This window comes from Pseudomonas sp. JAI115, from assembly GCF_014200835.1.
GTDB classification, from domain to species: Bacteria; Pseudomonadota; Gammaproteobacteria; order Pseudomonadales; family Pseudomonadaceae; genus Aquipseudomonas; species Aquipseudomonas putida_A.
This window is the reverse complement of sequence record NZ_JACHCY010000019.1, coordinates 57,672-115,342: the sequence shown is the minus strand read 5'-3', so window position 1 is coordinate 115,342 and position 57,671 is coordinate 57,672. Positions and strand designations below refer to the sequence as shown.

The following is a 57,671-nucleotide window of genomic DNA, read 5'->3' as shown; positions in this document are numbered from 1 at the left end:
GGTTTCCTTGAGGTCCGGATATTGCAGCCCTTCAGCGCCCAGACGGTCGTCGATGCCCAGACGAATAGTGACGATCAGTTGGCCCTGGGTGCGCTCGCGGATGGCCTTGACCACGTCGAGCAACAGTCGCGCACGGTTCTCTTCGCTGCCGCCATATCGGTCGGTGCGCTTGTTGGTGTGCGGCGAGAGAAAACTGCTCAGCAGGTAGCCGTTGGACGCCTGCAATTGCACCAGACGTGCGCCGTTGGTCCAGGCCAGCCAGGCGGAATGGGCGAACTGCTCGATCACCAGGGCGATGTCGCTTTCGTCCATGATCCGCACGCGATAATCGGGATCAAGTTTCGACACGCGCGGGCAGGGCACGCCGCTCGGGGTCAGCACGGCAACGCCGGTGTGGGTGGTGGTGCCCTGACCGCCGTAATGCTGCAGTTGCACACCCACCGGCGTGTTGACCTGCTCGGCCATCGCGAACATCGCCTTGAGCGATTCGCCCTGCTGCTGTTCGAACAGGCCGAGCCCGGTGCTCTGTAAACGCGACTGCGGCGAGACCGTGGCGTTGCACAGAAACGCCATGGAGCAACCGCCCTCCATGATGCCCTGATAGAACTCGATCATGGCGGGCGTCACACACCCGCTGTGATCGGCCAGGTCCACGCCCATCGACGCGAAGAACAGCCGATTGCGCAACTCCAGCCCGCCGGCCAGCCGCAGCGGCTCCAGCACGTGGGGATAGCGCGGCATCATGCTTCCTTCCTTTGTTCGGGCATCGCCGAAGCTTGGTCGAAGGTCATCCACAACGGTTGGCCGAGGACGGGCGTCGGAACCGGGGCGGTTTCTTCGTGGGAGAAGTAAGCGAACTGTTTGAGCACTTCGCGCCACTTGAAGCGCAACGGCGAATCCAGCTCTGCCAGGTGCAGTTTGAGCGTGCCGGCCTTTGTCGCGTCGCTGGCGTGCAGCGATTGCAACGGCAGGCTGATCATCCCTTCGTTTTCCAGGTACAGGTAGACGTGTCCGCGCTCGGAAGCCTCGAGCGGGCTGTCGCATTGCACTTGCAGGCCGGCCATCGACAGCAGCTCAAGGCGGGCGGAGAGGTGACGACCTGAATCCAGGCGCACCAGCACTTCATGGCGTATGCCCTTGAGCGGACGGAACCAGCAGGCGGGGTCGATGTTGATATTCCGCATGCGCTTGAACACCGGCATCTTGATCACTTCACCGTGCAGGCGAATGTCGGCCACCAGCTCGCCCCGCTGGAAGAATCGCGCACGCTTTTCGACCTTGCGCGCCCGCGGCTGGGCCATGCCTTCGTAGTCGCCAACCAGCACATCCACCTGAAACGAAGACTCGGTGTAACGGGGAAAACTCGACAGCAGATCAACGATGGAAATCGACACCTCACCGCGGGCATAACCGCTGTGCTCGTAGAACTGCGCGTACATGGCCTGGCGTGCCGCTTCGATCAGCATCAGGCCGGGCACGTGCTCGTGGTGCTTGCGGTAGAAAAAGTAATTGGCGGTGTCGTTGAACAGGGTGAAATAGAGCAGACCCTGCTGCGGGCAGCCGTCCAGGTTTTTCAGGACATCATGTACCTGCCGGCGCTGATCGAGGCTCAGGCCGTTGCCGCAACCGAGCAGTCGAGCCAGTTTGGCCTCGGTGCTTTCCAGCACCCAGATGCCGCTGAGGATCAGGTGGTCGGTGGCCTTTTCGTAATTCGTCAGCAGTTCCGGCAGACAGTCCGACAGGCCTGCCTGTTCGAGCTCTTCCAGGTCAATGATGGTTGGCAGCGAGCGCAGCACCAGACGCTCGCTGTCGAGCCGATAGGCCTGATTGACGATCTCCAGATCCATTGGATCAAGGTTCGCCCGTTGCACGACGGCGGCCGGCAGCCAGGCCGGCAGCAAGTGGTGAGCGTCGTAAATCAGCACGTCGTCATCGTGGCCCTTGTGGACGATGTCTTTGGCAACTTTCCTGTGCATGTCGATCATGATCATCCCTCTGTGTTGAACGTTGGTTGTAAGGCAGTTGCTATCCATGGCGTGAAATCGACCCACACCGAAAGGTGCTGCTCGACGCGTGTCAGCAGCTTCAGTTGATGTGTTTTCTTGTTTTCTTGTTTTCTTGTTATCGAGTGTCGGGCAGGGTTACTGCACCGTGATGTAGCAGGCGCCCAGGGTTCGGTTGTCCAGAACCTGCAGCGGCGCCAGCCATTTGTAGTCGATGCCGCCACGTCTGAGCAGGCGTCCGATGGCAACCGGGGACACTGACACCAGATGTGAAACGCCGCAGGTTCGGGCGTACTCCAGCGTGGCCATGAACAGGCCGACGGTGTTTTCGTCGGACATCATCTGTTCGTTTTTGCCGCCCTCGGCATCGAGGTCCAGTGAGGTGAAGCGCGACAGCTCCCAGATGTCATCGCCGCACGGGGCAGGCTTGTCGCCGAGCAACGAAGTGAATACTTCACTCAGCAGATACGGCTGGGTGGTGGGCAGCAGGCGGGCGCATCCCTTGATGTTGCCGTCGTGTTCTTCGGCGACGATGTAGTGAGTGCCGCTGTGATCAAATTGGTCGAACTCGAAATCGTCCGGCGTGGATAATTGCCAGCCGAGGCGTTCGACGAACACCTGATAGCGATATTGAGCCAAGCGTTGACGCTTTAGTGTCGTCAACTCGTCATAACGTCCTGACAAGTAATCCATCACAGATTCCGTTTAGTGATTGGTTGGGTGGCGATTAAAGTGCACACTGCGCTCGCATACTACCTGTCACCCTTGACAGCTAGCGGAAACATTTGGAAATATGCTAGGCATGTTGGCAAGAGGCCGACAGCATTAACTGTGGGAAAGGAATCTCTATGTCATATTGGCAGGCTGAACTGTTGGAAAACGCCATGTCTGCAACGGATGTCGAGTTGTTGTTCGACAGTATCAAGACCGTCGCCAGGCAGTTGGAGTTTGATTATGTGGCTTACGGGTCACGCCGGCTTTTCCCCATCACCAAACCCTGTCTTTTTCTCGCCAATAATTATTCGCCCGCCTGGCAAGCTGCCTATTCCGCCAATCGTTACCTGGACATCGATCCTTACGTCCAGCGCGCAATGCGCAGCGTGAAACCGGTGCTGTGGGACGCTGAACTCAAGGCTCAGATGCCCGAATTCTGGCAGGATGCGCAGGCTCACGGGCTCTCGGAGGGCTGGGGGCAGACGCTGCTAAACAGCGAAGCTCAAGGGCTGGTGACCTTTGCCCGGGGCGGCGGGACGATCACCGCGCAGGAACTCGAAACCAAACAGGCGCAGCTGTCCTGGCTGGCCCAGATTACTCACCTGGGGCTGACGCGCCTGCAGATGCGCGGCGCCGATTCGGTGCTCCCGGTACCGATAGAACTGTCGCAGAGGGAAAAGGAAATCCTGCAATGGACCGCTGACGGAAAGTCATCGGACGATGTTTCGGTGATCCTCGGTATCAGCAAAAGGACAGTAAACTTCCATATTAATCATTGCCTGAAAAAACTCGGTTGCCAAAACAAGATCGCCGCTGCAGTTAAAGCTTCGCTGATGGGCCTGCTGTGGAAATAATTACCCTGATAATTTATTGGATAACTAACTGGTGAATAACCGGAGTGTTTGTGCGCGAGCTCACAGATTTTCCCGATTAATAATATTTCATTTATAAGCTAATGCCTTTTCAAGCGTAACGAATTCATCAAGAAACTTCAGTTATAGCGTCACAAACATTCCTGACGACGGTGCCTGTTCAACGGTGCGACCAAACGCCACGGCGCAGGTTTCATGCCGGCTCGCCATGATGCGTGGCCTCGTTTCTGCATGGCGCATAGCGCATACGGAAAACCGTCACGTCCAACCGGCATCATCCGCTCGCATCGGGCTAAGGAACATCATTGTGAAAATCAACTGGGCCGAGAAACTGCGGCAAAACGTGCATCAACTGGCCGAGTCCCTGGGCAACCTGTTCGTCGAGACCTTCCACTACCTGGCGCTGTTCGCCATTGGTGCGGTGACCGCATGGGCGGCGGTGATGGAATTTCTCGGCATGCTCGAAGAAGGCCACATCAAGATCGATGACATTCTGTTGCTGTTCATCTATCTGGAACTGGGGGCAATGGTCGGGATTTACTTCAAGACCAACCACATGCCGGTGCGCTTCCTGATCTACGTGGCGATCACTGCGCTGACTCGCCTGCTGATCTCCAACGTCTCGCACCACAACCCGCCGGACATGGGCATCATCTACCTGTGCGGCGGCATTCTGCTGCTGGCGTTCTCGATCCTGGTGGTGCGTTACGCCTCGTCGCAATTTCCGTCGGTGAAGATCGAAAAACCGCAACGCAAGCTCGGCGCCGGCTCCGGTGAACACCCCGAGATCGAGAAGGGCGAGCTTTAAAGCCCCATCGACGGCCGAGGCTGGCCGTTGCTCTGCTGCGGTGGCGGAGGCAGCCCGTCGCCGCTGGTCATCGCTTCAAGGATCGCCATGGCGCTGTGGCCCTGTTCGATGGCGATGCCGAACTGAATGCTTTGCACCAGCCGCTTGAGCCGTACCGGATCGTTGCGCTGTTCGGCGCTGATCATCCGTTTGGCGACGATTCGGCCGCTGTTGGACAGGGTCAGCATGATGCTGCCGTCCAGCCCCTGAATGCTCAGGTTGATCTGATAGTCCGGCGCGAAGGCATCGGTAATGATCTGAAAAGGGTTGTCCATGATGCGTCACCGCCTGATTGAACGTGCAGTTGTTGACCGGCCGTGATCGGGTTGGTTCGCAATACCTGATCATCGGCGATTCCGTGGCCTGTGTTGTTGCTTTATGTGGGAGCTGCCGCAGGCTGCGATCTTTTGCTCTGCAGCGTCTTGATGTGCGTCATGCAGATCAAAAGATCGCAGCCTCGTTGCACTCGACAGCTCCTGCACAGGTCATAGCAAGGGCTGTGCCGGGAAAATTGTTGGACAATGGATACGGCATAAAAAAGGCGAGCACATGGCTCGCCTTTGTCATTTGTGGCCCGTTTCAGGGCAGAACCGAGTAGATGATCGCCGACAGTGCAATCAGGCCGATCAGCACCACGAACACGTTGGACGCCTGTCCCGAGTACTGGCGCAAGGCTGGCACACGGCGGATGGCGTACATCGGCATCAGGAACAACAGGCAGGCAATCACTGGCCCGCCGAGGGTTTCGATCATGCCGAGGATGCTCGGGTTGAACGTCGCCACGGCCCAGCAGCTGAGGATCATGAACAGCGCGGTCGCACGGTTCAGCCAGCTCGCCGACATCACCTTGCCACGACCGCGCAGGCTCTTGACGATCATGCCTTGAAAGCCTTCGCTGGCGCCGATGTAGTGGCCGAGGAAGGATTTGGTGATCGCCACCAGCGCGATCAGCGGTGCGGCGTAGGCGATGACCGGGGTCTGGAAGTGGTTGGCCAGGTACGACAGGATCGAAATGTTCTGCGCCTTCGCTGCTGCCAGATCGGCCGGCGACAGCGCCAGTACGCAGCTGAAGCAGAAGAACATCACCGTCACCACCATCATCCCGTGGGCCATGGCGAGGATGCCGCTGCTCTTGCGTTCGGCCTCGGCGCCGTAACGCTGTTTCTGGTCAACCGCGAACGCCGAGATGATCGGCGAGTGGTTGAACGAGAACACCATCACCGGGATCGCCAGCCATAGGGTCTTGAGGAACGTCGACAGCGGCATCGCTTCCCTGGCGCTGGCGAAGAACGCGCCGTTCCAGTTGGGGATCAGGCTCAGGCCGAGCAACAGCAGCGCGGCGACGAACGGATAAACCAGCACGCTCATGGCTTTGACGATCACATTCTGCCCGCAGCGCACGATCGCCATCAGGCCAAGGATCAGCACCAGCGACAGGATTGCCCGAGGTGGCGGCGCGATGTGCAATTGGTGTTCGAGAAAGCTGCTCAAGGTGTTGGTCAGCGCAACGCTGTACACCAGCAGAATCGGGAAGATCGCGAAGAAGTACAGCAGGGTGATCAGCTTGCCGGCACCGATGCCGAAATGTTCTTCAACGACTTCGGTGATGTCGCCCGAACGCCCGGACAAGACGAAGCGGGTCAGGCCCCGGTGGGCGAAAAAGGTCATCGGGAACGCCAGCAACGCCAGAATCAACAATGGCCAGAAGCCGCCGACACCGGCGTTGATCGGCAGAAACAAAGTGCCGGCACCGATGGCGGTGCCATACAGACCGAGCATCCAGGTGGTGTCGGATTTGCTCCAGCCCTTGTGGGCTATTTCGGTGTTGCGTGTGCGATCTACAGCGGGATTTTCGGCAGCAGGTGTACGTACATCGGTCATCGTTTTTGCCTCGTTATTATTTTTGCTCGGGCTCACGGTTGGCGGGCCGCAAGTTGCGGCCCGCCGGGACGGTCAGGGAACGCGCGTCAGCATTCCACCCAGTTCACAGCCAGGCCGCCCCGTGAAGTCTCTTTGTATTTGTCGTGCATGTCGGCGCCGGTATCGCGCATGGTGCGGATTACCCGGTCGAGGGAAATGAAGTGTTTGCCGTCGCCGCGCAGGGCCATTTGCGTGGCGTTGATCGCCTTCACGGCGGCGATGGCATTGCGTTCGATACACGGCACCTGCACCAGGCCGCCGACCGGGTCGCAGGTCAGGCCGAGGTTGTGTTCCAGGCCGATTTCAGCGGCGTTTTCCAGTTGCTCCGGGGTTGCGCCGAGCACTTCAGCGAGGCCCGCCGCGGCCATGGCGCAGGCCGAACCGACTTCGCCCTGGCAGCCGACTTCGGCGCCGGAGATCGAGGCATTTTTCTTACACAGAATGCCGACGGCGGCGGCGCCCATGAAGAAAGCGACCACGTCATCGTCAGACGCGTCCGGATTGAATTTCATGTAGTAGTGCAGCACCGCCGGAATGATCCCGGCCGCGCCGTTGGTCGGCGCGGTCACCATGCGCCCGCCAGCAGCGTTCTCTTCGTTGACGGCGAGGGCGAACAGGTTGACCCACTCCATCGCCGACAGCGTCGAACTGATGACATTCGGCTTGCCGATTTCCAGCAGGCTGCGGTGCAATTTCGCCGCGCGGCGCGGCACGTTCAGCCCACCGGGCAGGATGCCTTCGTGGCGCAGGCCCTGTTCGACACACTCGCGCATCACCGACCAGATGTGCAGCAGGCCGTTACGGATTTCAGCGTCGCTGCGCCAGGCCCGTTCGTTGGCCATCATCAGCTCCGACACGCGCAAGTTGTGCTGCTTGCACAGGCTCAGCAGTTCGGCGGCGCTGGAAAAATCGTACGGCAACACCACGTCGCCGGCCGGCGCCACACCGGACTCGGCTTCCGCCGCTTCGATGATGAAACCGCCGCCAATCGAGTAGTACGTTTGCGTAAACAGCTCGGCGCTTTCGCCAAAGGCTGTCAGCGACATGGCGTTGGGGTGGTAGGGCAGGCTTTCGTCGAGCAGCAGGAGATCGTGCTGCCAGTTGAAGGAAATTTCTCTCTGGCCGGCAAGTAGCAACAGGCCGCTTTCGCGCAGTTGCTGGATGCGTGGATCGATGGTCGCCGGATCGATGCTGTCCGGCCATTCGCCCATCAGGCCCATGACCGTCGCGCGGTCGGTGGCGTGGCCGACGCCGGTGGCCGACAGCGAACCGTACAAACGGATTTCCACGCGGCGCACATCGTTGAGCAACCGTTGATCGATCAGCGCCTGGGCGAAGGTCGCGGCGGCGCGCATCGGGCCAACCGTGTGGGAGCTGGACGGGCCGATGCCGACTTTGAATAGATCGAAAACACTGATAGCCATGCTAAACCCTTACAAGCAATGGAGTAGGAATCGCTGCCATTTTTTGTAGGACAAGCGCAATGTCGGCGATACTGCCTACCTCGGTCCTACGTGACCAACGAAACTTCCTAAGAAAGCCTTTAGCAGGACTAAACGATGAGTCGTCAATTGCATGCCCAGACCTACGTCTGGCTGCAGGTGTTTTCCTGTGCCGCGCGGCACCTGTCGTTCACCCGTTGCGCGGAGGAGCTGCACATCACCCCGGGGGCGGTCAGCCAGCAGATTCGCCAACTGGAAGAGCGCCTCGGTTTTCGCCTGTTCCATCGCCGGGCGCGGGGTGTCGAATTAAGTGCGGAAGGCCAGCGACTGGCCATCACCGTGAATGAGGCCTACGGCAGCATCGATGCTGAATTGCGTCGGCTGGATGCCGGGATGATCAGCGGGATTCTGCGGGTGCGTTCGATTCCGTCGTTCCTCAGCAAATGGCTGACCCCGCGCCTGCCGCGTCTGCAACAGCGCTATCCGGACATCCAGTTGCGGCTGGTGGCCGAGGACAGCAGCGTGCCGTTGCACGAGGGCGATTTCGATCTGGCGATTGACCTGAACGACGGCAGCTATCCGGGGCTGTTATCCACAGCCTTGCTCGATGAGCAGATTTTCCCGGTGTGCGCGCCGAGTTTGCTGCGCGGACGCCCGCCGCTGCACGGGCCGGCGGATCTGGTGCATTTCCCGTTGTTGCACGACATCACCGCTTGGCGCGGCAGTTATGAATACGCGGAATGGGAGTTTTATCTGAATGCGATTGGCTTTGAAGGCGCCGACGTACGGCGTGGGCACACGTTCAATCGCAATCACCTGACCATCGAAGCGGCGATCGCCGGTATGGGCGTGGCGATTGCCCGGCGCACGTTGCTCAACGATGAACTGGAGCGCGGGACGTTGATTGTGCCGTTCGGCCTGTCGGTGCCCAACCACAAACGCTACGTGCTGCTGTATGCGCCGGGGGCCTTGAGCCATCCGGGCGTGCGCGCGGTGCATGACTGGCTGGTGGAGGAGGCGGGGATTTTCCGTAGCTTGCACCCGTTGAACGACGGGCAATTGTGAGCAGATTTTGCAGGGTTGCGAAGCGACCCAACTCCCGACCTTACCAGTGACTTGCCCGGTTGTCCGGCTTTTTTTGCGAATGAATATTTATCTTTTTTCAGGGGTTGAAATGTTCGCCGGTCGGGCCGATTGTTGTAACCAGGAGGTCAGGAAATCCAATTCAAGGCCTCTGGCGAGCTAGCTGAAATAAGGGATGAACTATGCAAATCCAAGTCAACAGCGATAACCATATTCAAAGCAGTAAGCGACTGGAGGAGTGGGTACGTACAACTATTGAGAGCACGCTCGAACGTTATGAAGAAGACCTGACCCGTGTCGAAGTCCACCTGAGCGACGAGAACGGCGACAAACCAGGTCCCCATGACTTGCGCTGCCAACTGGAAGCGCGGCCAAAAGGCCATCAACCGATTTCCGTCACTCACAAAGCCGATTCGCTGGAACAGGCGATCGACGGTGCAGCCGAAAAACTGGAACACGCGCTGGAGCACCTGTTTGGCAAACTGCGAGGCAAACCTCGCGCCGCCATCGTGCCATTCAGCAAGGCGAATGATGCACTGCTGGAGGAAGAATTTCTCGAGAACGAACAGGCAGCGATCAACAGTTGATACGCTGATTTTTCAAGCCACCCCATGAGAACGGGCCTGCGCAAGCAGGCCCGTTTTTGTTTGTGGCGTTTTTTGCGCAGGGCATCAGAAAGCGGCCCCTCACCCCAGCCCTCTCCCTCCGGGAGAGGGGGCCGACCGAGGTGTCTGACGTGAAACATCGACCTGAAAGACCGACTCGACTATGGATTCGGCAAAGCAGAATCAGGTCGGCGTACTTCGCAAGCATCCCGCAATCAGTCCCCTCTCCATTGGGAGAGGGTTAGGGTGAGGGGTTTTTCAATCTCAGAACGCGAGGGAGGTTTGCACGTACACCGTGCGCGGTTCACCCACGTACTTGCCTTTATTGTTGTCATCAAACGAGCGGGTGAAATACTGGGTGTTGAAAATGTTCTTCACCCCCACCGCCACGTTCAGATCCGACAATTGCGGGCCGAAGTCATAACCGGCGCGGCTGCTGAACAGCATGTAGCCGGGGATCTTGCCGGTGCTACCGTCGGCGCTTTCCTTGGAGGTGTTGGCATTGTCGGCGAACTGGTCGCTCTGGAAGCTGCTGTCGAAATTAAGTTTCCACGGGCCTTCGGTGTAACCGACGCCAATCGTGCCTTTATGTTTCGACGAGAACGGCACGCGATTGCCCTTGTTCGGCCCGTCTTCGCGGATGCTCGCGTCAACATAGGCATAAGTGGCGTACACATCGAAACCGGCGAGTGCCGGGCTCAAGTCATCCAGCGCATAGTTGACGCTGGTCTCGATGCCTTGATGGCGGGTCTCGCCCCGGGCGATCACCGAATCGTTGGTCTGGTTGCTTTCGTACTGGTTGTCGAAGTTGATCAGGAACGCACCGATTTCCGCGCGCAGGGTGCCGTTGTCATAACGGGTTCCGAGTTCCCAGGTGCGGGCCTTCTCCGGTTTGACTTCGCCGCTGCTCACACGGTTGGGCATCTGACTGTATTGCACGCTGCCGAACGAACCTTCGGTGTTGGCATAAAGATTCCAGCTGTCGCTCAGGTGATACAGCACGTTCAGCGCCGGCAGCGCGGTGTTGTAGTCGCCCTTGTATTTGACGTCGGTCAGGTTGTTGGTCTGCTGCGACTCGATCATCTCGTAACGCACGCCCGGAGTGATGGTCCATTTGCCGATGTCGATGCGATCGTCGACGAACAACGCATTGGCTTCGGTGCCACCGCGGGTGTCGCGGTCGTTGCGGCTGTCGGTAGTCGGGTATTGGTTGCTGCTGATCGGCGTGCGATAGCGCAACTCGTGGCCGGCCTCGTTGATGTAGCGGTAACCGACGCCGACTTCATGGCTGGTCGGGCCGAGGTCGAAGCCTTGGGCGAAACGTGTTTCGAAACCGCGTACCCAATATTCGCGCGGTGACAGCGAGAGGAAACTGCCCTGATCCAGATAACCGCTGCGCAGGGTCTTGGTGAAGAAAGTGTTGGCGGTGAATTCGCGGCGATCTTCCTGATAGCGATAGCCGAAGTTGAACATCGTCCGACGGCCCCAGAACTGGTCTTTCAGGCGCGTCGACTGGTACGGGTCAGCGTCGTAATCGGCAACGCTGAGGCCGCCGGGCATGTCGGCCTTGCCTTCGTAATACTGGGCCATGGCGTTGAAGCTGTTGGCCTCGTCGAGCTGGTATTTGCCCTTGAGGATCAGGTCGTCGATTTCGCTGTCGCTGTGTTCACGCCAGTCGCCGCCACGGGTGCCGGAGTACAGCAGCGCGCCGCCCAGACCATTTTCGTTGGTGCCGCCGGCCAGCAGGTTGGCGCTGGTTTTGAAGCCGTCATGGCTCGACGACGGACTGGTTTCGGTCTGGAAACCACCCTTGACCGTCGGCGCTTCGGGAATGGCGCGGGTGACGAAGTTGACCACGCCACCGACGTTCTGCGGGCCGTAACGCACGGCGCCACCGCCACGCACCACGTCCACGGCGTCCATATTGCCCATGCTGATCGGCGCGAACGACAACTGTGGCTGGCCGTACGGTGCGAAGGGCACGGGAATGCCGTCCATCAGTACGGTCGAGCGCGCGGCCAGGCGCGGATTGAGACCGCGAATGCCGAAGTTCAGCGCCATGTCGTGGCTGCCGGTGCCATTGTTTTCCGGGGCATTGACCCCGGGGATGCGGTTGAGCACGTCGCGCGCCTGAGTCGCGCCCTGCCGTTCAAAATCTTCGCGGCGGATCACATCGCGGGCGCCGGGGTGTTCGAACACGTTGACCTGCGCTGCATCACCGAGCCAGTCACCGACGACTTTCGAGGTGTCCAGCTCCAGCGCCGTGTCGCCGACCGGTTGCAGGCTGAAGGCATTGTTGCCTTCGGCGCGGGCTTGCAGGCCGGTGCCTTCGAGCAATGCATCGAGACCTTCTGCGGTGCTGTAGCTGCCTTCGAGGCCACGGCTTTGCACGCCTCGGGTGATCTGCGAGCCGAAGGAAATCAGCACGCCGGCTTCACGACCAAACTGGTTGAGGGCGTTTTCCAGCGACGCCGGAGCGATGTGGTAAACCTTGGTTTCGGCAGCCATGACCGGTAGGGCACTGAAGCTCAGGCTGGCGCCCAGTAAGAGGTTGCGCAGGCGGCGGGCCAGTGGCGTGAGACGGGTGGGGTGCATGAAGGTTGATCCTGGGAAGGTTGAATCAAGGGGGCTTTCCTTCTCTGTCACGCCAGATCTGAAAAACGGCTCATTTATTTTTCGAGAGCAAAAGATCGCAGTCTTCGGCAGCTCCTGCAGGATGTACACCCAGCCAATGTAGGAGCTGCCGAAGGCTGCGATCTTTTGATTTTGCTTCTACGCCCGCGCCTCAACGCTGACCCAATAGCGGGTAAACCGCCGCACTTTCACCGGCAGACTGATTTGCAGCAGATCAAGAATCCGCTCGCTGTCGTCCAGTGGATAAGTCCCGGAGATCAGCAGGTCGGCCACCTTCGCATCGCAATGCAACTGGCCACGACGGTAACGCCCGAGTTCTTCAAGAAAATCGCCCAGACGCATGTGTGCGGCGATCAGCATGCCGTCGGCCCAGGCGCCGCTGTTGGCGTCCAGTGGCTTGGCTTCGCTGACCGAGGTGGCGCTGAAACTCAGCTGACGGGCAACGGGTAGCCACATCGGCTCGCGCCCGGGGCGGGTCAATTCGACCTGGCCTTCGAATAGCGCCACCTGCGTGCGATCGGCAAATTGCCGGACGTTGAGCCGGGCAGCAGCGGTTTTCAACAGCCCTTGTGCCGTGTGCACTTCAAATGATTGTGCGGTGCTCAGGAGGATCTCGCCTTCCAGCAAACGGATCAGCCGTTGCGTGCTGTCCACGTCCGCGGCGCTCGCGGTGTTGAGCTGCAACTGGCTGCCCGCACCCAGCGTAACCTTGCGGCGCTCTCCCAGCGGACTGCGGTAATCGGCGAGCAGCGTCGGCAGCGGATTGTGCTCGCGTATCCCCCAGGTGACGGCTGAACCCGCACCGAGAAGCAGCAGCAATTTGAGCGCCTGACGGCGACTGGAAGACTTCTGCCCGTTCAACGCGGCATGGGCCAATGGCGAAGCCACGCCGCGCAAGCGCTGGTTGACCCACTGCATGTGCTCCCACGCGCGACGATGTTCGCTGTGGGCGTCCAGCCATTGTTGCCAGGCTTGTTGCTGACGCGGGGAGAGCGTGCCTTGCTGCATTTCCATCAGCCAGTGCACGGCCTGTTCGGCCACTTGCGCAGAGAAATCCGGAGCGCGGTTCATAGGGCGAAATAGCAGCGCAGGGCGGCTTTGTGCAGATGGCGTTTGACCGTGGCTACGGAGATGCTCAGTTCGGCGGCGATTTGCGGATAAGTCAGGCCATCGACCTGCGCCAGCAAAAAGGCGCGCTTGACCAGACGCGGCAAGCCATCGAGCAGCTGGTCCAGCTCGATCAGGGTTTGCAGGATGATCGCTTTGTCTTCTTCCGATGGCGCAACCATTTCCGGCATCTGCGCCAGCGTGTCGAGGTAGGCGCGTTCCAGATCCTGACGACGGTAATGATTGAACAGCACGCGTTTGGCGAGGGTGGTGAGGAAGGCGCGCGGCTCAACAATTACCGATTGTTCACGTGCAGTTAGCACGCGGATGAAGGTGTCTTGCGCCAGATCCGCCGCGCTGTCCGGGCAGCCGAGTCTGCGCCGCAACCAGCCGGTGAGCCAGCTGTGGTGGTCGTGGTAGAGCGATTCGACGGGATGGGCGGACGACAAGGGTATTACTCCGGGCGCACGTTGGATGCGTTAGAGAACAAGAACTGTTCGCATTGTAGGGGCGGGCGAGGGTGTCCGGCAATCAGATGCTTTTGCGTATGAGAATATTTATCATTAATATTGCTTGCCTGTTGGTTCGGCTCGTTGGCCGGACGTTTTTTCGTTTCAGGGTCGAAACATGAAAGGCAAACTCGCCTCACTTCCCATGTCCTATCGTCTGGCCGTCACCTCGCGGGTGCTGGCGGCGGTGTTCGGCGGCTATCTGGTCGCGGCGCTGGCCAGTGTCGCGCTGACGATGTGGCTGCCGTTGAGCCGCGCCGAAGCGGTGGTGACCGGTATGACCATTTCCTTTCTGGTCTATCTGGTCGCGGTGCTGTGGTGCTTCGCTTGCCGCACGGCGTGGTCGGCGTGGGTCGGTTTGCTGGTGCCCAGCGTGATTCTGGCGACGGTGTCGGGTGCCGCGCGGGGCTTGGGTTACGCATGAAAGAGGGCTTTCGTCAGTCGATGGCCTGGCTGCACACGTGGACGGGGCTGGTGTTCGGCTGGCTGCTGTTTGCGATTTTCCTCACCGGAACGCTGGCCTATTTCAAGGATGAGATCAGCCACTGGATGCAGCCGGAAATTCCCTCGCGGCCCATCAATGCCGAAGCGAGCCTGACCCTGGCGCAAAGTTACCTGCAGCAACACGCCGCCGGCGCCTCGCGCTGGCTGATCGACTTGCCCGACGCCCGCGATCCCGGCCTGACGGTGCGCTGGCAACAGGCTTCGAACACACCGGGCGAGCGCGGCAAGTTCGAATCCAGAACACTCGACGCGCAGACCGGCAGTGAAGTCCAGGCCCGCGAAAGCCTGGGCGGCGAGTTCTTCTATCGCTTCCATTTCCAGCTGCAAATGCCTTATCCATGGGGCCGCTGGCTGGCGACGATGGCGGCGATGGTGATGTTCGTCGGGCTGATCACCGGCATCATCACCCACAAGAAAATCTTCAAGGACTTCTTCACCTTTCGCCCGCGCAAAGGCCAGCGTTCATGGCTCGACGGGCATAACGCGGTCGGCGTGCTGGTGTTGCCGTTTCACTTGATGATCACCTACAGCAGCCTGGTGATTTTCATGGCGATGGTCATGCCGGCAAGCATTCTGGCGTCCTATAACGGCGACGTGCGCACCTTTTACGACGAAGTTTTTCCGGCATCGAAGACCCCTGAGCGAGCCAACCGGGCGGCGCCGCTGAGCCCGATGGCTCCACTTCTGGCCAAGGCCAGCGAGCAGTGGGCGGGAGGCAGCACCGCGCGGCTGACAGTGAACAATCCGGGGGACGCGAATGCCTCGGTGGTGCTGTCGCGCCGTGGCGACCGCGTCGTCCACGATTTCGGGCGCGCGGTGACGTTCAACGGTGTCACCGGCGAGCGCCTCGGCAGCACTCCGGAGCAGCCCGTGGCGATGGCCGTCGGCGGCACGTTCTACGGTTTGCACATGGGCCACTTCGCCGGGGCAACATTGCGCTGGCTGTATTTCATCTGTGGCCTGGCGAGTACCGCGATGATCGGCACCGGGCTGGTGATCTGGCTTGGCAAGCGCCAGCTCAAACACGCCAAGAGCGGCGTGATGCCGTTCGAATTGCGTCTGGTGGAAGTGCTGAACATCGCCAGCATGGCCGGGCTGGTGTTGGCGGTGGCGGTGTTCTTTTTGGCCAATCGCCTGTTGCCGACAGATCTGCTCGTGCGCGCCGATCAGGAAGTGAATGCGTTTTTTATCGCCTGGGCTTTGAGTGTGGTGCATGCGTTGCTGCGCAAAGGGCGCAAGGCTTGGGTCGAACAGCTCGCGCTGGCTGCCGTGCTGTTTATCGCGGTGCCGCTGATCAATCTGACCACACCGTGGAATCTCGGGGTAACGCTGGCGCAAGGTGACTGGACGCTGGCGGGTTTCGATCTGACTTGCCTGGGCGCAGGTCTGTTCCTCGGCTGGGCCGCATGGAAAATGCAGCGTGCCGGCGGCGCCGTCAGCGTGAAAAAAACATCCCGCGAAAAGCCGCGACCGATCGCGCTTGAGCAGGAGGTCAGCTGATGTTGCTGGCGTTGTTGCTGTGCTATGCCGCCTTCAGCGCGTTGTGTCTGTCGATGCCTCGGCACCATGATGAACTGCTCGGCAACAAACCCTCGGCCCGACGCGCACGGGTTTTGAAACTCGCTGGTTGGCTGTTGCTCGGGCTGTCGCTTTGGGCGGCAGTCGCTGCACACGGCTGGAGTTTCGGTCTGGTCGACTGGTTCGCGGTACTCATGCTCAGCGCCTTGGCGTTGGTGCTGTTGCTGCCGTATCGCCCACGCTTGGCCCTCGCACTGGCTGGGTTGAGTCTGCTGGCCAGCCCGGTCGCTGCCTGGGCGCAGGGCTGACATGCTGATCGGTCATCCTCCGGAATCCCGCGACGACGAGCCACACGGCGCGCGTGCGCATTTTCTCCAGGTGTTCCTGTCGCAGCGCTCACAGATGGAAGCGCTGGTCAACCGGCGCGTCGGCTGCCGGGCCACGGCGGCGGATCTGGTGCAGGATCTGTTCCTGCGTTTCTGGCGACGGCCGTTGGTGCAGGTCGAAGAACTCAGCACCTACCTGTTGCGCTGCGCCGGCAACATCGCCATCGACCACTTGCGCAGCGAAGGCACCCGGGTGCGGGTCAATGAGGGCTGGCAACCGGATGCGCCGGACAGCCACGGCAGCGAACCGCAAGCCGCGCTCGAAGCGGGCAATGATCTGCGCCATGTCGAAGCAGCGTTGCGCGCCTTGCCCGAGCGCACCCGACAGATCTTTTTGCTCAATCGCATCCACGGCCGCAAATACGCAGACATCGCCAAGGCCATGGGCCTGTCCCAAAGTGCCGTGGAAAAACATATGATGCGCGCCCTCGAGGCCTGCAAGGCCAGCCTGCGCGAACCCGCGCCACGCCTGCCAGGGAAAGCACCGTGAAAGCCAACGACCGCGTCATTCCAACGCCCGCTCAGGAGCAGGCCGCGCTCGCCTGGCTGAGCCTGCTGCACGACCGCCCGAGCACCGGCGATCAACTGACCTTCAGTCAATGGCTGCGCGCCGACCCGGCCCACGCCGAGGCCTACGCCCAGGCGCAAGTGCTCTGGGAGTTGAGCGAAAGTCCGGCGCGTACCTTGGCCGATGAAGAGGCGTTGGCGTTGCAGGGCTACCTCAATGCGATGGATCGTCCGCGTCGTTTACTGCTGCTGCGCTGGTCGGGCGCGCTGGCGATGGCCGCGTGTCTGATGCTGATGATCAGCCTTGGCACGGGTTGGCAGCCGCAGCGCTGGATCGATGATCTCGGTGCCGATTACGTCTCGGCGCCGGGTGAAGTCCGCACCGTGACACTGGCCGATCAATCGCAAGTCACGCTGGATGCCGACAGTGCCATCGCGGTGGATTTCAGTCAGGGCGAGCGGCATGTGCAATTGCGTCGCGGTGCCGGATTTTTCAGTGTCACGCATACGGGGGATCCGTTTGTGGTCGCGGCGGAGAAGGGCGAGGCGCGGGTGCTCGGCACGCAATTCGAAGTGCGACTGCAGCCCGCAGGTGCGCAGGTCACGGTGCTGTCCGGGCGCGTTGGCGTGACGGCGGATCGCAACGCGCAACAGCAGATTCTGACCGCCGGCCAGCAAGTGGCTTACGGGCAGGGCAGTGCAGAAAAACTGCACGCGGTGGACAGCGAGGCGCAACTGGCTTGGCGTCAGGGCTGGCTGAATTACTACAAGGCGTCGCTGGCCGATGTGGTGGAGGATCTGCGGCGCTATTACCCGGGACGGATTGTTGTGCTCAATGATGAGTTGGCTGCGCGCAAGGTCAGCGGCAGTTTTCCGAGCAAGGATCCGCAGGCGGTGCTCAGTTCCCTGCAAGGTGTGATGGGGTTTGAGCAGCATCAGGTGTTGGGGCATCTGATTATTTTGCGCTGAGCCTGCCGGCGCCATCGCGAGCAGGCTCACTCCTACATTTGGAATGTGTTCCCCCTGTAGGAGTGAGCCTGCTCGCGATAGCGTTCTTTCAGACAGCAAAAAATATTTTCAAATTTGTGGTGAGGTAAACCGCAGCCCCATCCGTGTAGTGACTGAAACTGCGAGTCATTCGCATCCGTTGCGGTTCTACACAGGTCATTGAGCAATGAAGTCCAGGGCAAAATCGGGTTCGGTCAAACAGTGGTTGGGTGTTTCGGCATTGAGTTTTTCGGCGTTGGCGCTGTTGCCGCTGAGTGTGGCGCTGGCCGCTGAAACCGTCAGCAGCCCGACACAGAAACAGTTCAGTTTCTCCCTGAGCGCCAAACCACTGCCCCAGGCTCTGAGCGACTTCAGCCGCGTCACCGGGCAAAGCGTGGTCTACACCGATGAAGCGCCGTACGGCCTCAACGCCCCGGCCGTCAGCGGCCAGATGAGCGCCGAACAGGCGCTGCAACGCCTGCTCAGTGGTTCCGGCATGACCTTTCGCCGTACCGACAGCCACACCCTGGCGCTGGAACCGCAACCCACCGCAGGCGCACTCAATCTTGGCGCGACCACCATCACGTCGATGCGTGACGAGTCGATGAGCTATCAGCCGCCGCAGACCAGTTCGGTGATGCGCTCCTCGGCTTCGCTGCAGGAAATCCCGCAGACCGTCAACGTGATCCCGGCCCAGGTCATTCGCGATCAGGCCCCGCGCAATCTCGACGATGCGCTGGCCAACGTCAGCGGCATCACCCAGGGCAACACCTTGGGCAGCACCCAGGACTCGGTGATGACCCGCGGCTTTGGCGACAACCGCAATGGCTCGATCATGCGCGACGGCATGCCGATCGTGCAGGGCCGCGGCATGAACGCCACAGTCGATCGGGTCGAAGTGCTCAAGGGCCCGGCCTCGTTGCTCTACGGCATTCAGGACCCGGGCGGTGTGGTCAACCTGGTCAGTAAGAAGCCGGAACTGACTCAATACAACGCCCTGACCCTGCGCGGTTCCACCTACGGCGACGGCAAAAATGGCAGCGGCGGCACCTTCGACAGCACTGGTGCGCTGGGTGAATCCGGGCTGGCCTACCGGCTGGTACTGGATCACGAAGACGAAGATTACTGGCGCAACTACGGCACTCACCGCGAGACGCTGATCGCACCGTCGCTGGCCTGGTTCGGCGAGCGCACCAAGCTGTCGTTCGGCTATGAACACCGCGAGTTTCTCACCCCGTTCGACCGTGGCACGGTGATCGATCCACGCACCAACCATCCGCTGGACATCTCGCGCAACGAGCGTCTGGACGAGCCGTTCAACGACATGGAAGGCCGCTCGGATCTGTACCATTTCGAGGCTGACCACGAACTCAACGACGACTGGAAGGCCCACTTCGGCTACAGCTGGAACCGCGAAACCTACGACGCCAGCCAGGTGCGCGTGACCGCCATCGACACCAAAAAAGGCACGCTGACCCGCAGCATGGACGGCACGCAAGGCGCGATCAGCACTGATCGTTTCACCACCGCCAGCCTCGAAGGCAAAGTCAACCTGCTGGGCATGCAACATGATCTGGTGTTCGGCGTTGACGATGAGTACCGCAAGATCTACCGCGCTGACCTGATCCGCCAGAAAAGCCTGAGCACCTTCAGCTATGTCAATCCGGTGTATGGCCGTGAAGTCGAAGGCACCACGGTCAGCCCGGCGGACAGCGCGCAGACCGATCTGCTGCGCAGCGATTCGGTGTTTCTGCAGGACTCGATACACCTCAACGACCAGTGGATTCTGGTCGCCGGCGGACGCTTCCAGGAGTACGACCAGTACGCCGGCAAAGGCGTGCCGTTCAAGGCCAACACCGACAGCAACGGGCAGAAATTCGTACCGCGCGCCGGTCTGGTGTATCGCTACACCGACGAATTATCGTTCTACGGCAGCTACACCGAATCGTTCAAACCCAACTCGACCATCGCCCCGCTCAGCGGCAGCAGCACCGTGCTCGACGGCAGCATTGCGCCGGAAGAGGCCAAGTCGTGGGAACTGGGTGCGCGTCTGGATATGCCGGGGCGCATCACAGGCAATATCGCACTGTTCGACATCAAGAAGCGCAACGTGCTGGTCTCCAATTCTGAAGGCCCGACCACCATTTACAGCGCCGCAGGCGAAGTGCGTTCCCGTGGTCTGGAACTGGATCTGACTGGGCAGTTGACCGATCGCTGGAGCCTGATCGGCGCCTATGCCTACACCGATGCCGAGGTCACCGAAGACCCGGACTACAAAGGCAATCGCTTGCAAAACGTGGCGAAGAACAGCGGTTCATTGTCGGCGGTGTATGACTTCGGCAGCGTGATTGGTGGCGACCAACTGCGGGTCGGTGCCGGGGCGCGGTATGTCGGCGAACGCGCGGGCAATGCGGTGAATGATTTCGACCTGCCGAGCTACACCGTGGCCGATGCGTTTGCCACTTACGACACCAGACTCGAAGGGCAGAAGGTCAAGTTCCAGCTCAACGTGAAGAACCTGTTCGACCGCACCTACTACACCTCCGCGGCGAGCCGGTTCTTTGTGTCGATGGGCGATTCGCGGCAGATTTCGTTGTCGAGCACTTTGGAGTTCTGATTCAGGACCGCGGCATCGTTCTTCGCGAGCAAGCCCGCTCCCACATTGGATGGTGTTATTCACACAATCTGAGTTCACTCTGAACTCTGTGGGAGCGGGCTTGCTCGCGAAGCGGCCCGATCAGGCCATAAAAACCCCGGATCTAACGCAAAAACGCCTGTCGATAATCCCCAGGCGTCCCACCCAATACTTGCCGAAACCGGTTGGTGAAATGACTGGCACTGGCAAACCCGCACCCCAGTGCAATCTCCCCCAGCGGCAACGCCGTGCCACGCAACAATTCCCGCGCCCGGTTCAAGCGCCGCGCCAGCACGTACTGATGCGGCGGCAGGCCGAAGCTCACGCGAAACATCCGCGCAAAGTGGTATTCCGAAAGCGCACACAATCCGGCCAGTTGCCCGAGGCTGATCGGCTCGGCCAACTGATTGTCGATGAACTCGACCAGTTGCCGCCGCTGATGGGGCGCCAGTCCGCCCTTGAGGCGCACACCCTGCCGGGCGCCGACCTGGCTGAGCAGGGTATGACTGATCAATTCATGCGCAATGCTGCTGGTCAGCAGGCGTTCGGCCGGTTCGTCCCAATTCAGTGTCAATAACTGACGAAAGCGTCGGGCCTGCTGCGGATCTTCCAGAAAGGTCTGCTCGCGCAACTGCATCTCTCGCGGCTCGCGATCCAGCAGCGTGACGCAACCCAGGGCAAATTGTTCGGCGCTGAAATACAGATGAGCGAGACGCAGATCGCCGTTGATCACCCAGCCCGATTGGTGATCGGCGGGCAGGATGCACAACTTGTCCGGTCCGCCCTTGCGCCCCGGTTGGCCACGGCGAAAGGTGCCCGTGCCCCCGGCGATGTAGCAGGAAAGCGTGTGGTGGCTCGGCGTTTCGTATTCCTGGGCATCGTGGTGGTTGGTCCACAGGGCCGCAGACAAGCCGTCACCGAGATCGGCGCTGTGCAACAGGCGTGCATTCGGCGAGCGGTTGAGGGCTTGGAAGACTTGCAGGGTATCGATAGCGGCCATATTCGGTTCTCTCCAACGCCTTGCATCCTACTCCGTAGCTTTCGCGCTGCCAGCCTGTCGAGCGACAAAAGCGCAAGAATCTGCAAGCGCCCCGATCGTTGCTGTCGCACCCTGAACCTCCATACAACACAACCCTGTGGCGAGGGCGCTTGCTCCCGCCGGGCTGCGCAGCGGACCCATCAGTGAGTGCTGCGCACTCAAGCGCGAGCAAGCTCGCTTGCCACAGAGTGTCCGGTGTTCTCAGGAGTTTCGTCATGAACCTTTCGCTGTATCTGCTGACCGTGCTGATCTGGGGCACCACCTGGATTGCCCTGAAATGGCAACTGGGCGTGGTGGCGATTCCGGTGTCGATCGTTTATCGCTTCGGTCTCGCCGCGCTGGTGCTGTTCGTGCTGTTGCTGCTCAGTCGGCGGCTGCAACCGATGAATCGGCGCGGACATCTGATCTGTGTGGCGCAGGGGCTGTGCCTGTTCTGCGTCAACTTCATGTGCTTTCTGACCGCCAGCCAGTGGATTCCCAGCGGGCTGGTGGCGGTGGTGTTTTCCACGGCCACTTTGTGGAATGCGCTCAATGCACACGTATTCTTCGGTCAGCGCATCGCGCGCAATGTTTTGATGGGCGGGGCGCTCGGCCTGTTCGGTCTGGGAATGCTGTTCTGGCCGGAACTGGCCGGCCATCACGCCAGCCCCGAAACGTTGCTTGGTCTTGGCCTGGCGCTGTGTGGCACCTTGTGTTTTTCGGCGGGCAATATGTTGTCGAGTCTGCAGCAGAAGGCAGGCTTGAAACCCTTGACCACCAATGCCTGGGGCATGGCCTACGGGGCGGCGATGTTGTCGGTGTGGTGTCTGGTCAATGGCATTGCGTTCGACATGGAGTGGTCGCCACGTTACGTCGGGGCGTTACTGTATCTGGTGATCCCCGGTTCGGTGATCGGCTTCACCGCGTACCTGACGCTGGTCGGACGTATGGGGCCGGAGCGTGCTGCGTATTGCACCGTGCTGTTCCCGGTGGTGGCACTGAACGTGTCAGCGTTTGCTGAAGGTTATCAGTGGACGGCACCGGCGTTGCTCGGGCTGGTGTTGGTGATGCTGGGTAATGTCTTGGTGTTTCGTAAGCCGAAAACGCTGGTGGCGCCGGTGCAGGGGAAGTTGGTATGAAACAAACGATCACTGAACATCAGCGCTCGACTTTCAAGGTGATGTAAATCATCACCGGGAATATGAAGTCAATGATATGCCGGGCCCAGTCCTTGGCATTCCATGATTGTGAGGTGTCCATGTCAAACCATTCCACACCCACGGTTTGCAGGCACACGTAATAAATGAAAATTGCCGTCAGTATGCCCATGATCGAGAACTTTTTTGCCTCGTGGAATACCTCTGCAGGCGCATTGATGTGCCGATAGAGTTGATAGGTGCCTATCAGGCATAACGTCGTATACGTTACTTCCAGCGTGATGATGAACCAGTAGATCCGGTGATGAATCATCGGTGAATCGATGGCTCGGTATTTTATGGACTCATTGGCGGTGGTAGTGTCCATGCTCAGGATATGAGCCACGTACGTGTAGTTCGAGTCATAGTCGGTAAAGTTGTGAATCATCACCAATACACCAAAGAAGCTGATGTAAGCCATCAATATAACTTTGCTGTAGCGAATAACTTTATCGGTTGTCAGGTTGTTCACGGGATTAGCTCTCCATAGCAGTGGTCGATCATTCGATTGCCAGGCAGAGCTTATAATGCTGTTGTTAAATTGGCTTTGTTGTTCAATTTCAAGTTGTGTAGGGCGGCAACTAACGGGCAAGTGCGGTTCTGCACTTGCCCGTCATTTTTTATCCGCGCCAGACTTGCGGATTGACCAGGTCCTGCGGGCGTTCGCCGAGCAGCGCGCTGCGCAGATTGGCCAGTGCACGATTGGCCATGGCTTCGCGCGTTTCATTCGTGGCGGAGCCGATGTGCGGCAATGTCACAGCATTTTTCAACTGGAACAGCGGCGACTCGGCCAGCGGTTCTTTCTCGTAGACGTCCAGTCCGGCGCCACGGATGCGATTGTTTTGCAGGGCTTCGATCAGCGCCGGCTCGTCGACCACCGGGCCACGGGAGATGTTGACCAAAATCGCCCCCGGCTTCATCAACGCCAATTCGCGATGGCTGATCAGGTGGCGGGTTTTATCGCTGAGCGGCACCACCAGGCAGACGAAGTCGGCTTCGGCGAGCAACTGGTCGAGGCTGCGAAACTCTGCGCCGAGTTGCTGTTCCAGTTCGGTCTTGCGGCTGTTGCCGCTGTAGATAATCGGCATGTTGAAGCCGAAATGGCCACGGCGGGCGACGGCGGCGCCGATGTTGCCCATGCCGACGATGCCCAGGGTTTTGCCGTGGACGTCACAGCCGAACAACGGTGCGCCGACGCTGGCCTGCCATTGGCCGGCCTTGGTCCAGGCGTCGAGTTCGGCGACGCGGCGGGCGCTGCTCATGATCAGGGCGAAGGCGAGGTCGGCGGTGCTTTCGGTGAGTACGTCGGGGGTGTTGGTGAGCATGATCCCGCGTTCATTGAAGTAGTCGAGGTCGTAGTTGTCGTAGCCGACGGAGACGCTGGAGACTACTTCGAGTTTTGTGGCTGTTTCGAGTTGGGCCTTGCCGAGTTTGCGGCCGACGCCGATCAGGCCGTGGGCGTGGGGGAGGGCTTCGTTGAATTGGGCGTTGATGTCGCCGTTCTTCGGGTTGGGGACAATGACGTCGAACTCTTGTTGCAGGCGTTCGATCATGGGTGGGGTGATGCGGCTGAAGGCCAGGACTGTTTTTTTCATCGCTATGGGCTCGGCTTCTGGGCTTTATTGCCAAGCAAGCTAACATTTCTGTTTTGGGTTGTCTTGGCGGCCTCTGGGCCGACCATGCTTTGGGTTGATGGGGGACATATCCGTTGCTTCGGGTGCTGCTGCTGGCGGTTTCGCTCTTACAGCGACTCCCTTTGGCAAACGCCCCAAAGGAAGCAAAGGTCTTGGCCCCTGCGTTCGGCCCTCGCTTAGGCTCGGGTTCCTTCGTTGCGGGGTTCATCCGGGGGCATCGCCTCCGGTTTGCTTCGCTGCACCTCCTCTCGATGCATTTGGCTTCGCCAAACGGTCGCTGCGCTCCCACCCCCGGATAAACCCCTCCACTCAGCCTGCCGATGGGGCCGGCACGGCAAGATCAAGAGCTTTCGGCGAGCTGACACTCGGCCATTGAGTGGTGAAGAGCATGCGGTCTGTCTGGACTGCTTTGCTTTTCTGTAGGAGTGAGCCTGCTCGCGAAGGCGGCCTACGAGCCGACCAGTCTCCAATTGAACACACCCATTCCAACTGTGGGAGCGAGCCTGCTCGCGAAAGCGGTGTGTCAGGCACCAAAAATATTGAATGGGCTGACGCTTTCGCGAGCAGGCTCGCTCCCACAGGGGGATTAGTTGTGTGTTGGAGACTGCGAGATTTCGTGGTTATCCAGCACCCGATTCACCGCCAGCTCGGCCAGCATGATGATTTGCTGGATCGCCAGTATCGTCTGTCGCTGCGGGCTTTCGACATAGGCCGCAATGTCGCTGGTCATGATGCTTGCCGAGGCCAGTGATTCGCAGGCGTGAACCAGCAGGCTTTCGTTGTCCATGTCGGGGACGACCTGGAACATGCTGCTGGGTTTGTGGAATCTCACAGCGGCGGCGGAAGGTTTCAGGTAATGGTCGAGTGCACGCTCGGCGGCGTCGTGGAGCTTTTTTGAATCGAGGGATTCGTAGGGGGAGGTGCTTTCGGCTTGGGGCGGATTGGGTGTGGGTTTGATCATGGTGGAACTCCATTCGGGATGTGGAGTTCGCCACGTACTGCGACCAAGCAATAGGGTGGCGAACCGTACGCAGGTTGGTCGACCAGGGAATGGAAACCCGGCAGGGCCAAGGCCCTCCCACGCACAGCTCGCCATTAAGCAAGCTTAAAAAGTGCGCCATTCTAAACCCGGACGACCAAGTCCGGTCGTTGATTCGTCAACGACCCCCTGAGCCTATCCACCCCACTTCCGAGCCACAACCGTCAAAACCTGTCGGAAAACTCCCTTCAAATCACCGCTTTTGTAGGAGCTGCCGTAGGCTGCGATCTTTTGATTTTTAAACATCAAGGGCAAAAGATCGCAGCCTGCGGCAGCTCCTACAGTGAACACCGTGTGTTGAAAATCAGTTGGCGACGCGGGCTCCGGCGAGGCTCCCACTCAACTCATACGCCGCCAGTTCCGCCTGATGCGCCGCCAATATCTCCGGCAGTGACCCGCGCAAATAATCGACCCAAGTCTTGATCTTCGCATCCAGGTATTGCCGCGACGGGTAGATCGCGTACAGGTTGAGTTCCTGCGAGCGGTAGTTCGGCATCATCCGTACCAGCGTGCCGTTGCGCAGGCCTTCGATGGCGGCGTAGACCGGCAGGACGCCGACGCCCATGCCGCTGATGATCGCGGCTTTCATTGCGTCGGCGGAGTTCACCAGGAACGGCGAGCTGTTGATGGTGACCATTTCCTGGCCGTCCGGGCCGTTGAAGGCCCATTTTTCCAGGGGGATCACCGGGCTGACGAGGCGCAGGCAGGCGTGGTTCAGCAGGTCTGCGGGCTTTTGCGCGCAGCCGTTGGCTTTCACGTAGGCCGGGGAGGCGCAGACGATGCTGTAGGTGATGCCCAGGCGTTGCGAGACGAAGCCCGAGTCCGGCAGTTCGCTGGCGAGCACGATGGACACGTCGTAGCCCTCGTCGAGCAGGTCCGGCAAGCGGTTGGCCATGGTCAGGTCGAAGGTCACGTCCGGGTGGGTCTTGCGGTAGCGGGCGATGGCGTCGATCACGAAGTGCTGGCCGATGCCGGTCATGGTGTGCACTTTCAACTGGCCGGCGGGGCGGGCGTGGGCCTGGCTGGCCTCGGCTTCGGCTTCTTCGACATAGGCCAGGATCTGTTCGCAGCGCAGCAGGTAGCGCTTGCCGGCCTCGGTCAGGGCGATGCGCCGGGTCGTGCGATTGAGCAGGCGGGTTTGCAGGTGGGCTTCCAGGTTGGAGACCGCGCGCGAGACGTTGGCCGTGGTGGTGTCGAGTTGCACGGCGGCGGCGGTGAAGCTGCCGGCTTCGGCCACACAACTGAAGGCGCGCATGTTTTGCAATGTGTCCATGGGGTGCTCTCAAGGGAGATGGCAAATTGTGACACGAAGTTTCAGGGGCTGAGACCCCCGACCAACGGATTATCTCGTTAACGGTAACAAAGATTCACAGGAATCCCAGCTTATCGCCACCAAGGCGCCCACCTAGAATTGCGCCGCTCCCTGTAGGAGCTGCCGCAGGCTGCGATCTTTTGATTTTGTTTTAAGGGAATCAAGATCAAAAGATCGCAGCCTGCGGCAACCCCTGCACAAATCCCCGCCTTATCCTCTTTCAGGAATTCGCAGCTGTGCCGCGTCGCATCATCAGAGCGCTTTTGCCGCTCAGTGTTCTGGCTTTTACCCTGGGTCTCAGCGGCTGCATCTCAACGCAAGGAATTGCCCCGCATAGCACGGCATTGGAAGCCGACGCACTGGCCACTGACGACGCCATCGCCCACGCCGCCCGTGACGCCAACTGGCCCACCGCACAATGGTGGCAAGCCTACGGCGACCCGCAACTCAATCACTGGATCGACCTCGCCGTGCAGGGCAGTCCGAGCATGGCCATGGCCGCTGCACGGGTGCGTCAGGCCAAGGCGCTGGCCGGTGTCGCCGAGGCCGCCGAGTCGTTGCAGATCAATGGCGAGTCAACGCTCAAGCGCCACAACTGGCCGACCGACCAGTTCTACGGCCCGGGCGAGTTGGCCAACACCACCACCTGGGACAACAACGCCGCGCTGGGTTTCAGCTACGCCCTCGACCTCTGGGGGCGGGAAAGCAATGCCAGCGAACGCGCGGTGGATCTGGCGCACATGAGCGCCGCCGAAGCGCGGCTGGCGCAGCTGGAATTGCAGAACAATATCGTGCGCGCCTACATCGAGCTGTCGCTGCATTACGCCCAGCGCGACATCGTCGCCGCGACCCTCAAGCAGCAACAGCAGATTTTGGATCTGGCGCAGAAGCGTCTGGACGGCGGCATCGGCACGCACTTTGAAGTCAGTCAGGCGGAAACGCCGTTGCCGGAGACCCATCGGCAACTGGATGCGCTGGACGAAGAAATCGCCCTGAGCCGCAACCAGATCGCCGCGCTGGCCGGCAAAGGCCCGGGCGACGGTGCGCAGTTGCAGCGGCCGACGCTGGCGCTGGGTGCTGCGTTGAAACTGCCATCGGCATTGCCCGCCGAGTTGCTCGGTCAGCGCCCGGACGTGGTCGCCAGTCGCTGGCAAGTGGCGGCGCAGGCACGCGGCATCGATGTCGCGCATGCCGGGTTTTATCCCAACGTCGATCTGGTCGGCAGCCTCGGCTACATGGCCACCGGCGGCGGGGCGCTGGAGTTTTTGACTGGCAAGAAACTCAATTACAACGTCGGCCCGGCAATCTCGCTGCCGATCTTCGACGGTGGGCGTTTGCGCAGTGAACTGGGTGAAGCCTCCGCCGGGTATGACATCGCCGTGGCGCATTACAACCAGACGCTGGTCAATGCGCTGAAGAACATTTCCGACCAGTTGATCCGTCGCGAGTCGATGGACAAGCAGCAAGCCTTCGCCGCCGAGTCGGTGGCTACTGCGCAGAAGACCTACGACATCGCGATGATCGCCTATCAACGTGGGCTCACCGATTACCTCAACGTGCTGAATGCGCAGACCTTGCTGTTCAAGCAACAGCAGGTGCAGCAGCAGGTGCAGGCGGCGCGTTTGAGTGCGCATGCCGAGTTGGTGACGGCGTTGGGTGGCGGCCTCGGGGCTGGCAATGATGTGCCCACAGCCGAGCAAACCCTGGCCCCGAAAACCCCGGCCCTTTTGCGGTGAACACACGATCTCTTTGGCAATTTAATACCTGTGGTGAGGGGATTTATCCCCGATGGGCTGCGAAGCAGACCTAAGACGAGCGTGTGCAATCTGACTGTGAGAACTCAATTGCCTTGTTTAGGGTTGCTGTGCAACCCGTCGGGGATAAATCCCCTCACCACAGAGTTTGTGTTCACCACAAAAATTGATGTTTGCCACAGATGACTCTTCAGTCCTCAATCATTGAGCAAGACCAAATGACTCCCTTGCCCGCACCTCTACGCTGGCTCTACTCCCTGGAATGGCGCCGGGGTTTGTTTGACTGGGCGCGCAGCGATGGCGTGACCTGGGTGTATATCTTCAAGGTATTGCTCGCCGCGTTCCTCACGCTGTGGCTGGCGATGCGCCTGGAATTGCCGCAACCGCGTACGGCGATGATCACCGTGTTCATCGTCATGCAGCCGCAGAGCGGCCAGGTGTTCGCCAAGAGTTTCTATCGTTTCCTCGGCACCCTGGCCGGGTCGGCGATGATGGTCACGCTGATTGCGCTGTTCGCGCAAAACACTGAGTTGTTCCTCGGTTCGCTGGCGATTTGGGTCGGCATCTGCTCGGCCGGTGCGGCACGTTGCCGTAACTTCCGCGCCTACGGTTTTGTCCTCGCCGGCTACACCGCCGCGATGGTCGGGCTGCCGGCGCTGGCGCATCCGGATGGTGCGTTCATGGCCGCCGTCTGGCGAGTGCTGGAGATCTCGCTGGGGATTCTCTGCTCGACAGTAGTCAGCGCCGCGATCCTGCCGCAAACCGCCAGCGCAGCAATGCGCAACGCCTTGTATCAGCGCTTCGGCGTGTTCGCGTTGTTCGTCACCGATGGCCTGCGCGGGCGTAGCAAAGCCGAGTCGTTCGAAGCGAGCAACGTGCGTTTTATCGCCGAAGCCGTGGGCCTGGAAGGGCTGCGCAGCGTCACCGTTTTCGAAGACCCGCACATGCGTCGGCGCAACGGTCGCCTCAGCCGTTTGAACAGCGAGTTCATGGGCATTACCACGCGCTTCAACGCCCTGCATCAGTTGCTGGAACGCTTGCGCGTGAATGACGAAGAACACGTGGTGGCCGCGATCAGGCCGGGCCTGCAGGATCTTGCGGAAGTACTCGACGGCTTCAGTGGCCGCGCCTTGACCAGCCCGGACGCGGCACGTTTGGCGACGGCATTGGCCACGTACAAGGAAGGCCTGCCGACGCGCGTGCGAACCTTGCGCGGCATTTTCCAGGAAACCGGTCCGAGTGAAGCCGAGCAACTGGATTTCCATACTGCATACGAGCTGCTCTATCGCTTCGTCGATGACTTGCACAGTTATGCACAGACCCACGCCTCGCTGGCCGATCACCGCCACGAACGTGAGCGCTGGGACGAGCCGTTCACCCCGCAAACCAACTGGTGGGCCGCTGCGGCTTCGGGGATTCGCGCCTCGTTCATCCTGATTGTGCTGGGCAGCTATTGGGTCGCCACCGCGTGGCCGAGCGGCGCGACCATGACCCTGATTGCTGCCGCCACCGTGGGACTGTCTGCCGCCACGCCGAACCCGAAACGCATGGCGTTCCAGATGGCCTGCGGGACTTTTCTCGGGGCGCTGATCGGCTTCGTCGAGATGTTTTTCATCTTCCCATGGATCGACGGTTTTCCGCTGCTGTGCGTGATGCTCGCGCCAGTCATCGTGCTCGGCTCGTTCCTCGCTTCGCGACCGAAATATGCCGGGGTCGGCCTGGGTCTGTTGATCTTCTTCAGCACCGGTTCGGTGCCGGACAACCTGACCATTTACAACCCCTACAGCTTCATCAACGACTACATCGCGATGGTCATGGGCATGCTGGTGTGTGCCGCTGCCGGCGCGATCATTCTGCCGCCGAACAGCCGCTGGTTGTGGAAGCGCCTGGAGCAGGATTTGCGCGAGCAAGTGGTCTATGCGATCAGCGGCAAGCTCAAGGGCCTGGCATCGAGTTTCGAGAGTCGTACCCGTGACCTGCTGCACCAGGCTTATGGTCTGGCGGCAGGTCAGCCGACGGTGCAGAAGAACCTGCTGCGCTGGATGTTCGTGGTGCTCGAAGTCGGCCACGCGATCATCGAATTGCGCAAGGAACAGGCGATCCTCCCGGTGCATCCGGCGTATGCCGAATCGCAGCCGTGGCGTCAGGCGATCCGCGTCATGGGCCGGGCGCTGGTGCGGCTGTTTCTGCAACCGAACCCGAGCAATCTGGAGCGCGCACTGGTGGCGGTCGATCACGCGATCAGTCGGGTCGCCGCGACCGACGAGCCGTTTGCGCCGCACTTCGACACGTCCGCGTTACGCCGGGTGAAGAGCTATCTGCACTTCATCCGCACCTCGTTGCTCGACCCGCAATCACCACTCGCTGCCTATGCCGTCGCCAAGCCCGAAGGACTTGCCCATGCCTCGTGAAATCGCCTTCCACGGCGTGTACATGCCGACCATGACCCTGATGTTTTTTGTCGCTGCGGCGCTGGCCTGGGCGCTGGACCGGTTCCTCTCGGGGTTCGACCTGTACCGCTTTTTCTGGCACCCGGCGCTGCTGCGTCTGAGTCTGTTTACCTGTCTGTTCGGCGCCATGGCGCTGACTGTCTACCGTTGAGAACGTTCTGATGAAAAAGTTTTTCAGCCTGCTTGCGACCCTGCTGGTGCTGGCCCTGGCACTGTGGATCGGCCGGACCCTGTGGGAGCACTACATGAACACCCCGTGGACCCGCGACGGCCGGGTGCGGGCGGACATCATCAACGTCGCGGCCGACGTCACCGGGGAAGTGGTCGACGTGCCGGTGCGCGACAACCAATTGGTGAAGAAGGGTGACCTGCTGATGCAAATTGACCCCGAGCACTACCGTCTCGCGGTGAAGCAGGCGCAGTCGCTGGTCGCTTCGCGCAAGTCGACCTGGGAGATGCGCAAGGTCAACGCGCATCGCCGCGCCGACCTCGACAATCTGGTGATCTCCAAGGAAAACCGCGACGACGCCAGCAACATCGCCGACGCCGCGCTCGCCGATTACCAACACGCACAAGCGCAACTGGAAGCCGCCGAACTCAACCTCAAACGCACTGAAGTGCGCGCGGCGGTGGACGGCTACGTGACCAACCTCAACGTGCATCGCGGTGACTACGCGCGCATCGGCGAAGCGAAAATGGCCGTGGTCGACATGAACTCGTTCTGGGTCTACGGCTTCTTTGAAGAGACCAAACTGCCGCACGTGCGCGTAGGCGACAAGGCCGACATGCAACTGATGAGCGGCGAAGTGTTGAAGGGCCACGTGGAGAGCATTTCCCGCGGCATCTACGACCGCGACAACCCGGAAAGCCGCGAGCTGATCGCCGATGTGAACCCGACGTTCAACTGGGTGCGTCTGGCGCAGCGGGTGCCGGTGCGCATTCACATCGACGAAGTGCCGGAGGGTGTGTTGTTGGCGGCGGGGATAACTTGCACGGTGGTGGTGAAGCAAGAGCCTGTGGATAACTGACAGGCCGCGTCGCGGCCATTCGCGAGCAGGCTCGCTCCCACAAGGGATCTTCGATGTGCCACAGATCCAGTGTGGGAGCGAGCCTGCTCGCGAAGAGAACAACCCGGTCTTTCAGACCAAAACCGAGTAATCATTCAGCGCAAAACGTCTCCTGCAAATGCCGCCACAGCACCCGCCCGGCCTCGGTCTTTTCAAACACCACCGTCGAGCGGCGATCGGTGCGCAACCCGCTCGCATCGCTCTGCTGCTCGCGATAACTCAGCGTCCCGCCATGCGCATGCAGCGCAATCCCGCGCAGCTCACTGAGCTCGATCCTGAACCCGGGCTTGTTCCCGCCCGCCGCGTGAAACAGCGCACGCAAGGCTTCGATATCCAGCGCCACGCCCAGCGGCGTGACCATGGAAAAATCCGCCGAGAATCGGCTCAGCAAGCGCTCCATTTCGGCTGAATCCTGCTCCACGGCAAACCAGCGTTCGATCACCAGGTGGGCCTGGATCACTTCATCAAAATATTCGTTGTAGTCAGTCATGTGGATTTTTCCTGAAGGGGAGGTGGGCTCAGCAGGGCGAGCACTTTGGAGGCGTCGAAACGCAGCACGGCGATCATGGGCAACAAGGTGAGCAAGGCCGCCGCGACAAAGCAGTATTTGAATCCGTTGCCGCCCAGTGCACCCAACAGCGAACTGAGCAGCGCGGCGCCAAGACAGAAACCGAGCTGGCGATTGATGTTCCACAGAGCGCTGGAGTGGCCCATTTTTTCTGGCGCGATGCCGACAAACGCCAGGCTCTGCGCGGTGACGCTGCACAGGCTGCCGCCCAGTCCCATCAAGGCATAGGCAATGACCAGCGGCGCGGCGGCGGGTTGTTCGATGCGCATCAGCAGGACAATCCCCAGGCACTGCAAAAGCATCCCGGCGATCAGCAACGGTTTGGGGCCGATGCGGTTGAAACTGCGTTTGCCGAGCATGATCGCCATACCCGATGCGGCTGCCCAGGACAGCATCAGCGCACCGGTCTGCGCCGCGCCGAAACCGAGGTCGTGCAGGTACAACACGGCAATCATGTTGGTGCCGGTAAACACCCCGGGCACGAACAGGTAGATCAGCATCGCCAGGCGCAACGACGGGCTCTTGAGCAGTTGCAGGTCGAGCACCGCGTCGGGTTTGTGCCAGCCATCGCGCAGGTACAGCCATAGGGTCAGGACACCGAGCAGCAGAACCCCGGCGGCGAGGTGTCGGGTAGCGGCGGCGCTCGCCAGGCTCACGGCAATCAACAACAGTGTCAGGGCTGCCACCGCCAGCAGCAGGCCGCGCAGATCCAGTGTCGGGCGTTCCGTGCCGGGTTGATCCGCTTGCAACCACAGCAGACCCAGGCCGAAAGCGAGCAGCGCCAGCGGCATGTTCAGGTAGAAAATCCAGCGCCATGACAACGCCTCGACGATCAGGCCGCCCGCCGCCGGCGACAGGGCCGGCACCATCAGCGCGACCATCAGCACCACGCCGGTCAAATGCGCGCGTTGTGTCGCGGGATACTGCCGATAAGCCAAGGCCTGACCGATCGGCAGCAACAAGCCGCCACCGAGGCCTTGCAGCAGGCGCCAGACAATCAGGCTCTCAATCGACCCGGCCTGGGCCACCAGACCGGAAGCGATACCGAACAGCAGCAACGAGCCCAGAATCAGCCGCCGTTCGCCCAGCCGCGCCGCCAGCCACACGCTCAGCGGAATGATCAGTGTCAGCCCGAGCATGTAGGCGTTGGTGATCCACGCCAGTTGCGTCACCGAGGCCTGTAATTCCCGGGCGATGTCCGGGTAGGCGATGCTCGCGGCGAACATGTTCAGCAGGTCGAGGGCGAACCCGAACAGATACACCAGCGCGACTTTCGAGCGATAGGCCATGGCAGCTTCCCTGTGATGAGACGTGCAGGGTAGGGCGCTTCAGGCGTTAGGAAAACGCTGGTTTGCCTGCTAGTTTGTCAAAAATATTTTGACAGGGAGTGCGCTGGACATGGTCAGCCTTGACCGATTTGACACCTTCAAAGCCGTGGTCGAGGCCGGGTCGTTGACGGCCGCCGCCGATACCTTGGGCCAGACGCGCGCGGTGGTGAGCTTCAATCTCAAGCGACTGGAAGAAGAACTGGGCGTCACCTTGCTCACGCGCAACACCCGGCAACTGGCCCTGACCGATGCCGGCGAGCGCTTCTATCGGCGCTGCCTGCGCACCCTCGACGAAGCGCGACTGGCGATCGAGGAAGCGCGCTCCGAGCATTCGCAACTCAAGGGCACGTTGCGCATCACTACCACCGTGGAATTCGCCCTGGCCCAAGTGGTGCCGGCGCTGGAGGTGTTCCGTCAGCAACAGCCACAACTGAACATTCACCTGTCGACGTCCTCGACCCACGCCGATCTGATCTCCGAACGCTTCGACATGGCGATTCGTCTGGGACGCATGCACGACTCCAATCTGCGTGCGGTGCAGTTGTCGAGGTTTGAAGTGTATGCGGTGGCCGCGCCGCAGCTGGTAGAACGCTTTGCGCCGGTTGCCACGCTGGCGACGCTGGAGTCGATGCCGACGCTGGGCCATGGCCGAGTTCCGGAAATGACCGTGACCGACCCGGCCGGCAGCGAGCATGTCTACCAGCCAAAACCGGGGACCACCGCCATCGTCGCCGACAACTCGGCGACGCTCAGGGCGTTTGCGCTGACTGGCCAAGGCGTGGCGATTTTGCCGCAGTGGCTGATTCAGGAGGATCTGCAGGCCGGGCGATTGGTGCGGTTGCTGGCCGATTACCGGTTTGCTCAGCAGGGGGTGTATGCGCTGTACCCGGATACCCGGCATTTGCCGCTGAAGGTGCGGGCGTTCATTGATTTCATGAAGGGCTGGGGCTGAGGATCTCGGTTGACTGTGCCGGCCTCATCGCGGGCAAGCCACGCTCCCACAGGTTTTTGTGTTCCTCTGGATATTCGTGTACGGCGCAAAACCCTGTGGGAGCGTGGCTTGCCCGCGATGGGGTCACCTCGGTCTCAGAGCTGGCCGCGCAACCCGAACCGCTTCATCAACGTCGACTCCAGCAATCCCTTGGGCAATAACGTCGCCAGCAATGGCAACGCGCGGCTGCCATTACCAATGCGGATCAAGCGAGGCGGCGTGCCCTGCTGCACAGCCTTGAGCAACTCAGCCGCAAACTCACTGGCCGGGGTCGGCTTGTCCTGCGATGCCTTGGCCCGCGCACGAATCCCCTCACGCAACGGAAACCACGGTGATTGCTCGTTGATCAGTTGCTCCGCTTCATGCCCGGCATTCTTGGCGAAGCTCGACTGAATCGCTCCCGGTTGCACTTCCATCACGCGGATACCGAACGGCGCCAGCTCCATGCGCAGCGCATCGCTCAGCGCATGCACCGCGGCTTTCGAGGCGCAGTAGGCGCCGGCGAACGGCGTGACCAGTACCCCTGAGACACTGCCGATATTCACCACCAGCCCCTTGGCCCGGCGCAGTACCGGAAACAGGGCGCGGGTAACGCCGACAATCGAGAACACATTGGTTTCGAACTGGCGCTGCATGGCCGGCACGCCGCCGTCGAGCAGCGGTCCCATGGCGCCATAACCGGCGTTGTTGATCAGCACGTCGAGGCCGCCGTGTTGCTGGTTGATGCGCTCGGCGAGTTGTTCCAGCGCCACACTGTCATTGACGTCCAGCGCGATTGCGCTGAACCCCGCAGCGGCGAGGGCCGCGACGTCTTCAGCCTTGCGCGCACTGGCCCAGACCTCGTAACCGGCGGCTTTGAACGCATCGGCGAGGGCGCGGCCAATGCCGCTGGAGCAACCGGTAATCAACGCAACGGGCATGGCGCATTCCTTGTGCAAAAAATGGGAGGAGGGGGATCAGTCGGAGAAACTGCCCTGCAAGCGCTCGGCACGAAACTCCAGGGTTTGTGGGCGATAACCGGGGCGCAGTGGAGGCATCGGCAGGCAGTCTTCCCAGTCGCCACCGGCCTGCAGTTCGCCGGGGCCGCGATAGCGCGGGGCGGTGTATTGGTTGTCGGCCAGATTGACCGTGTCGCCCGGCGCGTAAGCTGCGATGCGCCAGCGCAGTTCAGTCAGCGGCACGTCGTTGCCGTTTTTCATTTTCAATTGCAGCGGCCGATCTGCCGGGCATTGTTCCGGTGCATAGCTGATGCGCATCTCAAGGCGCGCCAGTTGCTTGAGCTCGCGGTTGTCCAGCCACACCACCCACATGGCCACCAGGCCCAGACCGATAGCCGCGGCCACGGAGACCGGCACAGCCTTGGCGGGATAGCGCAGCAGCAGAATCAACCAGGTGATGATCAGCAGGATGCCGATGAACATGAGGGAAGGCTCCTTGGTTCGTGAGTACCATCCTACCGGAGGGCCGGCGCAATGGACATTCGCGCGTATTCCGAATGTACCGTCAGTCGGTACTGTAATTTCTGACAGTTGAAAATCGCAAAGCGCGGATGCTCTGATGCCCTGAAGCATGGATAACGCTAGTGCCGGGAGCAAGCTGATGAACAAGCATGGAAAAACACCGACGCTTTCAGTAAGCGACCCGCGCGGACTGCAGGTTCGGACGGTTGGTTATTGGCGTGCCGACGACCTTTGCCCAGCTCAAACCCGCGTCAATCGCACGGTGCGCGACGCTGCTGGAAGGGTTGTGGAACAGTGGGATCCGCGCCTGTGGGCACTGCAAACGACCGAGCCGCTGACGCCAGCGAATCTGCGCACCCTTTATTCGTTGATCGGGCAAACGCTGCGCTCCGACAGCGTCGATGCCGGTACGCAGCTGGCGTTGTACGGGCTCGGTGCCGAGACGCTGTACGACTGGGACAGTCGAGAAACCTGGCGCGAGGTGCATCACGACCCGCTGCTGCGTCCGATTGCCGTGTTCGAAGAAGGCGCATCCGAGCCTAGGCGGTGCGTCGAACGTCTCACTTACGGTCAGCCCGGCGCGGGTGATCCCTCCCGGAATCAGCTGGGCCAGTTGATTGGGCACGATGATCCGGCGGGTAGTGTGTGCTCGCAAAGCTTTGCAATCAGTGGGCAATGCATTGAAAGCACGCGGCACTTCACCCTCGACCCCAGCGTCCCCGATTGGCCGCAAAACGTTGATGACCGCCAGCGCTTGCTGGAGCCCGGTGACGGTGCAACGACCCGCTGGCGCTTCGGGCCGCTGGGGCAGGTACTCGAACAAGTCGATGCACGTGATAATCGACAGGACCGCGAGTTGACGCTGGACGGTCAGTTGCGTGCCTGCCATCTGCAATTGCGGCACCAGACCAAAGCGCAAACGCTGGTGAGCGACATTCGTTACAACGCTGATGGGCAAGTCACTCAGGAACTGGCGGGCAATGGTGTGCTGACGACGCTGACCTATCAGCCCGAGGACGGTCTTCTGCTAACCCGCCATGCGAGGAAAGCCGGGGGCGAGGTATTGCAACATCTGATCTACGACTATGACCCGATGGGCAACTTGCTGAGCATCGAGGACAAGGCACTGCCGATCCGGTATTTCGCCAACCAGCGTATCGATCCTGTCAGTCGTTTCGACTACGACAGCTTCTACCAGTTGCATGTGGCCACCGGTTGGGAAGCAGGTGCTGCTACTCAAGGTCCGGCGTCCATCGGACGTGACGATCCGGCAGCAGTGAGCAATTATCGACAGACCTTCGACTACGATGAATCCGGCAATCTGCTGCTGCTGACGCATGTTGGCGCGCGCAATGGCCGCGAGCTCAAAGCTGCGCGATCAAGTAATCGCTGTTTGCCTTACCGTAATGGCGTGCCACCGACGGAAGAGGAGATTGCCGCGGCGTTCGATCCCCGTGGCAATTTGCGAGCGCTGTACGCGGGGAGTTCATTGACGTGGAATCTGCGTAATCAGTTGCAATCGGTCACGCCGGTCGAACGTGCCAGCGGCCCCAATGACCGTGAACACTATTGCTACGACGGTGCCGGTCAACGTGTGCGCAAGATTCGCTCACTCCAGACGAATGCCCGCGGCGTCACGGCCCAGGTGCGCTATTTGCCTGGACTGGAGCTACGCACCGACACGGCCACCGGTGAGCAATTGCAAGTGATCTGCGTCGAGGGCCACATCAGCCGTGTACACGTGCTGCACTGGGAAAGTGCTCCGCCCACCGGTTCCAATGACCATTATCGGTACACGCTGACGGATCATCTCGGATCGACCTGCCTGGAACTGGGCGAGGATGCCCGGCTCATCAGTCAAGAAACATTCTTCCCGTTCGGTGAAACGGCGTGGAGCAAGGACACCGAGGCCAGTTACAAAACCCTGCGTTATTCGGGCAAGGAGCGCGATGCCACAGGTCTCTATTATTATGGCTATCGCTATTACATGCCGTGGTTGCAGCGCTGGTTGAATCCTGACCCGAAAGGCTTTATCGACGGGCCGAACCTGTATCAGATGGTGGGTAACTCGCCCATGAACCATGTCGACACCGATGGGGGCGGGAAGACCGCCACATCTGAGTTGGCTGACAGTGTGCAAAAGCAGCAGGCATTAATGAGCACGATGACCTCGGCGGCAGCGGACGTCAGAAACTCATTGCTCAATCACACTCAGGCGCGACACCGGTTTCAGGCCTTGGCCAGGCGCGTCGGGACGCAACTGGCCAGCAGCATGTTCAGCGCAGGCGCTCAAGCCGCAGGGGGCACGATTGGCACTGCAATGGGCACCGTGTTCGGACCGGTAGCCGGTTCGCTTGGGGGCAAGATTGGCACGAAGGTCGCCGATAAGTTGGCGGGTGCAGCCATCGACAAGGTGGTGGACACCTATCAGTTGAACCGACCTATCCATTTCAAGGGCAGCGAATTGAATCCCAAGGCTCTGGTTGAAAGCGTCGAGCCGAAAAAGAAGCTGAGTCTTGCCACAGTGAAGCTGCAATTGGCAGCGCATGATCCGCGCACAGCCGACGGTCGATCACGCTTGACCCAAATGGCGCGCGCCAAGGTCGAGGGCAAAGTGATCGAGGCAGTCTCTGAAAAACTGGGACCAGAAACTCGGGGGCTGTTCCAGACGGGGCGGGAATTCATCCATGCAGCGCAGGGACTGAATGCTGAGGCGTTAAGCAACACTTATGAACATCTTTCGGCAAACATCGACATGGTCGAGTTCAGGACGCAGGCCATCCTTACCGAGCTGGCAACCACCGGCAGCGCGGATCCGGAGCTTTTCGAAGCGGTCTCCGACTTGTCGATGCAAACGTCCAGTACGCTGCAGAGCCTGCGGCGGACCCAGGACTTTATCGGACTGCTCGCACCGGCTCCCTACGCGGGAAGGCAGCAATCGCTGGGGGGACATTCCCGGCCGAGGCTGACTCGACAACATTCGTTGAGTTGAAAAAAAGCCCCCGCCCAACCCACTGCGGATAGGGGACGCAGCGGGCTGGACGGGGGCTTCTTATTGCGGAACGCTTACTGCGCGATGGTTTTCACCGACACGCCGCGTTCGATCGGGGTCGAGCGACCGTAGATATCTTCAAAGCGCTCGATATCGTCTTCGCCCAGGTACGAGCCCGACTGCACTTCAATGATTTCCAACGGGATCTTGCCCGGGTTGCGCAGGCGGTGCACCGAGGCGATCGGGATGTAGGTCGACTGGTTTTCAGTGAGCAGAAAGACGTTCTCGTCGCAGGTCACTTCAGCAGTGCCGCTGACCACGATCCAGTGTTCGGCGCGGTGGTGGTGCATCTGCAGCGACAGGCACGCGCCCGGTTTGACCGAGATGTGCTTGACCTGGAAACGCCCGCCCATGTCCACCGAGTCGTAGGAACCCCACGGACGATAAACCTCGCAGTGGTTCTGGGTTTCGCTGCGACCCTGCTCGTTGAGGGTGTTGACCATCTGCTTGACGCCCTGAACCTTGTCCTTGTGGGCGATCATCATCGCGTCCTTGGTTTCGACCACGACGATGTTTTCCAGACCGATCACCGACACCAGTTTGCCGTTGCCGTGGATCATGCAGTTCTTGCTGTCCTGGATCACTACGTCGCCCTTGCTGACGTTGCCGTTGGCGTCTTTCTCGTTGACTTCCCACAGCGACGACCAGCAACCGACATCGCTCCAGCCAGCGGTCAGCGGCACCACGCAGGCACGCTGGGTTTTTTCCATGACGGAGTAGTCGATGGAGTTGTCCGGGCAGCAGGCGAAAGTGGCTTCGTCCAGGGTAACGGTGTCGGCGTCCTGCTGGCTGCGCTCGAGGGTCAGCAGGCAGGTGTCGTAGATGTCCGGATCGTGCTTTTTCAGCTCTTCGAGGAAGCGGCTGGCGCGGAACAGGAACATGCCGCTGTTCCAGTAGTAGCCGCCGGATTCGACGTATTCGGTGGCGCGCTTGACGTCGGGTTTTTCGACGAAGTGCGAGACGCGGCTGACGCCTTCCGGCAGCAGCGAATCGCCGGTGGACTTGATGTAGCCGTAACCGGTTTCCGGTTTGGTCGCCGGCACGCCGAACAGCACCATTTCGCCGTTTTCGGCGGCCACGGTGGCCAGGGCGAGGGCGCGTTGCAGGGCTTTCTGGTCTTCCAGCACGTGGTCGGCCGGCAGCACCAGCATCAGTTCGTCACGGCCTTCGTTGACCAGCATCATCGCGGTCAGCGCTACCGCTGGCGCAGTGTTGCGGCCGAACGGCTCCATGAGGATGCGCTGGCATTCAAGGTTACGGGTGGCCAACTGCTCGTTGACGATGAAGCGGTGATCCTTGTTGCAGACCACGATCGGCGTGTCCATGCCTTCGAACACCAGACGTTCCAGGGTTTGCTGGAACAGCGTGTGTTCACCGGTCAGGGCGAGGAATTGCTTAGGAAACTGCTTGCGCGAAAGCGGCCAAAGACGTGAACCGCTACCACCTGACAAGATCACCGGAATCATGTTGTTTACTCCATAAAAATCGATTGGTTAGAGGCCCTGTGGGAGCGAGCCTGCTCGCGAAAGCGGTACATCAGTCGACATTGATGTTGGATGTCGGACCGTATTCGCGAGCAGGCTCGCTCCCACAGGGTTACTGCGTCAGTTCATGAAATTGGTTAGCGAGTCGACACCGGGCGTTTCACCCAGACTGGCGACAGGCTGCTGCCGGAACCGGTGACGTACAGCACCGCTGCTTCACCGCGCTCAAGGGCGACCGGTTTCACGTCGCCGACTTTCTTGTCGCCTTCGTACAGCGCCAGGCTGACTTTCACCGGGTTGATTTCACGTTCGCCACGGCCCTTGGCCGCCACGTTCGGCACCACGTCGGTCTTGCCGTCGGCGGTCTTCAGGGTCAGCGGCTTGTCGCTGAGGTTCTGCACGCGCACCAGGGATTTCTGCTTGTTCTTGAACGGTGGTTCTTCGATCAGTTGTGGCGCGCCGGACGCGTTGTTGACCAGGGTGTAGTAGTGGTCGCCGGCGAGTTTGACCGGCAGGGTCTGGCTGCCGACCTTGGCGCTGTAGTCGCCGCCCGGCATGAAGCTGAAGTCGCTGCTGGCCAGTGGCGCAACGTCGCTCAGGTTGGTGCTGCCGACGGTGGCGCTGACTTCGGCGTTGCTGGCGTTGTAGACGCGCACGAAGGTCGAGCCTTTCGGCGCGGTCGGGCCGTACAGCGCGGCGTCACCACCGGCAAAGGCCTGGACCGACAGCACGCTCAGACCCGCAACCAATGCGAAGCGTTTGGCGAGACGACGAGGAGTAGTAGTGAAAGTCATGGTGTTACCTCTCTTTCAGTTTTGCGCCCGATCGGGCGTCTCGGATTTAGTGTTGATAGCTACGTTTTGTTGGCGAGCACCGGCTTGTTTGAGCTCTGCGACCCACTGTGGGTCGGCGTCGCCGATTTCGTTGTTCACAGGCAGATATCGTTCAGGAAACTCCCAGATCAGCACCTGTGGCGGGCTGTTCTTGAAGTCATCGCTTTTCAGGTAGCTGAGCATCGGCAGGATCGGGCCGTGGCCGTCCTCGGCGTAATTGACCACGTCGCTGTGCAGCGCTTGTTTCAGCGCACCGACGAAGTTCCAGTTGGGGTTGGCGCTGTAGCTGGTACCGATCAGTGCGACCGGTACTTCGCTGCTGGCGAACAGCGCGTCGTCACCGGCAGGCTGCTCGGCGGCCACGGTGTTGCGCTTCTGCAGCGGCTCTTGTGCCGGCATCAGGTTTTCAAACAGCGGATCCAGTGGCAGGAACAGACGCAGGTCGCCCTTGTGCGTGACCTTCTCCGCTGGCGTGGTGACAAAGCGCTGTGGCTCGCCGCTGAGCGGGAACTTGTCGGCGATAGTCTTGGCCAGGGTGTTGGCGGCGATTTCAGCGCCTTCCGGGGTCCAGTGGGTGTCGGTGCGCAGGAACACTTGCTGACCGTTCTGCTTGGCTTTTTGCAGTGGGCCAAGCAGGTCCGGGGCGAGGATCTTGTCTGCGGCGACACGGGCGTGGAAGTCCTGATAGAGGTTGGCGTGGATGCTCGCCGGTTTCACTTCACTCAGGTGTTCCGGGTACAGACGCACCTTGGCCGGCACGATGGCCATCACCAGTTTCACGCCTTTCTCTTTCAGGGTCTGGCGCACGCCTTCGACCAGCGCGTAGTTGCCTTGCAGGTTCAGTTCTTCGTTGACGATCGGGTTGAATTCCTCGTCGCTGTATAGCCACTGATCGCGACCGAGCACTACGCCTGGACGACCTTCGTTGAACAGTTTGAAATCCAGCGCCGCCCAGAGGTTGGTGCCCAGACGCTTGATCGGAAACTGATCGTCGTAGTGGGTTTCCACGGCTTTGGTCCAGCGACCGTTAAGCACGGTCGCATCGGCGTTGGTGCTGAAGCCGAAGAAGCTGCGCACCGACCACAGACCGAGCACCAGCAGGGTCACCAGAAACAGCGCGATGTAGAAGATGCGTAATGAGCGGGTCATGTCAGATCCCTCAGAACTGGAAGTAAAGGAACGGCGAGAAGCTTTGCGCCGAGAGTTTGAGAATCGAGGCGATGAACAGCAGCAGGATCAGCCCGCGCATCACGTAGCGTGACCAGTCCGCCGTCCAGTAGGCCGGTTGCACCTGCGCCTCGACGCCGACGGTGTAGCCAGGCTCATGGATGCTCGCCGGGTTCTCGCCGGGGGCTGCCTTGATCATGCCCGGGGTCGCGGTGGCAGGGCTGTTGGCCTCGACGTTGACTTCAGGTTTGCTCTTCACCGGAGGCTGGTTGGTGTACAGATCACGCAGGCCGAAGAACGCCAGGGTTGCGTACGCCACCACCAGGGTCGCCACTTGCAGACCGGTGAGGCTGGCGCGGTTGAGTTCCGACAGCGACCAGTCGCTGAAGCTGAACATCGCGCCGTACATGCGCCCGGCGACGTGCAGGTTTTCGGCACGGAAGATCACCCAGCCCATCACCACCAGCAGGAAGGTCAGCGCCCAGCGGATCGGGTTGAGGCTGCGCGGCGAGGTGTTGATGCCGAGCATTTTTTCGATCGCCAGCCACATGCCGTGCCAGGCGCCCCAGACGATGTAAGTGATGTTCGCGCCGTGCCACAGACCACCCAGGAGCATGGTCAGGAACAGGTTGCGATAGGTCATCAGCGTGCCTTTACGGTTACCGCCGAGGGTGATGTACAGGTAGTCACGCAGCCAGGTCGACAGGCTGATGTGCCAGCGGCGCCAGAACTCGGTGATCGACTGGCTGATGTACGGCTGCTTGAAGTTTTCCATGAAGCGGAAACCCATCATCAGACCCAGACCGATGGCCATGTCGCTGTAACCGGAGAAGTCGAAATACAGCTGCGCGGTGTACGCCAGCGCGCCAAGCCAGGCATCCCCGGTGGTCGGGTTTTGCAGGGCGAAGCAATGATCGGCAACCACGGCGAGGGTGTCGGCGATGAAGACCTTCTTGATGAAACCCTGCATGAACCGCGTGCAACCTTCGGAGAACTTGTCGAGGGTGTGGGTGCGGTTGTTGAACTGGTCGGCGAGGTCGCGAAAGCGTAGGACCGGGCCGGCAATCAGGTGCGGGAAGATCGCCACGAACGCCGCGAAGTCGATCAGGTTGCGGGTGGCCGGGGTGTCGCCGCGATACACGTCGATGATGTAGCTGATCGATTCGAAGATGTAGAACGAGATACCGATCGGCAGCAGCACGTGGGTCAGGATGAACGGTTCCAGACCGAACGAGGTCATGATCGCGTTGATGCTGTCCACGCCGAAGTTGGCGTACTTGAAGTAGCCGAGGATGCACAGGTCGACCGCCACGCCGAGCAGCAGCCAGCGCTGTGCCGGTTTGCTGCGCACGCCGGCGGCACCGACTTTCAGGCCGATCCAGTAGTTCCACAGGGTGACGCCGGCGAACAGCGCCAGGAAGTCCACCCGCCACCACGCGTAGAACACGTAGCTGGCGATCAGCAGCAACAGGTTGCGATAGCGTTGCCCGCTCAAGTAGTACAAGCCGAGAAAGATCGGCAAGAACAGAAACAGGAACACGTTGGATGAAAATACCATCCCGATCTCTCCATGTTTGAACCAACAGTCAAGGGCCAAAGCCCCCCCAAACCCCCCGTGAAAATTCAGGGGGCGACATCACTTCACTGTGGGAGCGGGCTTGCTCGCGAAGGCGGTGTGTCAGTCGACATCAGTTTTGAATGTCAGACGGCATTCGCGAGCAAGCCCGCTCCCACAGGGGATTGCATTCACTCTTACGAACCCTTGTTGCCCTTCTCATGCGACGGGTCGTAGACCTTGGTCAGGTCGCCGCCGAGGCGGAAGGTCTTGAACGGCTGCATGCCGTGCTTCTTCTCGATCACATCCGCCGGGCAGGTGTAGAGGGTGCAGAACGGTTCGAGCCAGGCGAATTTCATGTCCTCTTTCAAGTCGGTCATGTCCTGCTCTTTGCCGTTCTTCTTCTCGAACTGGTCCGGGTCTTTCACCCCGGCCAGCACCCGATCACCCAGACGCTTGAGCGCGCTGTTGTTTTCCTGACGCAGATCGACACCGTTGACCTGGGCGAAGCTGGCGATCATCGCCAGTGGCGGCAGGGCGTAGTTGTGATAGGCGAGGGCGCGTTGCTGGCGCTTGAGCTCGTTAGGCAGGAAGCCGTCGGCATCGACTTGATTGACCCCGACCTTGTATTCCTTCACTGCCCAATCGAACAGGTCGCGACGGTTGGTGGCGATCGAGGTCGCCATCACCGACCACGCGGCCCAGTACGAGTGGTTGTTGGTTTTTTCCAGCGGCAGGTTGTCCCAGTCGCTGACCACCTGATCGGCCATCTTGCTGAACCACGCCTCGATCTGCTGCGCTTCTTGCTGATGCGTGGCCAGCGGATGCGAGTCGGAGAACTTCAGGCGAATGTACGAAGAGGCCATGCTGCCCAGCGCCCATTTGCGCATTGATTTGCCGGTGTGGTTGAAGTCTTTCGACATCAACGCATCGGCCTTGGCCCACGCGGTCAGCCAGTTCAGCGTGCAGTCGAGCTGCTCCGGACGACCGTCGCGCATGAACTGCATCACCCGTTTGGCGGTGCCGCGCTCCAGCGTGGTGATGTCCTTGGTGGTGTCGCGGAAGGCTTTTTCCGACTGCACGTTCAGCGTCGCGCGAGCCTTGTCCGAGCCTTCGTACTTACTGCGAAATTGCAGCGGCCCGGTGTACGGCGCCGGCATCGCGTCGCAGCCTTCGCTGTTGTCGCCGCTCTTGAATTTATCCACCGGCGCAAAGTAGCCCTGTGGCGGACGCAGTGGTGCGGCGGCCTGAGTGGCCCCGGCGAACATCGCCAGGGTCAGCAGGGATGGCGCAAGCAAGTGTTTGATCGTTCGATTTCGCATAGCAGACCTCATTGCCCGAGCTGAGCGGTTTGTGGCCCAGCGCCCGGGAATACGTTGCGTTTGCAGATTTTCGCTTCGACTTTTTGCGGCGCGGTATCCGCTTCCGGGCCCTGGACTTCGACTGCCAGCAGATTTTGCGAGGCCCAGTCTTCGTCCGTGCGCAGCTCAAAGGCGAAACGACCGTCGGTGTCGGAGGTTTCCGGTTTCTCGATCTTGATGTCCTCGTGGCGACCGTTCATGTACCAGAGGGTGGCTTGCAGGGTTTTCACCGAGGGGTCGGCGAAGCGGATGTCGACCTGATGGCTGCTGTTTTGCAGGTTCAGGTTTTTGCTGTTGACCAGCAGTTCCTGTTTGCCGCCAGGCTTGAGCGTGGTGCTGGCGGACATTTGCGCGTCTTTGCCTTCGCAGCCGTTGTCGAGCAGCGACATCATCTGGCGATAGATGGTTTCCTGGTCGAGGCGGTACAGCGGCGAGAATTCCCAGATCAGAATCTTCGGCGGGGTCTTCTGGAATTCGTCGCTACCGAGGTACTGCAGCATCGAACCTTCCAGACCACCGCCGGGGAAGGCGACGTTGAGAATGTCGGCGCCAATGGCCTCTTCGAGGAAGCCGGCGAAGTTGTAGTTCTTGCCGCTGTGCGAGGTACCCACGAGGGTGATTTGCGGGTTGCCGGAGTCACCGAACAGGTCGCCGTCACCGGCTTCGCCTTTCGGCTCGGTGGTGAACTGGTCCATGTACTGGATCGCGTAACTGGTGCCGCACAGTTGCCCGGCCATGTTGTGCAGGGTGCCGGTCTTGCCCATGCGCCCGGTGCGTTTGGTTTCGAATTCACGCTTGGGAATGTCGGCGAAGGCCGGGATCTGCTTGACCTTCTCGGCGACGATTTTCGCTGTGCGCTGGGCACCGTATGGGGTCCAGTGCTGGTCGCCGCGGAAGTAGAAATCGTGGGCGGGCAGGGTGTCCGGCAGCGATTCGTTGGTCAGCGGCGACAGGTCCGGTACCACGTAACCCATCTGCGCGAAACGGCCGAGCATGGTCTTGTAGTTGCCCAGCGCTTTCTCGTAATCGAACGCGGCTTTTTCCTGCGGATTGAGCTTGTTGCGGTTCACCAGGCCACGGGTCGGCTGATAGACGATCACCAGTTCGACGCCTTTGGCCTTGAACGCATCGTGCAGCTGTTGCAGGCGTTTGTAGCCGGCCGGAGTGGTGTTGAACTCGGTGCGCAAATCTTCCTGGGTACGGAACAGCCAGTCGCCCTGCGCCTGCACCAGGGTGGTGAAGTTCTGCTGGTAGCGCGTGGTGTAGTTCTTCGCGTCATGGGCGGCCGGGCACAGGTTGCAGCACGGTTCGGCGCTGAATTTTGGCGGGGTGGCGCCCGCCGTGTCATCGGCGCGGGCAGCGTTGCTGGCCGCCAGAATGCCCACGGTCAGGGCCGACAGGCTGAGTAATTTGATCAAGTGTGGGTGCATAAAATTATCCTCAGTCCTGCAATTCGGTCTGGCGTTCGACAGGGTCGATCAGCACGGCTTTCTGCTGGCGTACCAGCAGGTCGAGAATTTCATCCTGGCGCTCGCCGAGGATGCCGTTGAAGCTGATGCCGCTGGATTTGGTCGGCGCCAGCATCGATACGCGATATAGCTCGACGCTCAACGGCGAGTCGATGGCCATCGGGCCGCTGCCGTTGGCCGCCAGTTCACCGCCGACCACGATCAGCGAGACTTGCGCGTCGAACGGGTCGAGCTTGATGTCACGGTCGGTGTCGGTCAGGTCCTTGATGTGGCCGTAGACGCCGGTCAGACCGTTGGCCATGGCAACGTTTTCGTAGAGGCGGATGTTCACGCTGTTACGAATGCGGATGCCGTGACGTTTGTTGCTGATGACCTTGTTGCCCCACAGCAGGTTGTCGGCGGACTCGTAGAGGGTGATGCCGTCCGTGTGGTTCTTGTAGATCTCGTTGTAGGCGATGATGTTGTTGACGCTGTTACGGTCGATCACCAGGCCCGAGAGGTGGTTGTCGTAGCTCTTGTTGTTGAAGATGAAGCTGTCGTTCACTTCACGGGAAATGATGATGCCGTGCTTCTTCTTCGTACCGTGGACGGTGTTCTCGGCAATGATCAGACCGTGGGAACGGTCGTGCGGGTCGATGCCGTAGACGATGTTGTCCTTGTAGGTGTTGCCCTTGACCACGAAGTCGCGGGTTTCGTAGCAGTAGAAGCCGTACCACATGTCGGAGAACTCGGAGCCGACGATCCAGCCGGTCGGTTCAGGGCGTTTGAGCACCTTGGCCATGTTCGGCGTGTACTGGGAAATACTCACCCCGTACGACTTACTGTTGGCGTAGCCGAAACTGGCCATCTTGCTGTTGACGATGTAGGTCTCGGTGCCACCCCAGGCCAGCAGAAACGGCCGGAATTCCTTCGGCGAACGGAAGGTGGCCGGGCCGTTGTCCTTCTCGCGCCAGCCGGTGACTTTGGTGTCACGCACGAACAGCTGACCGTCGTTGACCAGGAACGAACCGGCCTCTTGCGACAGGCGCAACTCCTGGGTCTGACCGTCGATTTCGAGGATGCCTTTACGGCCGACCACGATCGGCAGCTTCGCCAGGTACACGCCCGGCGAGGTCTCGCTGAAGTACTGCTTGGGCAGTTTCTGCGCCAGATCCTTGAGGTTCAGGTAACCGTCGTCGACGAAGATCGCCTTCGGGATGCCGTGCTGACGCACCACCCATTCGGCCATCTTGTTGTCACCGCCGATGAAGTCCTTCAGGGCGTCTTCCTGCATCATCCGGCGCACGCTGATCTTGCCCGGTTTGCTGCGATTGATTTTCGCGGCAGCGGCCTCGGCGGTGAAGTCGGACAGGTCGGGCAGTTTCGGCTTGGCCAGTTCCAGCGCCTCGGTCGGCGCGCTGCTGACGGTGTAGGTCTTGGCTTGTTGCAGCTCTTTGGCGGTGGTCACAGGCTTGGCCGGTTCCACCGTGGCGAACGCGCCAGCGGAGGCCAGCAGCATGGCGCCGGCCAACAGGCTGAGCGAGCCTTTCCTTGCATGGTGCATGTCGGGCACTCCCTTGGCGGTTTGCATCAGAAGCGCCAGATCACGTCGATGAACGCGCGGTGCATGTACGAATCGACCTGGCTGCCATAGGCATCACCGGGCTTGAACACACCGCCACGGAAGCGCACCAGCGCCGACGGCTCGTCGATCGACTGGCTCAACGCCGCCGGCAGCAAGCCTTGCTTGAAGTACTTGGTCACCACCAGATCCATTTCCTGACCCAGATCCTTGTTGCCATCCTGCAGTGGCAGCGAGGTGCTGGAGAGGATCGCGCCGGTGACGTCGTCGGTGTTGTTTTCCACGGCGTTGATGCCGTTGCTGCCCACCGGCTTGTTGCCGTCCACGCGCCAGAACTTGTGGTAGATCAGGCTGGCGTCGTACTGGTCGTTGAGCATCCACGAACCGAACAGGGTCGCGGTCTGCATGTTGTTCATTTCGCCACGGAACGCTTCGCCGAAACGGTGCACGCGCGAGCGGGTACCGGTGTAGTTGGAGCGGTTGCTCTCCAGACCGTTCTGCTGGTAATCGGCGCTGGCGCGGGCGTAGGCCGCACCGACCTGCCACTGCGGATCGAGGCGCAGACGCACGCCCAGGTCAGTGGCCCAGCCATTGATGTCATCACTGCGCTTGGCTTGGGCCGGACGGCTGCCATCGGCGTTCAGCGGGTTGACCGAATCGAGGTCGCCGCTCATGCCGGTGATGCTGCCCCAGTAGTTGACGGTGTTGGTGTTGCGCCAGTTGTAGGCGTCGCTGTCGGCGGTCAGACCGAGCCAGCTGATGTCGCCGTTCTGGGTTTTGTCGAGGGTGTCGCGGGGCACGCCCGGTTCGGCGTAATCGAGCTTGCCGTTGTCGTGGGTGTGATGACCGCGAATGCCGACCCAGTTACCCGGGGTCCACTGATAGGCGGCATCGGCGTACGCGTGCAGGCGATCCTTGTCTTTCGGCGCCAGCTCTTTGAGGTCAGTGCGGTATTCGCTGAAGCGTTCGGCGACACCGACGTTGGCGCGCAACAGGGTGGTGTCGAAGGTCCAGTTCAGCGCTTCGATGTTGGTGTCGCGCCATTGCCCGTCGTCATTGCGCAGGCGCTGGCGACCGAGCTTGAGCATCTCGCCGGGGTACGGCGTCAGGCCGCTGTAGCCGACCCAGAACTCGCGCATCGCCAAGTAGTTTTTCTTGGTTTTGCGATCACTGTTGTCGGTGGTTTGCTCACCGTCCGACTGCTGCAAGGTGTCGGTCTCGATGATGTCGGTCGAGGTCACGGCCTGGCCCATGGCGTAGGCACTCCACGCGCCGCTTTCGCCGTAGATCCAAGGACGCAGGTCCAGGCCCACACCGTTGACGTCGCCGCCGCTGGCGGTGCCGAGGTCGCGGTCGTCTTCGGACTGGCCGGTGATTTTCACTTCCAGGCCGAAGTTCTTGGTTTCAGTGATCGCGGCCAGTGTCGGGCAAGACCAGATCAGCGCGAACGTGAGGCCAATGCCGGCCTTCACAAAGGGATTCAACTTCATAGGGATTCCTCGCCGTCTTCTTCTTGCAGGGCGTGCAGTTGCAGCGTGTTCTGATTCAGGGCACCACGGCTGGCCTGTTCCTGTTGCAGCAGGCGCTGGGCTTCGGCCAGACGCTCGGGCGGCAATTGCGCGGCCAGGGTGGTCGCCAGTTCATCGGCTTGCGGGGTGTTCTGCGCCTTGGCCAATTGGCTGAATACGTAGGCGTTGAGCGGGTCGGGCTTGGTGCCCTTGCCTTGGGAAAACAGTTGGGCGATGGCGAAATCGGCGCTGTTCTGGCCGTTGCGCGCGGCGGTCAGCAGGTGGTCGAGGGCCTTCTGCGGATAGACCTTGCCCAGGTAACCACGGCGATAGATCTGGCCGAGGTAATAGTCGGCGGCGACTTCGCGGCCGACGGCTTTCTGGAAGTGTTCTTCGGCGACTTTCGCGTCGGCCGGCACCAGTTTGCCTTCGTAGTAGAGCTTGCCCAGCAACAGTTCGGCGCGCGGCTGGTCGGCGGCGCGGCCGTTGTCCAGGTACTTCATCATCTGATCGACGTCGCCCAGTTCCGGGAAGTCGTAGAGCAGTTGCGCGAGGGTCACCCACGATGCCGGGTAGCCCGGGGCGATCGGTTCGAGCAGCGACTGCGCGGTCTTTTCGTCGGTCTTGCCCAGGGTCGAATCGGCCAGCACGCGGGCCACCGAATCGACGCGCTGCGCGCTGACCGTGCCACGGCTGTAACCGGCCTGCATCTGCTTGATCAGCTCGGCCTGTTGCTCCGGCTGGGCGCGTTTCTGATAGACCGTGGCCAGTTCGACGTAGCAGATGTCGGTGGTGTTGAGCGCGGCCTTGCAGATTTTTTCCACGTCATCCAGATGCTGGTCGTAGGTGCCCTGAGTGCGATACAGCAGCACCTGCGCCAAGCCGGCTTCCGGGTAGCCGGATTTGTGCCATTGATCAATCTGCTGCTGCGCGTTGATGTTGGGGAAGCTGTGCGGGTATTGCAGGTACAGCATCGCCAGCGGGATCAACGTATTGCCTTCGCCATTGGCGGCGGCTTTTTTCAGCAGGCTTTCGGCTTCGTGGTGCTCGGCTTCGGTTGACCCGGGCTTGGCTACCAGCAGGCGACCGAGACGGGCCTGGGCACGTGGCGAAACATCGGCGGCGGCGCGGTAGGTCGCTTCGGCCTGTTTGATCTGCTCGGGGTCGCGGCTGTCGACCTGGATATCGGCGAGACCGACTTGCGCCTCGCTGTAACCCAGATCAGCCAGTGCGCGGTAGTTTTGCGCGGCGGTGGCGGTGTCGCCACGCTTGAGCGCTTCGTTGGCCAGGCGTTGGTCGGGCAGGCCGGCGCAACCGGCGAGACTCACCGCCAGTGCCAGCGAGCACACCATCAAACCCATGTGGGAGCGAGCCTGCTCGCGAAGCAGTCGACTCGGTACTTCAGACAAACCGCGCTGATCCTTTCGCGAGCAGGCTCGCTCCCACAGGTTCGGCGGTGTGTTCAAGATAGGAGTAGTCACAGGCATGTCCTCGACTTAAAGACCGGCAGCCATGGCTTTGTCGATCAGCCAGTTCAGGTTCGGGCCACGGTCGCTGTTCACTTCCACCGGGCGCCCGGCGAAGCTGCTGTCCAGCGGCTCGTCAGGCTGGATCTGCACGCGGATGTCGGAGGACAGGTCGGCGCTTTTCAGGCTGGTGCTGCTGACGATCTTGCCGGTGCGGGTCTGGTCTTCGCCGGCGATCTGGAAGCTCACTGGCGTACCCGGACGCACGTCGCCGAACTGGCGATAGGAGAAGCGTGCATCGACGGTGGCCTGTGTATTGCGCGGCACCAGGGTGAAGATCACGTCGCCCTTGCTCGCGTACTGACCGTCAGCCACCAGTTGCTGGGCCACGGTGCAATCGCAAGGCGAGGTGAGGGTGCCGGTCATCTGCTTGCCGAACAGTTCTTCAACCTTGGCCGGTTGCAACTGGTCTTCGTCCAGATGGCCCTTGAGCACGTCGAGCATGCTGGTGCTGAAGGTCGCCAGCGGCGCGCCTTTGGCGGCGACGCCGTCGGACTTGACCAGGCTCTGCACGGTGCCGTCACGCGGCATGGTGATGTTCATCCCCGGCACGCTGACCAGACCTGCTTGCGCATGGCTGACGAAGTACATGCCGTACACCGACTTGAAGACGAAACCGAAAGCGACCAGACCGATGGCGAAAATGCCGGCGCTGAAAGTCACGGCTTTCAGACGCCCGAACGGGGTCATGCCGCTGCCGCCGTCCTTGACCTTGCGCGCCTTGGTGAAGTTGTCGCGCTGCAGGGTCGCCAGTACTTCACCCATGCTGACGATGTCGCCGGCCAGGTGCGAAGTGATCAGGTGACGCAGGGTGGAGATGTCCTGCGGCTCAAGGTTCTGGAACTGGCAACCGGCGCGGCCGCTCTGGCGATCGTAGGAGCGCACTTGCAGTTCGACGTCCATGGCCAGACCGAGGTTGTCGATGACGAATTGCAGGCGTGCCTTGTACACCTCGCCGATGGTCAGCGGCAGTTGCCCGGCGTTGAACGCCAGACCACCGGCGGACAGGTCGAGGACCCGCGCTTCGACCGGCGTCCGGTCTGGGCCGAAGAAACGCAGTTTGGCCGGGATTTTCACTCGGGCGTGCTGACGCTGGGCTTCGGATTCATGCACTACGTTGGCGTTGACGGCGGTATTCATGGGGGCGATTTCCTTGTTAATTCAATAGGGGCAGGTCAGACCATCATCAGCAGCACGGCGACGGAAATGCTGCCGGCGGAGAAGGTCATGGTCCGAGACGACCAGGTGTTGAACCAACGTTGAAAGCTGGCGAGATCACGGGTCAGGGAAGTGGGTTGGCGCGTCCAGGATTGCTGGTCGAGGCGGAAGAACACGTAGATCTTCACCAGCGCACCGACGATCTGGTTGTAATACAGAATCACGGGATAGGCCGGGCCGATCCGGTGACCGGAGCACGACAGCAGCAGGGTCAGAATCAGGCGGGTGATACCGATCCACAGCAGGTAGGCGAGGATGAACGCGCCGCCGTACTTGAAGCTGGCGATGATCGCCACGGTCAGGCCCAGCAACGACGTCCACATCGATACGCGCTGATCGAACAGCACCACCGAGGTGAAGGCGCCGAGGCGTTTCACACCCAGGCCCAGCGCTCGCGAGTTCTGGCGCAGGTTGTTGCCGTACCAGCGGAACATCAGTTTGCGGCTGGCCTTGATGAAGCTCTTTTCCGGCGGATGCTCAACGGTGTTGATCGCGGCGTCCGGCACGTAAAAGGTGTCGTAACCCAGGCGCATCAGGCTGAACCAGCTCGACTTGTCGTCGCCGGTGAGAAACTTGAAACGGCCCAGGCGCCAGTGTTGCAGCGAGTCGCTTTCGACGTCGGCGATGAATTCCGGATCGGTCACCACGGTGGCGCGGAACACCGACATACGCCCGGTCATGGTCAGCACGCGCTTGGACAGGGCCATCGAGCACATGTTGATGTGACGCTGGGCGAAACGCAGCTTGTGCCATTCGCTCATGATGTAGCCGCCACGTACTTCGCAGAATTCGTTGGTGGTCAGGCCACCGACGTTGCCGAACAGCTGGAACCACGGCACGGTCTTGCGCACGGTGCCTTCGCCGAGCACGGTGTCGCCGTCGATCACGGCCACCACGGCACGGTCGTCCGGCAGGTGACGGGAGATCGCGCGGAAACCATAAGCCAGGCCATCGCGCTTGCCGGTGCCGGGAATGCGCACGAAGTCGAGCTTCACGCGGTCTGGCGGATTCATCCGCGCCCACAGCGCCTTGACCAGCAGCTCATCGGACATTTCGACGATCGAGCAGACCACGGTGGTCGGCAGTTCGCAGTCGATGGCTTCGCGGATCACCGAGCTGTAGACCTGCGCGGTGGTCAGCGCGTCGATACGGAAACTGGTGACCATCAGAAACACATGCGACGGGTCCGCCGCCTTACCCAGCTTGCGCACTTTGCGGCGCAGGTGCGGGTAAACGATGTAGAGAAAAATCATGCCGCGCACAAAGTGCGTTGCACCCATCGAGTAGCGCCAGATACCCACGGCGCCAATCAGGAAAATAAAGTCCCTCGACTCGGAGTCGAACGTGGACGTGGGCAGCATCAAGGCCAGGCCCAACAACAAACTGAGGTAAAACAGCCAACCGGCGGCCTGAAGTAGGCCGTGCTTTAGCCTGTGCATAATCTGCATCCGTCTCTATCTCGGGCGAGCCTGTCGGGTGGCCCGATGGGGTTAAGGCAGGCGAAGAACCGGCCGAGGGTTCAAATCCCCCGGCCGGAAGGCTGACTTACCAGCAGATACCTTCGGTGCGAGTACCCGGGTTGGTGGCTTTGGCCATGAAGCCGACCAGGTCGATGACCTGTTTGCCTTGCGGCGCTTCCTGGGCCAGCGCGCGGAACTTCTCGTCGCGGTTGCCGAGGATGATCACGTCGGAGTTGTCGATCACCGAATCGAAGTCCGAGTTGAGCAGGGACGACACGTGCGGGATCTTCGACTCGATGTAGTCCTTGTTCGCGCCGTGAACACGGGCGTACTCGACGTTGCTGTCGTAGATGCTCAGGTCGTAGCCCTTGCCGATCAGCATTTCGGCCAGTTCCACCAGCGGACTTTCGCGCAGGTCATCGGTACCGGCCTTGAAGCTCAGACCGAGCAGGGCGACTTTGCGTTTGTCGTGGCTTTCAACGATGTCGAAGGCGTTCTGCACTTGCGATTCGTTACTGCGCATCAGCGAGTTGAGCAACGGCGCTTCGACGTCCAGCGAACCTGCACGGTAGGTCAGGGCGCGCACGTCTTTGGGCAGGCACGAACCACCGAAGGCGAAGCCCGGGCGCATGTAGTACTGGGACAGGTTGAGGGTCTTGTCCTGGCAGACCACGTCCATCACTTCACGACCATCGACGCCAACCGCTTTGGCGATGTTGCCGATCTCGTTGGCGAAGGTGACCTTGGTTGCGTGCCAGACGTTGCAGGTGTACTTGATCATCTCGGCGACCGCGATGTCCTTGCGGATGATCGGCGCGTCGAGTTCTTCGTACAGCGATTGCAGAACGTCGCCCGAGGCCTTGTCGAACTCGCCGATGACGGTCATCGGTGGCAGGTCGTAGTCCTTGATCGCGGTGGATTCACGCAGGAATTCCGGGTTGACCGCGACGCCGAAATCGACACCGGCCTTCTTGCCCGAGCAGTCTTCGAGGATCGGGATCACCACGTTGGCGACGGTGCCCGGCAGCACGGTGCTGCGTACCACGATGGTGTGGCGGGTGGTTTTTTCACGCAGTACGAAACCGATCTCGCGGCACACCGCCTCGATGTAGTTCAGTTCCAGGTCGCCGTTCTTCTTACTCGGCGTACCGACGCAGATCATCGACAGGTCGGTGTCACGAATCGCCTCGGCGAAGTTGGTCGTACCGCGCAGACGACCGGTCTCGATACCCTGAGCCAGAAGTTCGCCCAGACCCGGTTCCACAATCGGCGACTTGCCGGCGTTGATCATGTCGATCTTGTCTTTGGCAACATCGACGCCAACCACGTCATGGCCCCGTGCAGACAGGCAACCGGCACACACTGCGCCAACGTAACCCAAACCAAATATGCTGATGCGCATCGCAATTACCTCTGTGTTTTATCAAGCCATTAGATGGCCGGAGTTAATGGTGTTCAGCGGTCATAGTGCACTCGAAAGTGCGGCATACAGGCGCCACAATGCCGTGTGCAGGCATACTAAGTTCCGAGTGTCTAAATAAGTGCACTCAAGATGTGCGCAACTAGGCCTTAGTTGTTATGACTTGCCCTGTTATGCAGCGGATCTTCTTGCTGGAAGACTCTTGTGCATGTGTTCAGTCCACCTGATGTCGGACGAAAGGCCCGTAGATCAAGCGGTTGGGTGCTCAGGCGAGCACAATTACAGGGGCGCAGCCTTGGCCTTGTAGAGGATGTTTATGGTGCGTATCACCTATCCATCGTTAGTTGATCAGATGAGTGAACCATCTAGGCAAGTTGCTGTGACAACTTGGTTACATGGTTCTCCGCTCTGCGTAAGTTATCTCGTACAAACTCGGCGAGAATCGTTACCGGTGGTATGAGCTATGCATTTGGACATAGTTCCTACCCGCTCATCGCGAAATCTGAAATTTTTTGAAATATTGCCAAAGATGGCACTGGTCTCAATTTGATAGCACTTTCGATTTGGGCCTTTGTTAATCGGTGCGTAATCGAGCTAGATAGTTTTGTGCCACTACCGTAAAAAAATTTACGTGCCACTACTGAAAAAAAGTGAGGCTGTCGAGTGAAACTAAAATTAGAATTGGGCAGGACGATTTTATGGCGCCAATAAAACGGCGAAATGCTGCGAGGGATTTTTGACGTCGTGCGAGCTGCACGACTCTTTATAGACAGAGTCGTGCAATGGGCATGCTTTATTCCGGGGCGTGGTCGCGCAAAAACACCAGATTGTCCGGTTTCGATTGCTCGGCGCTGTAGCGATAACCCTGCACATCGAACTGCTTGAGCAGGGCGGGATCATTGATTTTTTCCTGAATCACGAAACGGCTCATCAGGCCGCGGGCCTTCTTCGCGTAGAAGCTGATGATCTTGTACTGGCCGTTCTTCAGGTCCTTGAAATCGGTGTTGATGATCCGCGCGTTCAGGGCGCTGCGTTTGACCGCCGAAAAGTACTCGTTGGAGGCCAGGTTCAGCAGCACATCGTCGCCCTGATCGCCCAGCGCTTCGTTGAGCCATTCGCTGATGCGCGTACCCCAGAACGCGTACAGGTCCTTGCCACGGGCGTTGGCCAGTTTGGTGCCCATTTCCAGACGATACGGCTGCATCAAGTCCAGCGGACGCAGCAGGCCATAGAGACCGGAGAGCATGCGCAAGTGCTTTTGCGCATAGTCGAACTGAGCTTCGCTGAACGATTGCGCGTCGAGGCCGGTGTACACGTCACCCTTGAACGCGAGCAGCGCCTGCTTGGCGTTTTCCGGGGTGAAGGCGGGCGTCCAGCTGCCGAAACGCGCGGCATTCAGGCCGCCGATCTTGTCGGACACGTGCATCAGTTCGCTGATCTGTGCCGGGCTCAGTTCGCGCAGCTGCTGGATCAGCTCCTGAGAGTGATCGAGGTATTGCGGCTGGGTAAAGCGCTGGGTCGCCGGCGGTGTTTCGTAATCGAGGGTCTTGGCGGGGGAAATCACCATCAGCATGAAGTCGTCTCCTTTAATCGTGGGGGCGATTCTAGGGGGTTGGCCGAGTGGACTCCAGCTATCAAGCCCATAGGTGATCGACGGCTCGCCACATTTCCCTGTGGGAGGGGGCTTGCTCCCGAAGAGGCCGTGTCAGTCGCCATATTTACTGAATGACACACCGCATTCGGGAGCAAGCCCCCTCCCACAGGGAATCGGAGTGGCTGCGGGGAATCCTGCGGGATCAGCTATAGTGCCGCGCGGGTTTGGTTATGGAGACACCCCTTTGCGCATTGTTCTTTTATTCACCGCGTGGCTGTTGAGCTGCGGGGCCATGGCGGCGCCGGGCGATGTGGCGACGCTGGATCGCAGCACCTGGCCGGAGCAACTGAGCAGCCCGACGCTGTTCGACGTC

The 57,671-nt window shown here is 60.6% G+C and carries 49 protein-coding genes (2 of these 49 cut by a window edge); 18 read left to right on the top strand and 31 right to left on the bottom strand.

Features of this window, described 5'->3' with window-relative positions; all coding sequences use genetic code 11:
• From HDC30_RS26820 to HDC30_RS26810, 3 genes are all read right to left on the bottom strand, one after another.
• A protein-coding gene (locus HDC30_RS26820; RefSeq protein WP_027610889.1) for an NADH:flavin oxidoreductase crosses the window boundary here: on the bottom strand, positions 1 to 744 show its 5' portion. The gene continues 405 nt to the left of window position 1, outside the view; the window shows 744 of its 1,149 coding nt (coding positions 1–744); its start codon is at positions 742 to 744; its stop codon lies beyond the left edge, outside the window.
• Positions 741 to 1,985, bottom strand: coding sequence for an AfsA-related hotdog domain-containing protein (locus HDC30_RS26815; RefSeq protein WP_183785874.1), 1,245 nt, complete (start codon positions 1,983 to 1,985; stop codon positions 741 to 743). Before HDC30_RS26815 ends, HDC30_RS26820 begins: the two co-directional genes overlap by 4 nt.
• Positions 1,986 to 2,141: 156 nt before the next feature.
• Positions 2,142 to 2,696, bottom strand: a complete 555-nt coding sequence (locus HDC30_RS26810; protein ID WP_027610891.1) for an acyl-homoserine-lactone synthase — start codon at positions 2,694 to 2,696, stop codon at positions 2,142 to 2,144.
• A gap of 155 nt (positions 2,697 to 2,851) precedes the next feature.
• On the opposite strand from HDC30_RS26810, the gene HDC30_RS26805 reads away from it, so the two are divergent.
• Together HDC30_RS26805 and HDC30_RS26800 are read left to right on the top strand one after the other, a co-directional pair.
• Positions 2,852 to 3,571, top strand: a complete 720-nt coding sequence (locus tag HDC30_RS26805; RefSeq protein WP_183785872.1) for an autoinducer binding domain-containing protein — start codon at positions 2,852 to 2,854, stop codon at positions 3,569 to 3,571.
• A 325-nt stretch (positions 3,572 to 3,896) separates the two neighbouring features.
• Entirely contained in the window at positions 3,897 to 4,397 is a 501-nt protein-coding gene (locus HDC30_RS26800) for a phosphate-starvation-inducible protein PsiE (protein WP_003221775.1), read from the top strand.
• On the opposite strand, the gene HDC30_RS26795 is transcribed toward HDC30_RS26800, so the two are convergent.
• From HDC30_RS26795 to HDC30_RS26785, 3 genes are all read right to left on the bottom strand, one after another.
• Positions 4,394 to 4,711 (bottom strand): DUF3509 domain-containing protein, encoded by a 318-nt coding sequence (locus tag HDC30_RS26795; protein ID WP_007968083.1) that lies wholly within the window; start codon positions 4,709 to 4,711, stop codon positions 4,394 to 4,396. The genes HDC30_RS26800 and HDC30_RS26795 overlap by 4 nt on opposite strands.
• A gap of 304 nt (positions 4,712 to 5,015) precedes the next feature.
• Positions 5,016 to 6,317 (bottom strand): HAAAP family serine/threonine permease, encoded by a 1,302-nt coding sequence (locus HDC30_RS26790; protein ID WP_027610893.1) that lies wholly within the window; start codon positions 6,315 to 6,317, stop codon positions 5,016 to 5,018.
• 86 nt (positions 6,318 to 6,403) lie between these two features.
• The gene (locus tag HDC30_RS26785; RefSeq protein WP_183785870.1) at positions 6,404 to 7,780 is read right to left on the bottom strand and encodes an L-serine ammonia-lyase; all 1,377 of its coding nucleotides are present in this window, start codon (positions 7,778 to 7,780) and stop codon (positions 6,404 to 6,406) included.
• Positions 7,781 to 7,915: 135 nt separating this feature from the next.
• On the opposite strand from HDC30_RS26785, the gene HDC30_RS26780 reads away from it, so the two are divergent.
• Positions 7,916 to 8,863: a LysR substrate-binding domain-containing protein gene (locus HDC30_RS26780; RefSeq protein ID WP_007914183.1), complete on the top strand. Its 948-nt coding sequence runs from the start codon at positions 7,916 to 7,918 to the stop codon at positions 8,861 to 8,863.
• Between the two features lie 200 nt (positions 8,864 to 9,063).
• Positions 9,064 to 9,468 carry an HPF/RaiA family ribosome-associated protein gene (locus HDC30_RS26775; protein WP_027610895.1) on the top strand — a complete coding sequence of 135 codons (405 nt, stop codon included), beginning with the start codon at positions 9,064 to 9,066 and terminating at the stop codon, positions 9,466 to 9,468.
• A gap of 282 nt (positions 9,469 to 9,750) precedes the next feature.
• Here the strand turns inward: HDC30_RS26775 and fecA are convergent, their stop codons facing one another.
• The 3 genes from fecA to HDC30_RS26760 all read right to left on the bottom strand — a co-directional run bounded on the left by fecA (position 9,751) and on the right by HDC30_RS26760 (position 13,676).
• Positions 9,751 to 12,081, bottom strand: coding sequence for a TonB-dependent Fe(3+) dicitrate receptor FecA (gene fecA, locus HDC30_RS26770; RefSeq protein ID WP_183785868.1), 2,331 nt, complete (start codon positions 12,079 to 12,081; stop codon positions 9,751 to 9,753).
• A 177-nt stretch (positions 12,082 to 12,258) separates the two neighbouring features.
• Positions 12,259 to 13,191 (bottom strand): FecR domain-containing protein, encoded by a 933-nt coding sequence (locus HDC30_RS26765; protein WP_183785866.1) that lies wholly within the window; start codon positions 13,189 to 13,191, stop codon positions 12,259 to 12,261.
• Complete coding sequence (locus tag HDC30_RS26760; protein ID WP_103369607.1) at positions 13,188 to 13,676, bottom strand: sigma-70 family RNA polymerase sigma factor; 489 nt, start codon at positions 13,674 to 13,676, stop codon at positions 13,188 to 13,190. Before HDC30_RS26760 ends, HDC30_RS26765 begins: the two co-directional genes overlap by 4 nt.
• 178 nt (positions 13,677 to 13,854) lie before the next feature.
• Between HDC30_RS26760 and HDC30_RS26755 the strand changes: the two genes are divergently transcribed.
• The 6 genes from HDC30_RS26755 to HDC30_RS26730 all read left to right on the top strand — a co-directional run bounded on the left by HDC30_RS26755 (position 13,855) and on the right by HDC30_RS26730 (position 20,255).
• Complete coding sequence (locus tag HDC30_RS26755) at positions 13,855 to 14,160, top strand: DUF3649 domain-containing protein (protein ID WP_007967542.1); 306 nt, start codon at positions 13,855 to 13,857, stop codon at positions 14,158 to 14,160.
• A complete protein-coding gene (locus HDC30_RS26750) occupies positions 14,157 to 15,740 on the top strand; it encodes a PepSY domain-containing protein (protein WP_183785864.1) in 1,584 nt (527 codons plus the stop codon). The genes HDC30_RS26755 and HDC30_RS26750 overlap by 4 nt, the downstream gene beginning before the upstream one ends.
• The gene (locus tag HDC30_RS26745; protein WP_096795156.1) at positions 15,740 to 16,066 is read left to right on the top strand and encodes a DUF3325 domain-containing protein; all 327 of its coding nucleotides are present in this window, start codon (positions 15,740 to 15,742) and stop codon (positions 16,064 to 16,066) included. The genes HDC30_RS26750 and HDC30_RS26745 overlap by 1 nt, the downstream gene beginning before the upstream one ends.
• Position 16,067: 1 nt before the next feature.
• Positions 16,068 to 16,634, top strand: a complete 567-nt coding sequence (locus HDC30_RS26740) for an RNA polymerase sigma factor (RefSeq protein ID WP_003221797.1) — start codon at positions 16,068 to 16,070, stop codon at positions 16,632 to 16,634.
• A complete protein-coding gene (locus tag HDC30_RS26735; RefSeq protein ID WP_183785863.1) occupies positions 16,631 to 17,620 on the top strand; it encodes a FecR family protein in 990 nt (329 codons plus the stop codon). Before HDC30_RS26740 ends, HDC30_RS26735 begins: the two co-directional genes overlap by 4 nt.
• A gap of 205 nt (positions 17,621 to 17,825) precedes the next feature.
• A complete protein-coding gene (locus tag HDC30_RS26730; RefSeq protein WP_183785861.1) occupies positions 17,826 to 20,255 on the top strand; it encodes a TonB-dependent receptor in 2,430 nt (809 codons plus the stop codon).
• A gap of 142 nt (positions 20,256 to 20,397) precedes the next feature.
• On the opposite strand, the gene HDC30_RS26725 is transcribed toward HDC30_RS26730, so the two are convergent.
• Entirely contained in the window at positions 20,398 to 21,273 is an 876-nt protein-coding gene (locus HDC30_RS26725; RefSeq protein WP_183785859.1) for a helix-turn-helix domain-containing protein, read from the bottom strand.
• Positions 21,274 to 21,527: 254 nt separating this feature from the next.
• On the opposite strand from HDC30_RS26725, the gene HDC30_RS26720 reads away from it, so the two are divergent.
• Entirely contained in the window at positions 21,528 to 22,430 is a 903-nt protein-coding gene (locus HDC30_RS26720) for a DMT family transporter (RefSeq protein WP_183785857.1), read from the top strand.
• Between the two features lie 19 nt (positions 22,431 to 22,449).
• Here the strand turns inward: HDC30_RS26720 and HDC30_RS26715 are convergent, their stop codons facing one another.
• The 4 genes from HDC30_RS26715 to HDC30_RS26700 all read right to left on the bottom strand — a co-directional run bounded on the left by HDC30_RS26715 (position 22,450) and on the right by HDC30_RS26700 (position 26,433).
• Positions 22,450 to 22,959, bottom strand: a complete 510-nt coding sequence (locus HDC30_RS26715; RefSeq protein WP_103369613.1) for a DUF2165 family protein — start codon at positions 22,957 to 22,959, stop codon at positions 22,450 to 22,452.
• A gap of 148 nt (positions 22,960 to 23,107) precedes the next feature.
• Entirely contained in the window at positions 23,108 to 24,082 is a 975-nt protein-coding gene (locus HDC30_RS26710) for a D-glycerate dehydrogenase (protein ID WP_183785855.1), read from the bottom strand.
• A 625-nt stretch (positions 24,083 to 24,707) separates the two neighbouring features.
• On the bottom strand, positions 24,708 to 25,082 hold the full coding sequence (locus HDC30_RS26705; protein ID WP_096795161.1) for a DUF6124 family protein: 375 nt from the start codon (positions 25,080 to 25,082) through the stop codon (positions 24,708 to 24,710).
• 382 nt (positions 25,083 to 25,464) lie between these two features.
• Complete coding sequence (locus HDC30_RS26700; protein WP_183785853.1) at positions 25,465 to 26,433, bottom strand: LysR family transcriptional regulator; 969 nt, start codon at positions 26,431 to 26,433, stop codon at positions 25,465 to 25,467.
• Positions 26,434 to 26,708: 275 nt separating this feature from the next.
• Here HDC30_RS26700 and HDC30_RS26695 point away from each other — a divergent pair, with 275 nt between their 5' ends.
• The 4 genes from HDC30_RS26695 to HDC30_RS26680 all read left to right on the top strand — a co-directional run bounded on the left by HDC30_RS26695 (position 26,709) and on the right by HDC30_RS26680 (position 31,704).
• Positions 26,709 to 28,208 (top strand): efflux transporter outer membrane subunit, encoded by a 1,500-nt coding sequence (locus HDC30_RS26695; protein WP_183785851.1) that lies wholly within the window; start codon positions 26,709 to 26,711, stop codon positions 28,206 to 28,208.
• 236 nt (positions 28,209 to 28,444) lie between these two features.
• Positions 28,445 to 30,637 carry an FUSC family protein gene (locus tag HDC30_RS26690; protein WP_183785849.1) on the top strand — a complete coding sequence of 731 codons (2,193 nt, stop codon included), beginning with the start codon at positions 28,445 to 28,447 and terminating at the stop codon, positions 30,635 to 30,637.
• Positions 30,627 to 30,827, top strand: a complete 201-nt coding sequence (locus tag HDC30_RS26685) for a DUF1656 domain-containing protein (protein WP_003221811.1) — start codon at positions 30,627 to 30,629, stop codon at positions 30,825 to 30,827. The genes HDC30_RS26690 and HDC30_RS26685 overlap by 11 nt, the downstream gene beginning before the upstream one ends.
• Before the next feature lie 10 nt (positions 30,828 to 30,837).
• The gene (locus HDC30_RS26680; protein WP_183785847.1) at positions 30,838 to 31,704 is read left to right on the top strand and encodes an HlyD family secretion protein; all 867 of its coding nucleotides are present in this window, start codon (positions 30,838 to 30,840) and stop codon (positions 31,702 to 31,704) included.
• 130 nt (positions 31,705 to 31,834) lie between these two features.
• On the opposite strand, the gene HDC30_RS26675 is transcribed toward HDC30_RS26680, so the two are convergent.
• Together HDC30_RS26675 and HDC30_RS26670 are read right to left on the bottom strand one after the other, a co-directional pair.
• A complete protein-coding gene (locus tag HDC30_RS26675; RefSeq protein ID WP_027610913.1) occupies positions 31,835 to 32,233 on the bottom strand; it encodes a hypothetical protein in 399 nt (132 codons plus the stop codon).
• On the bottom strand, positions 32,230 to 33,600 hold the full coding sequence (locus HDC30_RS26670) for an MFS transporter (protein WP_183785845.1): 1,371 nt from the start codon (positions 33,598 to 33,600) through the stop codon (positions 32,230 to 32,232). The genes HDC30_RS26675 and HDC30_RS26670 overlap by 4 nt, the downstream gene beginning before the upstream one ends.
• 109 nt (positions 33,601 to 33,709) lie before the next feature.
• Here HDC30_RS26670 and HDC30_RS26665 point away from each other — a divergent pair, with 109 nt between their 5' ends.
• Complete coding sequence (locus tag HDC30_RS26665) at positions 33,710 to 34,591, top strand: LysR family transcriptional regulator (RefSeq protein ID WP_183785843.1); 882 nt, start codon at positions 33,710 to 33,712, stop codon at positions 34,589 to 34,591.
• A gap of 134 nt (positions 34,592 to 34,725) precedes the next feature.
• Here HDC30_RS26665 and HDC30_RS26660 read toward each other — a convergent pair whose 3' ends face one another.
• Both HDC30_RS26660 and HDC30_RS26655 read right to left on the bottom strand, forming a co-directional pair.
• Entirely contained in the window at positions 34,726 to 35,550 is an 825-nt protein-coding gene (locus HDC30_RS26660; protein WP_183785841.1) for an SDR family oxidoreductase, read from the bottom strand.
• Positions 35,551 to 35,586: 36 nt separating this feature from the next.
• Positions 35,587 to 36,051: a hypothetical protein gene (locus HDC30_RS26655; protein ID WP_027610918.1), complete on the bottom strand. Its 465-nt coding sequence runs from the start codon at positions 36,049 to 36,051 to the stop codon at positions 35,587 to 35,589.
• Between the two features lie 178 nt (positions 36,052 to 36,229).
• On the opposite strand from HDC30_RS26655, the gene HDC30_RS26650 reads away from it, so the two are divergent.
• Positions 36,230 to 39,082 (top strand): RHS repeat domain-containing protein, encoded by a 2,853-nt coding sequence (locus HDC30_RS26650; RefSeq protein WP_183785839.1) that lies wholly within the window; start codon positions 36,230 to 36,232, stop codon positions 39,080 to 39,082.
• Between the two features lie 74 nt (positions 39,083 to 39,156).
• Here the strand turns inward: HDC30_RS26650 and HDC30_RS26645 are convergent, their stop codons facing one another.
• The 13 genes from HDC30_RS26645 to yaaA form a co-directional block, all read right to left on the bottom strand.
• Entirely contained in the window at positions 39,157 to 40,608 is a 1,452-nt protein-coding gene (locus HDC30_RS26645; protein WP_183785837.1) for a mannose-1-phosphate guanylyltransferase/mannose-6-phosphate isomerase, read from the bottom strand.
• Positions 40,609 to 40,763: 155 nt separating this feature from the next.
• A complete protein-coding gene (locus HDC30_RS26640; protein WP_007969549.1) occupies positions 40,764 to 41,420 on the bottom strand; it encodes an alginate O-acetyltransferase AlgF in 657 nt (218 codons plus the stop codon).
• Between the two features lie 15 nt (positions 41,421 to 41,435).
• A complete protein-coding gene (locus HDC30_RS26635; protein WP_183785835.1) occupies positions 41,436 to 42,608 on the bottom strand; it encodes an alginate O-acetyltransferase in 1,173 nt (390 codons plus the stop codon).
• Between the two features lie 10 nt (positions 42,609 to 42,618).
• Entirely contained in the window at positions 42,619 to 44,184 is a 1,566-nt protein-coding gene (locus HDC30_RS26630; RefSeq protein ID WP_183785833.1) for an MBOAT family protein, read from the bottom strand.
• 194 nt (positions 44,185 to 44,378) lie between these two features.
• Entirely contained in the window at positions 44,379 to 45,503 is a 1,125-nt protein-coding gene (locus HDC30_RS26625; RefSeq protein WP_027610922.1) for a mannuronate-specific alginate lyase, read from the bottom strand.
• Between the two features lie 8 nt (positions 45,504 to 45,511).
• On the bottom strand, positions 45,512 to 46,972 hold the full coding sequence (locus HDC30_RS26620; RefSeq protein ID WP_183785831.1) for an alginate O-acetyltransferase: 1,461 nt from the start codon (positions 46,970 to 46,972) through the stop codon (positions 45,512 to 45,514).
• Positions 46,973 to 46,982: 10 nt separating this feature from the next.
• Positions 46,983 to 48,554 carry a mannuronan 5-epimerase AlgG gene (gene algG / locus HDC30_RS26615; protein WP_183785829.1) on the bottom strand — a complete coding sequence of 524 codons (1,572 nt, stop codon included), beginning with the start codon at positions 48,552 to 48,554 and terminating at the stop codon, positions 46,983 to 46,985.
• Positions 48,555 to 48,580: 26 nt separating this feature from the next.
• The gene (locus HDC30_RS26610; protein ID WP_027610925.1) at positions 48,581 to 50,062 is read right to left on the bottom strand and encodes an alginate export family protein; all 1,482 of its coding nucleotides are present in this window, start codon (positions 50,060 to 50,062) and stop codon (positions 48,581 to 48,583) included.
• A complete protein-coding gene (gene algK / locus HDC30_RS26605) occupies positions 50,059 to 51,561 on the bottom strand; it encodes an alginate biosynthesis TPR repeat lipoprotein AlgK (RefSeq protein ID WP_183785827.1) in 1,503 nt (500 codons plus the stop codon). Before algK ends, HDC30_RS26610 begins: the two co-directional genes overlap by 4 nt.
• A gap of 15 nt (positions 51,562 to 51,576) precedes the next feature.
• A complete protein-coding gene (locus HDC30_RS26600) occupies positions 51,577 to 52,746 on the bottom strand; it encodes an alginate biosynthesis protein Alg44 (RefSeq protein WP_027610927.1) in 1,170 nt (389 codons plus the stop codon).
• Positions 52,747 to 52,781: 35 nt separating this feature from the next.
• Positions 52,782 to 54,263 carry a mannuronan synthase gene (alg8, locus tag HDC30_RS26595; protein WP_221303522.1) on the bottom strand — a complete coding sequence of 494 codons (1,482 nt, stop codon included), beginning with the start codon at positions 54,261 to 54,263 and terminating at the stop codon, positions 52,782 to 52,784.
• Between the two features lie 106 nt (positions 54,264 to 54,369).
• The gene (locus tag HDC30_RS26590; RefSeq protein WP_047601441.1) at positions 54,370 to 55,686 is read right to left on the bottom strand and encodes a nucleotide sugar dehydrogenase; all 1,317 of its coding nucleotides are present in this window, start codon (positions 55,684 to 55,686) and stop codon (positions 54,370 to 54,372) included.
• Between the two features lie 811 nt (positions 55,687 to 56,497).
• On the bottom strand, positions 56,498 to 57,277 hold the full coding sequence (gene yaaA / locus HDC30_RS26585; RefSeq protein WP_027610929.1) for a peroxide stress protein YaaA: 780 nt from the start codon (positions 57,275 to 57,277) through the stop codon (positions 56,498 to 56,500).
• 313 nt (positions 57,278 to 57,590) lie between these two features.
• Here yaaA and HDC30_RS26580 point away from each other — a divergent pair, with 313 nt between their 5' ends.
• A protein-coding gene (locus HDC30_RS26580; protein WP_409347926.1) for a polysaccharide deacetylase family protein crosses the window boundary here: on the top strand, positions 57,591 to 57,671 show its 5' portion. 996 nt of this gene lie beyond the right edge of the window; 81 of the gene's 1,077 nt are visible here — the first part of the coding sequence; its start codon is at positions 57,591 to 57,593; its stop codon lies off the right edge, out of view.

Coding starts and splice junctions, on each gene's coding strand:
- HDC30_RS26815 (WP_183785874.1), bottom strand. CDS start 1,985: ATGATCGACATGCACAGGAAAGTTGCCAAAGACATCGTCCACAAGGGC.
- HDC30_RS26810 (WP_027610891.1), bottom strand. CDS start 2,696: ATGGATTACTTGTCAGGACGTTATGACGAGTTGACGACACTAAAGCGT.
- HDC30_RS26805 (WP_183785872.1), top strand. CDS start 2,852: ATGTCATATTGGCAGGCTGAACTGTTGGAAAACGCCATGTCTGCAACG.
- HDC30_RS26795 (WP_007968083.1), bottom strand. CDS start 4,711: ATGGACAACCCTTTTCAGATCATTACCGATGCCTTCGCGCCGGACTAT.
- HDC30_RS26790 (WP_027610893.1), bottom strand. CDS start 6,317: ATGACCGATGTACGTACACCTGCTGCCGAAAATCCCGCTGTAGATCGC.
- HDC30_RS26785 (WP_183785870.1), bottom strand. CDS start 7,780: ATGGCTATCAGTGTTTTCGATCTATTCAAAGTCGGCATCGGCCCGTCC.
- HDC30_RS26780 (WP_007914183.1), top strand. CDS start 7,916: ATGAGTCGTCAATTGCATGCCCAGACCTACGTCTGGCTGCAGGTGTTT.
- HDC30_RS26775 (WP_027610895.1), top strand. CDS start 9,064: ATGCAAATCCAAGTCAACAGCGATAACCATATTCAAAGCAGTAAGCGA.
- fecA (WP_183785868.1), bottom strand. CDS start 12,081: ATGCACCCCACCCGTCTCACGCCACTGGCCCGCCGCCTGCGCAACCTC.
- HDC30_RS26765 (WP_183785866.1), bottom strand. CDS start 13,191: ATGAACCGCGCTCCGGATTTCTCTGCGCAAGTGGCCGAACAGGCCGTG.
- HDC30_RS26755 (WP_007967542.1), top strand. CDS start 13,855: ATGAAAGGCAAACTCGCCTCACTTCCCATGTCCTATCGTCTGGCCGTC.
- HDC30_RS26750 (WP_183785864.1), top strand. CDS start 14,157: ATGAAAGAGGGCTTTCGTCAGTCGATGGCCTGGCTGCACACGTGGACG.
- HDC30_RS26745 (WP_096795156.1), top strand. CDS start 15,740: ATGTTGCTGGCGTTGTTGCTGTGCTATGCCGCCTTCAGCGCGTTGTGT.
- HDC30_RS26740 (WP_003221797.1), top strand. CDS start 16,068: ATGCTGATCGGTCATCCTCCGGAATCCCGCGACGACGAGCCACACGGC.
- HDC30_RS26730 (WP_183785861.1), top strand. CDS start 17,826: ATGAAGTCCAGGGCAAAATCGGGTTCGGTCAAACAGTGGTTGGGTGTT.
- HDC30_RS26725 (WP_183785859.1), bottom strand. CDS start 21,273: ATGGCCGCTATCGATACCCTGCAAGTCTTCCAAGCCCTCAACCGCTCG.
- HDC30_RS26720 (WP_183785857.1), top strand. CDS start 21,528: ATGAACCTTTCGCTGTATCTGCTGACCGTGCTGATCTGGGGCACCACC.
- HDC30_RS26710 (WP_183785855.1), bottom strand. CDS start 24,082: ATGAAAAAAACAGTCCTGGCCTTCAGCCGCATCACCCCACCCATGATC.
- HDC30_RS26705 (WP_096795161.1), bottom strand. CDS start 25,082: ATGATCAAACCCACACCCAATCCGCCCCAAGCCGAAAGCACCTCCCCC.
- HDC30_RS26700 (WP_183785853.1), bottom strand. CDS start 26,433: ATGGACACATTGCAAAACATGCGCGCCTTCAGTTGTGTGGCCGAAGCC.
- HDC30_RS26690 (WP_183785849.1), top strand. CDS start 28,445: ATGACTCCCTTGCCCGCACCTCTACGCTGGCTCTACTCCCTGGAATGG.
- HDC30_RS26685 (WP_003221811.1), top strand. CDS start 30,627: ATGCCTCGTGAAATCGCCTTCCACGGCGTGTACATGCCGACCATGACC.
- HDC30_RS26680 (WP_183785847.1), top strand. CDS start 30,838: ATGAAAAAGTTTTTCAGCCTGCTTGCGACCCTGCTGGTGCTGGCCCTG.
- HDC30_RS26675 (WP_027610913.1), bottom strand. CDS start 32,233: ATGACTGACTACAACGAATATTTTGATGAAGTGATCCAGGCCCACCTG.
- HDC30_RS26670 (WP_183785845.1), bottom strand. CDS start 33,600: ATGGCCTATCGCTCGAAAGTCGCGCTGGTGTATCTGTTCGGGTTCGCC.
- HDC30_RS26665 (WP_183785843.1), top strand. CDS start 33,710: ATGGTCAGCCTTGACCGATTTGACACCTTCAAAGCCGTGGTCGAGGCC.
- HDC30_RS26660 (WP_183785841.1), bottom strand. CDS start 35,550: ATGCCCGTTGCGTTGATTACCGGTTGCTCCAGCGGCATTGGCCGCGCC.
- HDC30_RS26655 (WP_027610918.1), bottom strand. CDS start 36,051: ATGTTCATCGGCATCCTGCTGATCATCACCTGGTTGATTCTGCTGCTG.
- HDC30_RS26650 (WP_183785839.1), top strand. CDS start 36,230: ATGAACAAGCATGGAAAAACACCGACGCTTTCAGTAAGCGACCCGCGC.
- HDC30_RS26645 (WP_183785837.1), bottom strand. CDS start 40,608: ATGATTCCGGTGATCTTGTCAGGTGGTAGCGGTTCACGTCTTTGGCCG.
- HDC30_RS26640 (WP_007969549.1), bottom strand. CDS start 41,420: ATGACTTTCACTACTACTCCTCGTCGTCTCGCCAAACGCTTCGCATTG.
- HDC30_RS26635 (WP_183785835.1), bottom strand. CDS start 42,608: ATGACCCGCTCATTACGCATCTTCTACATCGCGCTGTTTCTGGTGACC.
- HDC30_RS26630 (WP_183785833.1), bottom strand. CDS start 44,184: ATGGTATTTTCATCCAACGTGTTCCTGTTTCTGTTCTTGCCGATCTTT.
- HDC30_RS26625 (WP_027610922.1), bottom strand. CDS start 45,503: ATGCGAAATCGAACGATCAAACACTTGCTTGCGCCATCCCTGCTGACC.
- HDC30_RS26620 (WP_183785831.1), bottom strand. CDS start 46,972: ATGCACCCACACTTGATCAAATTACTCAGCCTGTCGGCCCTGACCGTG.
- algG (WP_183785829.1), bottom strand. CDS start 48,554: ATGCACCATGCAAGGAAAGGCTCGCTCAGCCTGTTGGCCGGCGCCATG.
- HDC30_RS26610 (WP_027610925.1), bottom strand. CDS start 50,062: ATGAAGTTGAATCCCTTTGTGAAGGCCGGCATTGGCCTCACGTTCGCG.
- HDC30_RS26600 (WP_027610927.1), bottom strand. CDS start 52,746: ATGAATACCGCCGTCAACGCCAACGTAGTGCATGAATCCGAAGCCCAG.
- alg8 (WP_221303522.1), bottom strand. CDS start 54,263: ATGCACAGGCTAAAGCACGGCCTACTTCAGGCCGCCGGTTGGCTGTTT.
- HDC30_RS26590 (WP_047601441.1), bottom strand. CDS start 55,686: ATGCGCATCAGCATATTTGGTTTGGGTTACGTTGGCGCAGTGTGTGCC.
- yaaA (WP_027610929.1), bottom strand. CDS start 57,277: ATGCTGATGGTGATTTCCCCCGCCAAGACCCTCGATTACGAAACACCG.